The sequence below is a fragment of the Streptomyces sp. DSM 42067 genome (genome assembly GCF_055792885.1).
Map to the genome: position 1 here is coordinate 7132683 of NZ_CM147706.1, position 57671 is coordinate 7190353.

Genomic DNA, 57671 nt, shown 5'->3' on the forward strand with positions numbered 1-57671 from the left:
GATCCGGACGTCCCCCTCCGGAGCGGCCGAGGGCCGCAGATCGGACGGAGAGGTCTGCTCGAGGGACCACGTGGTCACAGTGATGCTCATGCGCGCCAGGGAACCATGTGGCCGCCCCTCGTTCCAAAGCGGACGCGGCAGCGTCGTGGAGCCCGGTTCACGGATGGAGGAAGTGTGGCGAAGAGCACACGGCGTCGACACATACGCGGCGACCAGCGGTGGTCCGCCGTGTCGGGACGCCCCGACATCCATTGGCCAAAGGTCGTGCACCGGGGCGGGGGCAAAACCGTGAGCGGGGGGAAGCTTGGGCGTAGGGTGGTCCGCCTCGGGGAGAGATGTACCGCCTGGGGTGGAGGGGGCAGGGCATGGCGGGCGAAGCCCGGATCCTCATGGTCGACGACCACGAGGGCAACCTCTTCGCGCTGGAGAGCGCCCTGACTCCGCTGGGCCTCCCGCTCGAGCGAGCCCTCGGCGGTGACGAGGCCCTCAAGATCATCCTGCGCGGCGGCATCGGGCTCGTCCTGCTGGACGTCGTGATGCCCGACGTCAGCGGCCTGGACGTCGTGCGCTACATGAGCCGCCTGGAGCAGACGCAGGGCATCCCCGTCATCCTCCTCACCGGTCTCGGCCAGGACTCCCAGATCTCGACGGCGGCACTGCAACTCGGCGTCGCCGACCTCGTCGTCAAGCCGGTCGACCCCTGGGCACTGCGTATGAAGGCCCGCTACCTGTATGCGGCACACCAGCGGATGAGGTCGCTGGAACAGGAACTGGTAACACTGCGCGGACGGAAGGGGACGGGGGCCGGGGGCGCGGCGGTGTCCGGCCCCCGCACCGGGACCGGCTCCGGGACCGGGACGGTGTCCGGCTCCCGGACAGGGTGCGGCACCGTGGCGGCGGCCGAGGCCGGAGCGCCGACGGCGAAGCCGAGGCCCGCGGCGGCGGTCCGCCCGGGCGGGGTCGGCTGAGGCATCGGGCGCGGGCATCGGCTGGTCATGCCGGCCGAAGGCGTCGAGCGGTGCCCGAAGGTACCCGCTCGGGCACGCGCCGCCTCTGAAGCCGCTTGCGCCCGCTGACGATGACGCCGGTGGCCCGACGTGGCATCGGCCAGGGCCGGGAGGGCGTCGATGGGCGGATCGGCCCAGGTGATCGGGGCGTCACGACTTGTGGGCGCCCGAGGTCAGCGTGTCGTCGCGCGGGTGCTGCGCACCGCAGGGGCCGTCGAGTGCGGCAGCAGGTGTGCCGGGTGGTCCGGTGTGATCACCTTGACGTCGACGTCCTCGCGGAAACGGTACGGGCGGTGGGCGAGCAGGGGCCCGAGATAGCGGCGGACCCGGGACAGCTCCGCGCGTACCGTCACCGTGCGCGCCGGATCGCCGAACATGTCCCCGGCGAGCGCGGACGCACTGCGTCCGGCCCGGTTCGTGGCCAGGAGGTAGAGCAGCTCGGCATGGCGCGGGCTCAGTGCGTGTGACCACGTGCCCGCGCCGCCCGTCACCGTCACCGACCAGCGGCGGGCGTTGCTCACATCCAGCACGATCCGGGTGGCGCTCTCCGCCTCCGGCTCCTCCGCAGCCCGTACGAGCCATCCGCCCGGCAGCGGCTCCACCGTGCAGGTGCCGAGCGACGGCAGCCACGTACGACCGGCGGAGAACGATCTGGGCAGTGCCAGCCGGCGCACGGGCGGCATCCCGGTCACCGCCGCCGTCCAGCCGTGCACGTCGACGGCGAGGGCGCGTCCGGTCATCCGGGCCAGCATCGGCGCGGCGACCGAACGCAGCCGGTCGAGCGACGACAGATGCAGATGGCGCAGCTCGGCCTCGGCGAGCCGGGTCACCGAGGTGACCAGCGCCAGCGTCGCCGGATGCATGGTGTCGAGCGGGCCGCTGATGTCGATGACCCCCAGCAGCCGGCCGTCCCGCGGGTCGGTGAGCGGCGCGCCGGTGCACGTCCACGAGTGGTGCGTACGGACGAAGTGCTCCGCCGAGAACACCTGCACGGGCCGGCGCGCGATGAGCGGCGTGCCGATCCCGTTCGTACCGACGACGTCCTCCGACCACTCCGCGCCGACCTCGAAACCGTGCCCGTCGGCCTTCCGCAGTACCGAGGCGCTGCCCTCCCGCCACAGGACGCGGCCCTCGCCGTCCGCCACGACCATGATGTGCTGCGCAGCGTCCGCGACCGAGACGAGCCCTTCCCGCAGGACCGGCAGGACCTGCGCGAGCGGTGAGGACCTCCGGCGGTGCTCGATCTCCTCCACGGAGAGCAGCCCCGTACGGAAGTCGTGGTCGGGGTCGACACCGCTGTGCAGCATGCGGTCCCACGACTCGCCGATCACGGGACGCGGGACCAACGGCGGCTGCTGCCCGGAGAGCGCGGCAGCGCGCACGCCCTTGAGCAGCCGCGTGGCCTGGGCCGCGTCCATGGCGGCGAGTCTGACCAGGTCGATCGTCGGAGTCGTCACCGGATCCTCCCCAAAACCGCCGACGCCCGGATACCGAGGGTTGTGCACCCGCTACACATCCTCCCCTCTCGGCGCCCTGAAAGGGCGTCAGCGGGCGGATACGTTGCAACCTTCTGCAACTCTGGCGAACGGCCGCCGGTTGCCCGAAGCTTGGGGTTGCTCCTGGGAAAGGAGCCACGGCTGCGGGGGTGGTGCGGTGTCGGCGCGGCACCACCCCCGTGACACCGTCACCTCGCGTGTGGCCCGACCCGCGACGGCGGCCCACCGGCCGCGCCCGAGCCCTCAGCCCACCGGCCGCGCCCTCTCCACCACCGAGCCCAGGTCCAGACTGTGCGGCAGCGTGCCGAAGGCCGTGCCCCAGTCGCCGCCCAGGCGTGAGGCGCAGAACGTGTCGGCGACCGCCGGTGGGGCGTACCGCACCAGCAGCGAGCCCTGCAGAACCAGCGCCATGCGCTCCACCAGCCGCCGGGCGCGGGCCTCGATGCCGTCCAGGTCGGCGAGTTCGGTCAGGAGGTCCTTGATGGCGGCGTCGAGGCGGTGGTCCGCGCCGCGGGCCTGGCCCACCTCCTGCAGGAAGGCGTTCAGCGCCTGCGGCTCGCGCTGCAACGCCCGCAGGACGTCAAGGGCCTGTACGTTCCCCGAGCCCTCCCAGATGGAGTTGAGCGGCGACTCGCGCAGCAGCCGGGGCATGCCCGACTCCTCCACGTAGCCGTTGCCGCCGAGGCACTCCAGGGCCTCGGCGGCGACCGGCGTGCAGCGCTTCGTCACCCAGTACTTGGCGGCCGGCACCGCGATTCGCAGGAACGCACGCTCCTGCTCACTCCCGTCGTCGTACGCTGCCGCAAGCCGCATCCCGAGCGTGGTCGCGGCCTCCGACTCCAGGGCCAGATCGGCCAGTACGTTGCGCATCAGCGGCTTGTCGATCAGCTTGCCGCCGAACGCCTCGCGGTAGGTGCAGTGGTGTACGGCCTGGGCGACGGCCTGGCGCATGATCGCGGCCGCGCCGAGTACGCAGTCGAGGCGGGTCGCCGCCACCATCTCGATGATGGTGCGCACCCCGCGCCCCTCGTCCCCGACCCGCTGCGCCCACGTCCCGTCGAACTCGACCTCGCTCGACGCGTTCGACCGGTTGCCGAGCTTGTCCTTGAGGCGCTGGATAGCGAACGGGTTGCGCGTCCCGTCCTCCAGGACGCGCGGTACGAGAAAGCACGTCAGGCCCTCGGGCGCCTGCGCCAGTACCAGAAAGCCGTCCGACATCGGAGCGGAGCAGAACCACTTGTGTCCGGTGAGTGTGTACTCGCCGTCCACCGCGAGCGGCCGCGCGGCAGTCGTGTTCGCCCGTACGTCGCTGCCGCCCTGCTTCTCCGTCATCCCCATGCCGAAGAGCACGCCGGCCTTTTCCGCGGCCGGCCGCAGCCCCTCGTCGTAGATGAGCGAGGTGAGCCGCGGCTCCCACTCGGCTGCCAGTTTCGGGTCCGTGCGCAGGGCGGGCACCGCCGCATGCGTCATCGACAGGGGGCAGCCGTGCCCCGCCTCGACCTGCGACCACACCACGAACCCGGCCGCCCGCCGCACATGCCCGCCGGGCCGCGTCCAGGCCGCCGTCAGACCCGCCGAGACGCCCTTGGCGAGCAGCCGGTGCCACGACGGATGGAACTCGACCTCGTCGATGCGGTTCCCGTACCGGTCGTGAGTGCGCAGCTTCGGCGGGTTCTCGTTGGCGAGGACGCCCCACTCCTGGGCCTGCGCGGAGCCCGCGGTCCGGCCGAGCCCCGACAGGTCCTCGTTTACCTCGTCGAGCAGCCCGGGATCGACATGTCGCTCGACCGCTTCTTCCAAGGCCCGGTCGGCCTCGAAAACGTCATAGCCCACCAGGGGCGGAGCCTGGTTGGTCACTGTGTGTGTGGTGGCTGCCATATCGATACGGTAAGGAGGTGCACCAGGCAAAAGAAACACCTGAACGGCCGTCCGGCCGTCTTCTCCGCGCCCGCGCTATGTACCGGAACATGTCCAAGCGCAGGACGGCCTGGCTGCTGATCAAGGACACCGTCGACTCGTGCATGGAGTACCGGGTCCTCGGTCTTGCGGCGGAAGCGGCGTTCTTCACGCTGCTGTCCGTACCGCCGCTGCTGCTGAGCATGATCGGACTGCTCGGCTACGTCGACGACTGGACGGGCGCCGACACCATCGCCAGCCTGCAGACCAATCTGCTGGAGGCGTCCCGTACCGTCCTGTCCGACCGGGGCGTCAACGAGATCGCCCGGCCCATCCTCGAGGACGTGATGCGCGGCGGCCGCCCGGACGTCATCTCGATCGGCTTCCTCTTCGCCCTGTGGTCGGGCTCGCGCGCGGTCAACGTCTTCATCGACACGATCACCGTGATGTACGGCCTCGACGGGGTGCGCGGCATCGTCAAGACGCGGCTGCTGGCGTTCCTGCTCTTCATAATCGCGCTGCTGATCGGCTCGGTTGCGCTGCCGCTGATGGTGGCCGGGCCCGACGCGGTGCTCGAGCTCTTGCCGGTGTCCACGTCGATCGTGCAGGTCCTGTACTGGCCGGTCGTGATCGTCCTGTCGATCGTCTTTCTGACGACGCTGTACCACGTGTCGGTGCCGGTGCGGTCGCCCTGGGTGGAGGACACCCCGGGAGCGCTGGTGGCGCTCGGGATGTGGGTGCTGGGCAGCTTCCTGCTGCGCATCTACCTGACGAACACGGTGGAGGGGCCGACCACCATCTACGCCTCGCTCGCCGCGCCCGTCGCCGTGCTGCTGTGGATCGGCGTCTCCGCGTTCGCGGTGCTGGTCGGGGCCGCGGTCAATGCCGCCATCGACCGGGTGTGGCCGTCGGTGGCGACGGCCACGGCACGTGCCGCCAACGAGCGGATGCGGGAGGCGCAGGCCGCCGAGTACGTGGCCCGCGCCCAGGCGCGGCACGCCCACGACGACGATCCGGACGACCCGGGCATGCCCTCCGAGTTCCCGGAGCGCTGGTCGAAGTTCCTGCCGCCGGACGATGTGACGTCGCGGCTGCGGGCCCATGCGAGGACGCACACGAAGCCACACGCGAAATCGCAAGCGAAGCCAGAAACACACGGGCAAGCCGAGGCGGAGGCGAACCGGCAGACGCAGCCGGAGGTGAACCGGCAGACGCAGCCGGGAGTGAACGGGCAGGCCCAGCCCCCGGCGACGAAGAACGGCGAGGCGCCGCCGTGGCGGGAGCTCGGAGGGCGCTGAGACCGCGGGGGTTCGGAGGGCGCTGAGGTGGTGAGATCTGCTCGACGCTGTCGGGGCGCCACCGGCCCGGCGCCCTCGGGACCGCCCGGCCTCGGCGCCCTGCGGGTCGCACCGCATGAGCGCCCTGCGGACCCCACGGTCTCAGCGCCCTCTCCGAGCTCCCGCCACGGCCTCGGCGCCCCCGTGGCTCCCTCGCACCCCCCGAACCCACAGCCCGAGCGCCCGCCAGTGCCGCTGCACGGACACGGGGGCGGGTGCGTCCACCTGTCGGCCCTGACAGGCTCGTCCTCAAGCCGCGGACGGGCTGAAATCAGCCCGTCCGGGGGCACCTCGCAGCGTTAGCCGGCGCAGCTTGAGGACGAGGCGTCGCGGAGGCCTGGGCCCGGGCACCCCCCGGCCCGGGCACCCCCGACCGGGCCCCACCCCCGTCACGCATCAAGCCGAACCCGCAGCGGCCTCCTCCGCCGAGATCCGCGGCCGATCGGCCGCCGCCTTCAGGCGTGCGGTCGTCGCCGGGTCGGACGGGCGGCGGGTGTGCCAGTCGGTGATCGCCTGATACGCGGCCGCGACCTCGAGGAGCCGGTCCTCCTCGTAGGGCCGGCCGCCCAGGATCGCGCCGACGGGCACGCCTTCGCCGTCGAAGCCGATCGGGAAGCCGATCTCGGGCAGGCCCAGGATGTCGAACGGGACGGGCCCCGTCTGCAGCAGTACGTCGCACCCGTCGTCACCGAAGATGCCGTCGAGGACCTCCCGCAGCAGATGGTTCTTGGCGCGCTGCGCCGTGATCCACTCGTCGCCGGAGAGCATCAGCCCTTGCAGCCAACTCAGCAGCGACACACCGAACTTGTTCGGGTCGGTGCGCAGCCAGTGGCGGAACGGCTCGGTCCGCTCGGCCAGCCGCGCGGCGTTGAACGTGCCGGTCAGCAGTGCCCAGTCGGCCGGATAGGCGACGTCCACAAGCGTCACGCCCGGGATCGCGTCCAGCGCGTCGAGGAACGCACCGCGCAGTTCCTTCCGCGCGCTCAGGAAGTCCGCCGGTACGCCGATCCGCGTGGCCCGGCGCATGCGTACCGCGCCACCCCGCGAGGTGACGGGGGTCGCGGCACGGACGAGGTCGGGCACGTCCGGCAGCCCGAGTGTGCGCGGGTCCGCCGCGTCAGGTCCGGCCATGACCTGAAGCATGATCGCGGCATCCATGGCGTCCCGGGCGAGCGGCCCCGCGTGGTCGCGCGTGAACGACAGCGGAATCACGCCGTGCAGCGAGACGCGCCCCATGGTGGGCTTCAGACCGGTCAGGTTCTGCTGGTTGGACGGCAGCACGATGGAGCCGCCGGTCTGGGTGCCGATGGACGACGACGCCAGACGCGCGGCCACGGCGCACGCGGGACCGGTAGACGAGCCGCCCGGGTCGACGGCCGGGTCGTCCGGAGTCCAGGCGTTGACGGTCGTGACCGTGCCGTTCGGCTTCGTGGCACGCGTGGTGGCGAGCGGTCCCATCTGGCCCTTGCCCAGCACGATCCCGCCCGCCCCCGTCAGCCGGGCCACGGCAGTGGCGTCCTCGTCCGGGACGAAGTCCTCGAAGACGTACGAGTTGCAGCGCGTCGGCACACCGGCCGTGAAGTAGTTGTCCTTGACGCACAGCGGAATGCCGCGCAGGACGCCTCTCGGCCCCTCGCCGCGGTCGGCCCTCCGCGCCGCCGCCAGCGCGGCATCCCCGGTCACCTCCGCGTACGCCTGGTACGTGGAGTCGTACCGCTCGATCCGCTCCAGATACGCCTGCACCAGATCGGTGGCCGTCAGCTTGCCGCGCCGCATGAGCACGACAGCCTCGGCGAGCGTCGCTTCGGACGGGTCGCTCAGGGCGGCCGGCCGGACGTCGACGGGGATGTCCCGGGGGTCGACGTCGGAGGCTCCTGATGCCGCTGCAGGGGACGAGGCGGCCTGCGCGGGGGTCGTCCCAAGAGCGACGGCGCCGCCCGCCACCGCGGCCGAAGACGCCAGGAACACCCGGCGGTTGAGAGCGCGACTCATCGCTCGCCCGCCTTCCCCGTCCAGGCCTCCGTGATGGACGGGTACAGCAGCGGCGGCGAGGCCTGCTGCGCGTACGCGGGGGTCTGCCCGGCCGGGGACCATCCGTTGATGGCCCCGGGCGTGGACGCGACGAACGAGCGCAGCGAGGCGAGCACTTGGTTCCGGGTCGGCACCCCGGTCTCCGGGTCGGGCTGCTCCGGAAGCAGCGACAGATCGAATCCGGCCAGCGCGAGCCTGGTCCGTATGTACGCGTCGAGCTGCTCCTGGGTGGGCGGTTGTACCTCGCTCAAGGCGGGCCTCCGTGGGTCGGCGTACGGGTGCGAATACGGACACATGTACGGGTGTGAGCGCGGACACGTGTACGGGACACCGGGACTCCATCACCGGCCCGTGAAGACCCCATTGAGCCCGTGCTTCACGGGAGTTACGGGGTCCGGGTGCATTCCGCAGAGTTCCCGCCGGGGGTCGTCTCCTTCCCGGCGGCGGCCCGTGGCCGGTGGCCGGCGGCGAGGAGTGACCGGCGCGACTGTCATGACCCGCCGAAAGCGGGGCAAGCCCTCCGTACGATGACGGTGTCCGCCGGGCGGTCAGGCCGGTGGGCGCGACGGTCACCGATCTCACCGGAACGAGGATCATGAGCAGCAGCACGCACTACGACGTCGTCGTCCTCGGCGCGGGCCCCGGCGGCTACACCGCCGCCGTCCGCAGTGCCCAGCTCGGACTGCGCACCGCGGTCGTGGAGGAGAAGTACTGGGGCGGGGTCTGCCTGAACGTGGGCTGCATCCCCTCCAAGGCCCTGTTGCGCAACGCCGAGTTGGCGCACATCTTCACCCGCGAGGCGAAGACCTTCGGTATCCGCGTGGACGGCCAGGTCAGCTTCGACTACGGGGAGGCGTTCCAGCGCAGCCGCACCGTGGCCGACGGCCGCGTCAAGGGCGTCCACTACCTGATGAAGAAGAACGGCATCACCGAGTACGACGGCCGCGGCACGTTCACCGACCCGGGTACCCTCCAGGTCGCCTTGTCGGCCGGCGGCACCGAGACGGTCACGTTCGACCACTGCATCATCGCGGCGGGCGCCGAGACGCGGCTGCTGCCCGGCACCTCACTGAGCGACCGCGTGGTGACGTACGAGGAGCAGATCCTCACCGACTCCCTCCCCGAGTCGATCATCATCGCGGGCGCGGGCGCGATCGGCGTCGAGTTCGCGTACGTCCTGCACAACTACGGGGTGCGCGTCACGATCGTCGAGTTCCTCGACCGCATGGTGCCGACGGAGGACGCCGACGTCTCCAAGGAGCTCGCCAAGCACTACCGCAAGCTCGGCATCGAGGTCCTCACGTCGACCCGTGTCGACGCCATCGACGACAGCGACCCGAACGCGAAGGTGAGGGTCACCGTCACCGGCAAGGACGGCGCGCAGAAGATCCTGGAGACCGACAAGGTCCTCCAGGCGATCGGCTTCGCGCCGCGTGTCAACGGCTATGGCCTGGAGAACGCGGGCGTACGGCTGACCGAGCGCGGGGCGATCGACGTCGACGGGCGCGGCCGCACCTCCGTCCCGCACATCTTCGCGATCGGCGACGTCACCGCGAAGCTGATGCTCGCGCACGCCGCCGAGGCCATGGCCGTCATCGCCGCCGAGACCATCGCGGACGCGGAGACGATGGAGGTCGACTTCACGATGATCCCGCGCGCCACGTACTGCCAGCCGCAGATCGCCAGCTTCGGCTGGACCGAGGCGCAGGCCCGCGAGCAGGGCTACGACGTGAAGGTCGCCAAGTTCCCGTTCACGGCCAACGGCAAGGCCCACGGCCTCGGCGACCCGGTCGGCTTCGTCAAGGTGATCAGCGACAACAAGTACGGCGAGCTGCTCGGCGCCCACCTCATCGGGCCCGAAGTCACCGAGCTGCTCCCCGAGCTGACGCTCGCCCAGCAGTGGGACCTGACCGTCCACGAGGTGGCCCGAAACGTGCACGCGCACCCGACGCTGGGCGAGGCGGTGAAGGAGGCGATCCACGGCCTCGCCGGTCACATGATCAACATGTGATGCCGCGAGTGGCGTCGGGATCCGGCGCCCGCCCCGCCCCGGTGCGGGTTCCCGCGGCAGCCCTCAGCTCGTGGGAATCCACACCCGCATCGCCCCCTCCGGGGCGGGAGGGGTGCCGGTCATGCGGCGCCGTCCTTGGCCGGTGTGGAGGGCACGCCGGCCCCCGACGGTCGTGCCTCCACCGCACGCAGATCGCGCACCGAGTCGCGGACCACCACATGGGTGCCCAGCAGCAGGTGTTCGTCCGGCCCGTCCGGATCGCGGCTGAGGGCCCTGCGTACGGCGAGGCGGCCCAGTTCCTCGTACGGGACGTGCACCGTGGTGAGGGCCGGGTGCAGATCGCGGGCGAAGGGGATGTCGTCGTATCCGGCCAGCGACACGTCGCCCGGCACGTCGAGGCCGGCCTCGTGCAGGGCGGTCAGCGCACCCGCGGCCACCATGTCGGTGGTGGCGAAGACGGCCGTGAACTCCAGCCCGTCCGCGAGGGCCCGGCGCATGCGGCGGTAGCCGGAGTCACGTGTGAAGTCGCCCGGCAGCCGGAGCGCCGGATCGGGGTCCAGGCCCAGCGTGCGGTGGGCCTCGGCATAGCCGCGGGCGCGGCCCTCCGCGGCGGAGTTTCCCGCCTTGCCCGCGAGCAGCAGGATGCGGCGGTGGCCTCGGGCGAGGAGGTGGGCGCACACGGCCTGGGCGCCGCCTTCGTTGTCGTACTCGATGACGGTGACCGGCGCCGCGTGCCCGAGCGGCGGGCGCCCGCACAGCACGAGCCGTGAGCCGACCGACCGCAGGGACTCGGCGATACGGGTCATGTCGTCCTGGTACTCGGGGGTGTCCGTCGCGCCGCCGACCAGGATCACCGCGGCGGCCCGCTGCGCCCGCATCATCTCGATGAACGCGAGCTGCTGTTCGGTGTCGCCTTCGGTGCTGCACACCAGGCAGAGGTGGCCGAGCCGGGTGGCCTCGCGCTCCACACCGTGTGCCATGTGCGCGAACGACGGGCCCGTGATGTCGTCCAGGACGAACGCCAGCGTCGGGGTGCCCGCCCCGGCGACGGCCTTGGCGCGTGCGTCGGCCACATAGTCGAGGTCCTGCACGGCCCGCATCACCCGGTTCCGGGTGGCCGTGCTCACCGGATAGTCGCCGCCGAGCACGCGGGACACCGTGGACGCCGACACCCCGGCCCGGGCCGCGACGTCCCGGATCGTGTGACGGCCCTCTGTCTGGGCGCTTCTCCTGGTCATGGCCCGGCTGACTCCCCTTTTCACCCCGCGAGAACCATGACGAGGCGGCGGCTCGGCAACCGGTTCCCGAAACGGAGGCTAGCAGCGCGGACGGCAGCGGACGAGAGGTGCGGAATCTCGAAAGTTTTCCGGCCGTGCCGAGGAGTGTTGTGCGGAACGGCCGATCTCCGGCATCTCGGCAACCACGTAGCAACCGGTTGTTACGGGGCAGTACGGGATGTGTAGGGTGCTCCGGGCCGGACGGCGCCGTGAGGGCGGCGAAGCCGCAGTTCGGGAGCTTGCGGGCGGTGGGCACCAGCCCGGCTACACCTGGGCGTCAGTCCGGCTACACCTCGGCGTCAGCCCGGCTACCCGGGGTGCGCCTCCGTTCGCCGCCCGCCGATCGCCTCGGCCAGGGCCGTGATCGCGTCGGGTCCCACCCGGCAGCAGCCCCCGATGAGCCGGGCGCCCGCCCGCTGCCAGCCCGTCAGCCGCTCGGTGGTGAACGTCGAGCGGCCGGTCCAGGCCCGGGCCTCGGCGTCCCAGGCCTCGCCGCTGTTGGGGTAGACGACGACCGGCTTCCCGGTGACCCGCGCGGCGGTCTCGACCGCGTGCTCCACATCGTCCGGGGCGCAGCAGTTCACGCCGACCGCGATGATCTCGTCCGCGTCGGCGGCGAGCGCGAACGCCTCGTCGAGCGGCTGACCGGCCCGCGTCCGGTCTCCGGCCACGCTGTACGAGAGCCACGCCGGTACGCCGAGGTTCCGCACCGCCCGCAGCAGCGCCCGCGCCTCGTCCGCGTCCGGGACGGTCTCCAGCGCCAGGACGTCGGGCCGGGCCGTGGCCAGCACCTCGAGCCGGGGCCGGTGGAACCGTTCCAGTTCGTCGACTGTCAGCCCGTACCGCCCCCGGTACTCCGAACCGTCCGCCAGCATCGCCCCGTACGGGCCGACGGACGCGGCCACCCACAGCTCCCGGTCGACCGGCTGCCGTCCGACGCCCCCGGCCTGCGCGCGCCGGGCGGCCTCGCGGCCCAGCTCGACGCTGAGCGCCAGCAGTTCGGCGGCCCGGTCCCGCGCGATGCCGCGCCGCGCGAACCCCTCGAACGTCGCCTGATAGCTGGAGGTGATCGCCACATCGGCGCCCGCCTCGAAGTAGCCGAGGTGCGCGGCGACGATCGCCTCGGGGTCCTCGGCGAGCAGCCGCGCCGACCACAGCTCGTCACTGAGGTCGTGGCCCGCGGACTCCAGCTGGTTGGACATGCCGCCGTCGAGCACGACGGTCCCGGCGGCGAGGGCTTCGGCGAGGGTGGTGTTGCCGGTCATGCGATTGACGGTAGTCGAGCCGGACCAGGAATCCACACCGCAGTGTGTCCAGTATGCGAACTGATCGACCACTATGTGGAATGCCGGGGATGCGCGATCATGATGGCAACAGACCGGTGGTCAGCAGGAGAGTTGAGACGAGGATGGGCGGCGCGACGCGTGCCATGGCACCGAAGCGCCGCCCACCCCTCACCTCGCCGCCGCGTGCCGCCCGCCGCCCCGCCTCTGCGCGCGCCTGCGCCTGAAAGCCGGGAACAGCAACCCGCCCAGCAGCAGGGGGATCAGCGTCAGCGGCCACCACGCGCGCGTGCTGTCGCCGTCGTCCTTCGCGGTCTGGGCCGCCAACGGCGCGTTGCCGGATCGCGCTGTGGCGGACGGCGTGGCGGAGGCGCGGGCCTTGGCCTTGGTGAGGACGACGTCGTTGCCGTCGCCGCCCCGGTAGCTGATGCGGTACTCGGTGCCCGCGACCTTCACCTTGGCGCCCTCCCGGAGACCCGCGAAGGCGCCGGTGGTCTTCGCCTTGCCGGTGTGGGAGAGCAGAGTGATCTTCTCGGCCGGCTTCTCGCCCGCGCCCTTCCCGGCCGTCACGTCGAGCTTCCCGGCGAGCTTGACCCGGCCGCCCACCTTGAGGGGCTTTCCGCCCGTACGTACGGCCAGCTCGCCGTCGGCGCCCTGCGCGTAATCGCCGGTGATCGTCAGCGCCCCTTCGACCCGGCCCTCATTGGTCACCGAGCCCGCCACGGTGCCCTTCCCGACGAGGGAGCGGCCGACCCGCAGCCCGCCCGCCGCAGCCTTCCGCACGTCCAGGCGCGCCCCCGAAGCCGTGAGCCGGATCGCCTTGCTGCGGGCCAGCGTGGTGTTCCCCGCGAGAGCGAGCGTGCCCTTGGTGACGGTCGTCGTGCCGGTGTACGTCACATCGCCGCTCAGCGTCGTCGTGGCGGCGCCGGACTGGCGGAAGGAACCACTGCCGCTGATCCGCGACAGCGATATCGCCGTGGAGGTGTTGCGGACGACGAGCGCCCCGTCATTCACGATCCGGCGGAGCTCCGTGCCGGTCATCAGCGAGCCGTCGCCGCCCTGCTTGCCCGAGCCGAGGCGCAGGACCGCCCGCTTCTCGATCGTCGTGGACCCGTCGTAGTACTGCTTGGCCGCGAAGGTGACGTCGTTGCCGGCGATCCCTTTGATGACGATGTCCCCGGCACCCGGCGCGGACAGCGTGTCGTGGAACCGGCCGCCGCCGATGGGGGCGCCGAGCGTCACGGGCCCGTTGTAGGCGAAGGTGAGCGTCGAGCGGGACCGGGCAGCCAGCAGGTTGATGTACACGGTCTCCGCGGTCCCCGGCATGAAGATCTTGTTCGTGGTGCCGTCGCCCCACTGCACGTTGGCGCCCTTGATGTTGGTGCCCCGTTTGTTGACGTTCTTCCGCGCGGGCGTCCAGTTCAGGGCCGGGTCGCTGAGCGAGGGATTGCTGTCGCCGCCCTGGTCCGACCAGCTGTACTGGCCGGTCAGGATGACCTTGCTGCCAGGCCGGGACTGGACGTTGATGTCGCTGCCGTACTCCCGCTGGTAGAAGTCCATCCCCATGGTGACGGTCTGGCCGAGCGGGGTGTCGACGGTCCAGGTGCCCTGGTTGAGGACCTTGCGGACGTTCGGGAGCGACGTCGCGAACTCGGGCCGTCCGGCGTTGACCTGCGTGCCGTTGTCGATCACCCCGGAGAAGGAGTGGGTGCCCGACAGGTCCCACGTGCCCCAGAGGAAGCGGGGCTGGGTGATCAGCCCGGAGCCGCTGATGGTGCCGAGGTTGTAGGCGCTCTTCAGGGAGAGCCGCAGGGTGCCGTCGACCCGGATGTTGTCCTGGTTGAGCCGGAACGCCGGGGTGTTGTACGGGAAGTGGCCGATCAGCCCGGTCGTTCCGCCGTTGCCGTACTGCAGGGTCGCGCCGCGCTCGACTGTGACCGCGGGCGGGTCCGGGTTGGTCGTGGTCACGTACGGGTGGTTGCCGCCCTGCGTGGTCACCTTCTGCCGCTGCCGGGACTTCGGCAGGGTGAAGTCGCTGTCCTTGGTGAGGACGAGCGTCCCGCTGCCGCGCACGGTGAGCGTGCCCTCGCCGCGGAACACCCCGTCGTACGTGGTCGTGCCGGCCGGCACGGTGACGACCGCGTCGCCGTCGAGCGTCACATCGCGGTCGGCGAGCACCGCAGCCGTCACGTCCTGTGCCCCCGCGGGCGCCGCCATCGCGTACGGTGCCGGGCCCACCACGTTCGTCGTCACGACGATCGCCGCCAGGGCCCCTACTGCTGCTGCTGCTGCCTTACGGGCATTGCTGTTCACACTCGGGAGACGGGGACCGCGCCGCACCGATAACAGAAATCTGCGCACGGAAATCTGCGTACGAAAATCTGGGGGACCGAGGTCGCTCCTGACCCGTTGACCTCCCTGTAACACACCCTTACCGTTTCGACGTTCGGAATGGCAGATTCGGTTCGAAATGCCGATCGCTCCGCATCAGATCCGATCCGTCCCCACCGGAAAGGTAGATGCCCCATGCGCCGCAGTGACGACGACCAGCCCGAAGTCCCCAGCCGCAGACTCGCGCTGAAGGGCGCAGCCCCTGGCCGCGGACGCCCCTGTCCACTGTGCGACTTCGCCCGCCACTCACTGAAGGAGAGCACCTGAGATGAGACGTGCGTATGCGATCCTCCTCGCCCTGTGCTGTGCCATCGCCGCCGCGTTAGCGACAGCGAGCCCGGCCTCGGCGGCACCGCAGACCATCAGCAACGGCACGCAGTTCACGGACACGTCCGGCGCCGCCGTCCACGCGCACGGCGGCGGTGTCATCAAGGTCGGCTCGTACTACTACTGGTTCGGCGAGCACCGCAACGCCGACAACACCTTCCGGTATGTGGACGCCTACCGCTCCACCGACCTGAAGAACTGGGAGTTCCGCAACCACGTCCTGACCCAGTCCACCGACCCGGAACTCGCCGTGGCCAACATCGAGCGGCCCAAGGTCATGTACAACGCGTCCACCGGCAAGTTCGTCATGTGGATGCACAAGGAGAACGGCTCCGACTACAGCGAGGCCCGCGCCGCCGTCGCCGTCTCCGACACCGTCGACGGCGACTACACCTGGCAGGGCAGCTTCCGCCCGCTCGGCCAGCACATGTCCCGTGACATCACGGTCTTCGTCGACACCGACGGCACCGGCTACATGATCTCCGCCGCCCGCGAGAACTACGACCTGCACATCTACCGGCTGACCGCCGACTACACCGGCATCGCCGCCCTGGTCGCCAACCCCTGGCCGGGCGGCCACCGCGAGGCCCCGGCCCTGTTCAAGCGGAACGGCGTCTACTTCATGCTGACGTCGGGCGCGACCGGCTGGAACCCCAACCAGCAGCAGTACGCCACCGCGACGAACCTCGCCGGGACGTGGTCCGCCATGGCGAATGTCGGCGACTCCACGGCGTACGGCTCGCAGACGACGTACGTGCTTCCTGTGCAGGGGAGTTCGGGCACCTCGTATCTCTACATGGGCGACCGCTGGGGCAACTCCTTCGGTGGGACGGTCAACGACTCCCGCTACGTCTGGCTGCCGCTGACCTTCCCGACCTCCACCTCGATGTCCATGTCCTGGTCTCCGGAGGTCACCGTCGACACGGCCGCCGGAACGGTCACCGGGACGAGCGCCACGTACAACACGCTGATCGCCCGTCACTCCTCCAAGTGCGCCGACGTGACCAGCCAGTCGCTGTGGCAGGGCGCCCAGATCAAGCAGTACGACTGCAACGGCGGCAACAACCAGAAGTACTGGTTCAAGTCCGTCGGCAGCGGCTACTACCAGCTGATGGTCCGGGGCAGCTCCCTGTGCGTGCAGGAGAACGCAAGCACGGTCACCCAGGAGAACTGCAACGCCTCCGCGACCAGCCAGCAGTGGTCGCTCACCACCACCGGCTCCTACGTCAACGTCAAGTCCCGCGCGACCGGCGAATGCCTGGACGTCAACGGCGCGTCCACCGCCAACTCCGCCGCGATCATCACGTACATCTGCAACGGAGGAACCAACCAGCAGTGGACGCGCGGAACATGAGACCTGCTAGGGCAGCAGGTCGATCGCGTCGATCGACGTGCCCGCGCTGAGATAGCCCGTCGACCCCGAGCCGCTCACCACGTTGATCTTCAGGGTGTTGTACTGGCTGGTGTCCGTGCTCCAGGCACTGGCCGGGATGCTGTAGGTGAACGTGTGGTTGTTGCCCCGGTACGAGCCGCAGGTCAGGGACCGCGTGCTCGGCTGGGTGGGCGGTGAGGGGATCGCCGACGTCCAGGCGTCGTTGACGACGACCTGCGGTCGGCCGTTCGAGAAGGCCGTCGTCACGCCGATGCGCAGGGTGTGCGCGGCGGCGGCCTGCGCCGCGGTCAGCTTGAAGTAGACGATGATCCCGCTGTTGACGTCCTTCCAGAGGTAGCAGGGGAAGGCCGACGTCTCGCTGCCGCTGCCGATCACCACGTTGCCGGTCCACGAGGCGCCCCGGGCGTCGGACGGATGCGCGTACGTCATCAGCTCCGCGTTCTTGAAGCCGCTCGGGGTGCCGTTCCAGTCGCCGATCCGCCAGATCGCGCTCGCGTTGCCCGGGTCGTTCGAGGACGGGATGGTGAGCGTGTTGAGGGTGGTCGTGGCGCCCGCGGTGACGGTCACCGAGGTGGTGTGGACGGCGAGTTCGCCCTTGTAGATGGTGAGGCTGTACGTGCCCGGCAGCACACCTCCGATGGAGAAGTAGCCGTCCGAGGCGCGGGCCGAGCCCCAGTACTGCGCCGCCGAGTTGGCCAGCCCCACCGTGTACGGGTACGACGTGTTCCGGCCCGCGATGCCGACGCCCGCGACCCTGCCCCGCCCGCTCGCCGGCACGTACCCGGAGATGCCGAGCGAGTCCGCCCACGGGGTGGTGAGGGAGCCCGGGAACAGCGACGAGGAGGGCGCGCCGCCGTCCGTGAAGGCGATGACGTACGGGCCCTGGAGGCCGAACCGCTGGTCCTCGGTCTGGCTCTGGGCGTAGTACAGGATCTCGTACAGGCCGCCGCCGTCCGCGCTCTGATGCCGCAGCAGGGAGCGGTAGAACGGACCGCCGGAGGCCTTCTCGTGGTTGCTGCGCACGATCCACAGGCCGACGCCGCCGGAGGACCAGCCGATGTAGTCGTAGTCCATCACCCGGCGCTTGGAGTAGTGCTTCGAGCGGGTCTGGCCGTCGGACTTCGCGAACACGTCCGAGGCCTCGACGGTGCTGTTCGTGTACGTGTAGGAGTCGGGCTCGTCGTTGAGGAACAGGCCCTTCTTGACGCGCAGGATGTAGCGGGTCGCCGACACCGACGAGTCGGCCTTGTTGGTCCACAGGTAGACGTTGTTCTCGCCGCTGCGGGCCGCGTAGTAGTGCTTGAGCGTGCCGTAGGCGACGGAGACGAGGATCGTCGAGCCGGACTGTTTGATGCTGACCGTGGAGCTGCCGAGGCCGGACTCGATGTGCGAGTTCATGCCGCCGTAGCCCTGGTACTCCGTGCCCTTGTAGACCAGCGATGTCAGGTCGCCGTTGCTCTTGCTGACCTTGAAGACGAGGTTGGCGCCGGTGTCGATCACGTAGTTCGAGCCGTCGTCGGACCAGCCGAAGGTCGCGGCGCTCGCCTGCTGCGCGAGGACGGTGCCACCTGCGACGGCGGCTCCGGCCGCCGCTCCGGCGCCGATGATGAACTTCCGGCGGCCGACGCGGCGATGGGACGGCGGTGTGGGGTGGCGGTCGGACGGCGGCGAGGGCTGCTGCTGCGACACGGTGGTGCTCCTTGGTGCTGGGGGTGGGGGGTTGGGCGTGACGATCTGTGGTTGCCGTCGGACGTGAAGAGGTTGCCGGGGCGCGAAAGGTTGCCTGTCGGATTTGGCCGCTTCACCCTCTAGAAAGCGCTTGCTTCCGCGGCGTATGGTCCCGGCGAACGATCTGTCATGCCCATTCCGCTGCCCGAGCCGCCCGAGGAGACAGCCATGCGCCGAGCCGGTACCGCACTGCTGGCCACCCTGACCGCCGCAACCGCGCTGGGAGCCGCGCCCATTGCCCATGCCGATGCGGATGTCGATGCCCAAGCCCACGCGCACGCGATCGCGCCCGACTGCACCGGCACCGCACCCGTCGTGTGCCACGCCGACGTCGCCCCCGGTACCTACACCGTGATCCTCACCCTCGGCGGCGACGAGGCGGGCAGCACCTCCGTCACCGCCGAGACACGCAGGACGCTGCTCGCCGAGACGGCGACGGCGGCGGGGGAGAAGGTCAGACGCACCTTCACCGTCGACGTCCGCACCCCCGAGGGCGAGCCCACAGGCCCGGCCGGCAGCCCCGGACTCGATCTGTACCTCGGTGGCGCGTCACCGAAGCTCGACTCGCTCAAGGTGGTCCCGGCCCCGGGGACCCCGAAGATCGTCCTGGTCGGCGACTCCACCGTCTGCGACCAGCCCGGCGACCCGTACTCGGGATGGGGCCAGCAGCTCCCGCAGTATCTGCGGCGCGGCATCGCGGTCGCCAACTACGCGGATTCCGGGGAGGGTTCACAGTCCGTACTGGACAATCCGGCGCTGTTCCCTGCCGCCCTGGAACGCGTACGCCATGACGACCTGGTGCTGATCCAGCTCGCGCACAACGACAAGCAGACGCCCCGGGACGTCTATCGCGCCAACCTCACCACCATGATCGAGTCGGTGCGCGAGCGTGGCGGCACGCCCGTGCTCGTCACGCCCATCGTGCGCCGCTGGTTCAACTCGGACGGCACCCTGAACAACGGCACCGCTCTGCTCGTCAACGGCCTCGGCGTCGACCTACCGGCTGAAATGCGGTCCCTGTCCGCCGAGTTGGACGTTCCGCTGATCGACCTCACAGCGCTCACCAAGCAGCGCGTCGAGGAACTGGGCCCCGAAGCGTCCAAGGCGCTGTACCTCTACAACGAGAAGCGCGACAACACCCACACATCGGTGCGCGGCGCCACCGAGTACGCGACGCTGGTGCTGGGCGAACTGCGCGCCCGGCACCTGGTCGACGACAGGGCTCTGGCCCCGGGCGCCATCGCGGAGTAGCCGCCCCCTGCCCCCTGAGCGGCGGGACGCGAACAGCCCTCAACCTGGACGGCACCTCAACTCCTCGTCAGCCCGTCCACGGTCAATTTCTCCTTGAAGAGATATTTCGCCATCCGACTAAAAATCACTATTTAGGGTCTTTCATCCTGCTCGGAGAGGGTTATTCTAGGAAGTGGCCTACGGGACGAGCGAGGGAGTTCGACCGTTGTAGCCGACTTTGGCGAGAAGCTTCGGTTTCCGCTGAGGCCGACGTCGACGGTCGGGCTGAGAGGCCTGAAGGTCGGAGGACCGAGAGGTCCAAAGACTGGAAGGCGACCCCCAGCCACCTGATCCGGGCAATACCGGCGAAGGGAGCCCGTCTCGTAGGTCATTTCCATGCCCCCGAGCGGCCTGAGCCCGGCGGGATCAGCGCATGCGCATGTGATCAGCCCATGCGCAATGTGATCAGCCCACGCGCAACGTGATCACGATGACCCCACGCGCAACGTGATCGCGATCAGCCCACGCGCAATGTGATCGCGATCAGCCCACGCACAGGACGAGCAGGCAGACGTGCACCGGTGAGGTCGCCGTCGCAGCGGGGTCCGTAGTGGGCGTGTCCTGAGTGGGGTCGGACGTCGCCTCCGCCGAAGGCGTGGTGGTCCGGGGTGCCGCGTCGCTCTGCTGGGAGGGCTCTTCGCCGGTCGTCGCCGGTGTCGTGCGCGGCTGCGGGCTTGTGGTGGGGGTGGGGCGGGCAGCGGTAGCGGCGGTGTTCCGCGGCCGACTCGTCGTCGGGGTGGCGGTCGGCTCCGGAGTGGCGGCCCTCGGCGGGGTGTCGGCCTTGTCCGGGTCGGCGTCGGCGCTGTGATCGCGGGCGTCAGGCTTGGCCTCCGACGGGCTTGCGTCCGCTTCGGTGGTGGCCCAGGGTGCCGGGTCCGGGGCCGATGCCGCCCGTGCAGGGCCGCCGGATGGTCCGTCCGGCAGTGCGGCGATCGTCAGCCCGCCGCCGACGAGCGCCACCGCCGACACGACAGCGGCACGGCGCCGCTTCTTCTTCCACAGCGCCAGTTGGCGCCGCCGGGCCGCACGGCCCGTACGGGCCTGCGCGCCGGAGCCGGCCGGGATGGCGTACTCGGAGCCGCTGCCCTGTGGGTCGTCTCCTGTGTCCTCCGCGCTCGCGTCCTCAGTCCCGTCGGTACGGAGGCTCTCCGCTTCGTTACGGAGGCCCTCCGTGCCGACGCGGAAGCTCTCCGTATCGGCGGAGAAGCGCTCCGTGCCGGCGCGGAAGGCTGTCCTCTCGGTACCGAAGGCCGCCGTCTCGGTGCCGAACGCGGCACCGGAATCGAAGATCGGCGCAATCGGCGCTGCGGCGCCGGGGCGGCGATGGCTCGGCGGGGCGATGTCCGGCGCGTATGCGCCGCACCCAGGACACACCAGTGCCCCGTTGAGGGTCCGACGGCATGAGTCGCAGTAGTCCATCGCGATCTTTCTGTGCTGTCTGCGCCACCAGGGGCGGCACCGGCGAGCTTTTCAGTTCGCACGCGGGATCGAACGCGCAGCAACGGTAACGTCACCTGCCGAAGGCTTTGCGAAGCCACTGTGGTGATTGTGCAAAGGCTGTGCGTCGGTCAGCCCTGCGGCGACTCGCCGGGGTGTGCGACGCGGCGCTCGATGTCGTATGCCGTCCCCTCGGATGTTGTTCACTCCGCGCCCTCCTGGTACGGGCCGTCAGTTCACGCCATGTCGGGACATTGGCGGGCCGCAGACCACCAGGAGGATGTGCGATGAGATCGTGGCGCCGTGCCGCTTCGGCAGCGATTGCCCTGAGTGCGTTGTCCCTTGCTCTTTCGGCCCAGCCTGCGTCCGCCGGCCCTGAGGAGCGGCCCTTCACCTTCGCGATGATCGGCGACATTCCGTACGGCGACGCCCAGGCCGCCGACTTCCCGAAGGTCGTGGCGCAGATCAACGCCGACCCTGATGTACAACTCGTGGGCCACCTCGGTGACATCAAGAGCGGCTCGACCGTCTGCAGCGACGAGTACTTCGGGTTCATCAGGTCGGAGTTCGACACGTTCGAGGATCCGCTGGTCTACACGCCCGGCGACAACGAGTGGACCGACTGCCACCGGCCCAGCGCGGGACCGTACAACCCGCTGGAGCGGTTGGACGCCATCCGGGAGGTGTTCTTCGCGCGGCCGGGCTGGACGCTCGGGCAGGACAGTGTCCGCGTGGCCTCGGGGGCCGACGCGGGCTACCCCGAGAACGTCTCGTACCGGCGAGCCGGTGTGGCGTTCGCAGCCGTGCACATCGTCGGCAGCAACAACGGCATGGCGCCGTGGACGGGCAACACGGCGGCGACGCCCGAGCAGGCCGCTGAGGTCAAGGGACGTACGGCCGCGGCCGTGCAGCTGATCCGCGACACCTTCGACCAGGCCCGCCGCCACCACAACAAGGCGGTCACCCTGCTCACTCAGGCCGACATGTTCGACCCGACCGTCACGGACCCCGCCTTCGCCAACTACGACGCGTTCCAGCCGATCGTCCGGACGATCGCCGAGGAGTCGGCCCGGTTCGACGGGCAGGTGTACCTGCTCAACGGCGACAGCCACGTCTACAACAGCGACAAGCCGCTGGACAGCGGCTCCAAGTGGCTCGCCTTCTACGGCGTCACGACCGCCGCCCCGAACCTCTCCCGCGTCACCGTGGACGGGTCGAACAACGGCACCAACTACCTGAAGGTCACCGTCGACCCGGGAAGCAAGCAGGTCCTGACCTGGACGCGGGTGCCCTTCACCTTCTGAGTCATCTTTCCGAACGTGCCGTCGCCGGCCCCTGTCCACTGTGACCAGGGGCCGGCGACGCGCTGTCATTCGGCCACCGGGGTCCCTGTGACCTTCAACTCGCGCAGCCGCCCGATGTTGTCGAACGACCCGAAGCCGACCCGGCCGGAGCCCAGCGTCGTGTCGACGGCGGTCATCAGAGGCCGGTTCGACCCGTCGACGTAGACCGCGATCTCACCGGTGCCGGGGCAGTGCACCACGCGCACGGTGTGCCAGGCCGTGTCCGTGATGGCCGGTGGCGCGCCGGTACGGCCGTTCCACTGGTCCTCGATCCGCTTCCGGTCGGCATCGTTCACCACGAAGATCCCGTTGTGCGGATAGATCGTGTTGTCCGTCGAGAGATGGGCGTAAGAGAACTTCGTGTCCGACTGATGGCCGAACACGATGATCACGTCCCGGTTGGTGACCTCGACCGGGGTGTCGAGGCGCACCTCGCCCTCGATCCTTACCGGCCCGAAGCGGGGACCGGCGGTCAGCACGGCGTACTCGAACGGCCGCCGGGGGCCGGGTCGTTGGGTTCCGGCCTCGGCGAGGATCACCTCACTGCCCGGGAAACGCCACTTGGCGGGCGTCACCGGGGCCCAGTTCTCCGCGCCCATGACGTCGGTGACCTTGGTGTCTCCGGTGTCGCAGGAGGCGAACGTCCGCGTTCCGGTGACCTTCCAGATCTTGCCGTTCGCCTTGGAGAGCAGATAGAGCTCGCCGTCGGCGTCGCGGCCGAATCGCAGGTCGACCCGGTCGTCACCGGCCAGGTCCTGCATCGTCACGCGCTTGCCGCTCTCGTCGTACACCATGAGCTCGTAGAGGGGCGCCAGGTCCCCGCTGCCGCGGCGCATCTGCGCGGACTCGGCGTAGAGCAGCCGGCCGTCGACGAGGTCGCCGAAGATGTACGCGCCCTGCAGCTCGGGCATCAACTGCCCGCGGTAGACGAAGCCACCCACGATGGCCCGTCCGACGTCGGATGTACAGTTCCAGCCGGCGGGCGGGTCGTGGTCGTAGGCGGCCACGGGGTACGTGTAGCCGTACCGTGCGTCGTCCTCAGGGAGCGGGAGAATACGCGCGCAGGGATCGGTGGCCGTCTTGTCGAAGACGAACGCCCCTTCGCGTTCGCTCCAGCCCAGGTTGTCGCCCGCACGCACCTCGTAGACCGACTCGATGGCGTGCTCGCCGATATGGCCGAGGTACATCCGGTGGCTGCCGGCCGGGTCCCAGCTGAAGCGGTGCGGGTCGCGCATGCCGTACGCGTAGATCTCGCCCAGCGCGCCCGGTGTGCCGGTGAACGGGTTGGCGGCCGGGATGCCGTACTTGCCGTTGGCGCTGTCGCTGCCGCGCGGGTCGATGCGCAGGATCTTGCCGTGGGGCAGGGCGAGGTTCTGCGGCTCGGTGTTCCTGACGCCCTGGCCGCCGTCGCCGACGGCGACGTACAGCAGGCCGTAGTCCTTGTCGTCGGGCTCGACGGTCGGGTTGAAGTCGATCTGCTGGATGCCGTGGATCTGCCCCGCGAACCCGAGGCGGAGGAGTTCGCGGCGGGTGCCGCTGAAGGTGTCGGCGGCGGGGTCGTCGGCGGTCCACTCGGTGATGACGCCGTGGAAGTTGGTGTTCGCCGCCTGCCGCATGTCGGGCTGGGCGGTGGTGGCGGTGGCGGCCTCGGTGTGGACGGTGTAGAAGCGGCCGTTCTTCTTGAAGTCGGGGTCGAAGGTGACGAAGCCGAAGCCCTGGCCGAGGCCGCGGCTGGCGAAGAAGGCGGGGGCGAAGGTGGCGCCGATGTCCAGATAGACGTGCGGCTTGCCGTCTTCGACGAGGTAGAGCTTGCCGTTGAGGTCGGGGACTGCCATGCGGCCGGATCCGTCGGGGAGTTCGCTCAGGTGGTTGATACGGGCGTGGCGGACCAGCCGTGCATCGGTGACCGGTCCGGGCGGCGGATCGGTCTTCGGGAAGGAGGCGAACTCCTCGACGGTCAGCCCGATGCCGGAGGCCGCGGGCCGCTCGGGTATGGGATCCGTGAGGGCCTCCGCAGCCCGCGCCGTGGAGGCGGGCAGGGCTACCAGGGCGGAGAGGACCAGGGCGAGTGCGAGGAGGGGGATCAGCAGGAGCTGTCTGTGTCGGCTCTCGGAGGGACTCGGTGTGGCGGAGGGTCTGGGCATGGTGTCACTCCTTCGTGGTCACCAGTCGGTACTGAGCCCGTATCAGGTCGCCGTCCACGGCGTGATCGAGGAACATCAGGTCGTCCATGCGGCAGTTGCAGGGGTTCTGCTCCCGGGTGTTCTGCGGGAAGCTGCCGCCGATCTTGATGCCCCGGGGGTCGGTGTCGGAGGTGCGGTGCGGCCCGGGACCCGCGAGGTCCCACGGATCGCCGGAGACCGCGTAGAAGCCGTCCAACGGCTCGCCGTTGCGGTACAGCGCCATGGCGCCGGTGTTGAAGTCGAAGGTCGCGGCGAGGAAGACCCACTCGTCGGGCGGCAGCAGGGTGCGCCAGTCCTCGGAGGCGGCGAAGGTCTGGGAGCTCGCGCCGTCGATGCGCCGGCCGAGTGCGACAAGCCGCAGCTCGCCGTTCACGTTGATGAGTTCGAGCAGGGCGCGGACCGCGTGTCCGTCGGAGTCGCCGGAGAGGACCCCGGCCAGGCCGATGGCGTTGAACAGGTCGCTCGGGTTCGCCGTATTGGTGTTGGGGCTGGGGTTCTGGCCGGTCATCTTGAACCACCCCATGACGGTGGTCCCCTTGACCGCGTTGAAGGCGTTCAGGGTGGACACGCCGGAAGGCCCGTACACGCCCGCCTTCCAGTCGTCGTTGCCCGCCGAGGCCGGATTCACCTGCTTGACCTGGAGGGATGTCCGGCTGCCTTGGTGTGCTCCGTCGGCCGTGCGCATCTGTGCGCCACCGTTGACGAGGTCGATGTCGGTGCCGGAGAAGCCCTGGTCCTGTTCCCGGGAGGGACTGTCGGCGACGGGATGTTCGAAGTCGTAGTGCGCGGCGAGGTGGGGTCTGAGTCCGGGGTGTACGGCGGGCGGTGGCCCGTCGTCGTCGCGGGCCCCGGCGGGTGCCGCCGCCAGAGCCGTGAAGGCTGTCAGGAGAGCGGCGAGCGCCGCTCCCGCGTACCGTCTGCGCTTGAACATGTCACTCGCTCCTTTGCGAGGCGTGTTGCGAGGCAGTGTTTACGAGGCAGTGTCAGCAGTGTCAGGTGATCGCCGTCATCGCCCGGGCGAGGCGGGAGGCTGCGCCGGTCGTCCCCCGAGATAGAGCTCGCCGAGCTGCGGGTCGGCAAGCAACTCGCGGGCGGGCCCGGTGATATGGACACGGCCGAGGTCCAGTACGCATCCGATGTCGGCGGTCTCCAGGGCGCGGCGGGCGTTCTGCTCGACGAGCAGCACCGCCGTGCCCGCCTCCCGCATCCGCACGATCTGTTCGAAGACGATGCTCGTCGCCTTCGGGTCGAGCCCCATGGACGGCTCGTCGAGCAGCACCACCCTGGGCCTGACCATCAGCGAGCGAGCGAACTCCACCTGCTTCTGCTGCCCACCGGAGAGCAGCCCGGCCAGACTCGTCCAGCGCTCGGCGACGAGGGGGAACAGGTCGCGTACGAACTCGACCCGCTCGGCGACGACCGCCTTGTCCTTGATCGTGTAGCCGCCGAGGAGCACGTTCTCGGCGACCGTCATCTCGCGGAAGACGCTGTGACCTTGGAGGACGTGGGCGACTCCGGCGGCGAGCAGTCGCTGAGGACCGCGGCCGGTGACGTCCTCGCCGTCGACCAGGACCCGGCCGGAGCGCGGCGCCAGCAGCCCGCTGGCCACCTTCAGCACGGTCGACTTGCCCGCGCCGTTCGGGCCGACCAGGCAGACGACGGCTCCGGCCGGCACTCGCACCGTCAGGCCGCGCAGCACCAGGGCCGCCCGCCCGTATCCGGCGCGGATGTCGTCGAGTTCGAGGAGGAAGTCGGAGGCGGAGGAGACAGGGTCGGAGACGGAGCCGGAATCCGGGGATACAGAACCGGAAACAGGAGAGACAGAGCCGGAAACAGGGGAGACAGAGTCAGACGCCAAGGTATGCCCCGAGGACTCGTTCGTCGGACTGGATCACCGAGGGCGCGCCTTCCGCGATCGGTCGGCCGCGGTCGAACACGACGACGTGGTCGCTGAGACTCATCACCATGTCCATGTTGTGTTCGACGATCAGGAACGTCCTGCCCTCGGCGTTGAGTTCGCGCACAAGATCGCAGATACGGTCGATCAGCGCGGGGTTCACCCCGCCCGCCGGTTCGTCCAGCAGGATCAGATCGGGGTCGCTCATCAGCACCCCGGCCAGTTCCAGGAGCTTCTGCTGCCCCCAGGAGAGGTTGCGGGCCTCCGCGTTCTCCAGGTGCTCGATGCCCATCCGGGTGAGCCAGCCCCGGGCTCGCTCCACCTCCTCGCGTTTACGGGCGCCCGCGAGCTGGGCGGCGAGGTTCCCGGGCCGGGCGCCGACGAGCAGGTTGTCCAGCACCGTCATCCGTGGGAAGACCCGGCACAGCTGGAAGGAGCGCCCGATCCCGGCCCGCGCGATCCGGTGCGGCGGCTTGCCGGTGATGTCCCGGCCGCGGTACGTCGCCCGGCCCGAGTCCGGGCGGATCATCCCGGTGACGCAGTTGAAGAAGGTGGTCTTGCCGGAGCCGTTCGGACCGATCAGGGCGTTGACCTTGCCGTGCTGAAAGGACACGGTGGCGGCGTCCAGTGCGGTGACTCCGCCGAAGGCCTTGGTGAGCCCGACGGTCGCCAGCCCTTGCTCGCCTGCTTCCGCGCTCACTGCCTCACCTCTCTCTTCCCGTTCGGCTGACCGTCCGTCCGGCCCTCCGATGGGGAGTCCGGGGCATCCGCCTCGCGTTCCGCCCGCAGTTCGGCGGCGGTGACCTCACGGATCGACGTCTCGCCGGTCCGGAACATGCGCGCGACGAGACCGGTGACGGCCGGGATGACGCCGTCCGGCATGAACATCACGACGACGGCAAGGAGGAGTCCGGCGAAGACCAGGTGCAGCGGGGTGTCCCCGTACTCGACCTTGGAGTACTCGAGGCCGTACCCGACGATCACGGCCCCGAGCAGCGGCCCGTAGAGATGCCGTACGCCGCCGAGGAGCGCCATCAGCACCATGTACGCGCCGCTCAGGATCGAGAACTGGAAGACCGGGTCGAGGTCGCCGAACCACAGCCCGTAGAGCCCTCCGGCCAGCGCGGTGAAGGTCGCGGACACCACGAAGACGACGAGCTTGTACGTGTACGTGGGGGTGCCCAGCGACTGGGCCTTGTCCTCGTCCTCGCGGATCGCCTTCAGCCCCATGCCGAACCGGGACCGGTCGATGATCCACCAGGCGAGCAGCGCCACCGCGAGCAGCGCCGCGAACAGGAAGTAGAACACCTCGTGGTGCTCGGCGCGCAGCATGCCGGGGAACGGCCGCGGCACCACCAGGCCGCGGGAGCCGCCGGTGAACGACGCCCAGCTCTGGAAGACCAGCAGCAGGATCAGCACCAGGGCGATCGAGACGATGACGAAGGACGCGCCGCGCACCCGCAGGGCGGCATAGCCGACGGGTACGGCGAGCACGGCCACCAGGGCCGCGGCGGTGAACAGCGCCGCGAACGAGGGCAGTTCGGCCTTGGTGACCAGCAGTCCCGTCCCGTAGGCGCCGAGTCCGGCGAAGGCACCGTGGCCCAGGGAGATGTAGCCCGTGAAGCCGCCGACGAAGTTCCAGGAGGTCGAGAGCACCGCGTAGTTGAGGATGGCGATGCCCACGGTCAGTTCGTACGGGCTCGGCACGAAGGACGGGAAGGACAGCGTGACCGCGATCCCGGCGAGCAGCGCTCCCAGCCGCAGGAACCTTCCGCTGCGGCGCAGGGCTTCAGAACCTCTGGGCAAGACGACCCCCGAAGAATCCCTGCGGCCGCACGGCCAACGTGGCGAAGAGCGCGACGTAGAACACCGTCTGCGCCCACGTCGTGCTCAGCTCCAGCTGGAGCAGGCTCTGCGTCATGCCGAGAGCCATGGCCGCGATGGCCGCTCCCGGCACGCTGCCGAGGCCGCCGACGACGATGATCGCCATCAGCGGGCCGATCCAGTGCCAGTGCAGCGACGGATAGATCGTGGTGTCCAGCGCGAGCGCCGTGCCGCCGACGGCAGCGGTGGCGAGACCGAGTCCGAATCCGTATCCGGCGATCCGGTCGGTGTCGATGCCGAGCAGCTGAGCGGCCTCGCGATGCTGGATCGTGGCCCGCAGCGCCTGCCCGAACCTGCTGCGCTTCATCAGCAGATACAGCCCGAGCAGCGCTGCCGCCGCCATCCCGAACGCGATCAACTTGACCACCGCGATGCGGGCGCCGAAGAACTCCAGGCTGGCGGAGGAGTAGCCGAGCCGGATGCGGCGCTGGGTGCCGGAGAAGGCGTAACCGAGGAGCCCTTCGATGACGAGGGCGACGGAGAAGGTCAGCAGCACCGACATCATGGTCAGCGTCGCCGGGCGCAGCCGCGTGAGGAGCAGCCGCTGCATGGCCACACCGACCGCGAAGAACAGCGGCACGGTGACGAGGAGGGTGAGCAGCGGGTCGACGCCGAGCTCCCGGTGGGCGTACCAGGCGAGATACGCGGCGAGGATCAGAAACGCGGAGTGGGCGATCATCACGACGCGCATGACGCCGAAGTACAGCGTCAGGCCGGCCGCCAGGAGGGCGTAGAGCCCTCCCAGCAGCACACCCAGGACGATGCTCTGGAAGACGAGACTCGCGGAGGGCACGCGGGCATCACCACTTCGGCTTGGGGTAGACCAGATCGGCTTCCTTCTGTGCCTCCGGGAGCACGATCTGGATCTCGCCGTCGACCCACTGCTGGATCATGTGCGCGCTCTGCGGGCGGCCCTTGTCGTCCCACTTCAGGGGACCGACGACGGTCTCCACCTCGTTGCCGCGCAGCCAGTCGATGAGCTTCTCCTGGCATTCCGGGTCCTGCGAGGCGCACTTGGCGGCCTCGACGGCCGCGGCGACGACCTGGCCCGTGGTGTAGGCGTTGGCCTCGTCCTCCTCCGGGGCCTTGCCGAACTGCTCGGTGTACTTCTCGACGAACTCCTTGTTGCTCGGGTAGTCCGCGTGCTGCGTGTATCCGGTGGGCGCGAGGATGCCCTCGGTCTTGTTGCCGATGGCCTTGGCGAACTCCGGTTCCGTGGGGGCGGTGGAGAAGGCGGCCATCTTCGGCTGGTAGTTCAGCTGCTGGAGGGCGACGATCAGGTTCACGCCGTCCTGGTACTGGGAGCCGCCCACCACCATGTCGGCCTTCGAAGCGGCGATCTTCGCGGCGATGCTGCTGAAGTCGGTGGTGTTCGGTGGGTAGACCTCGTTGGCGACGGTCTTGATGCCGCCCTTCTCCAGCTTGTCCTTGAGTCCGTACGCCGTTCCCTGGGCGAAGGGGTCGTCCATCGCGGCGTACGCCACGGACGTAGGACGCTCGTCCTCGGGCAGCGCCAGGATGTGGTCGGCGAGATGGTTGTAGTGGTCGTTCGCGACGGCCGGTGCCGCGTAGAAGAGGTTCTTGAACCCCTGGGTGAAGACTTCCGGCGCCGCGCCCGCGGGCTCGACGAAGAGCATGCCGTACTCCTCCGCCACGCGGGCCGAGGGCACCACGAGCCGGGTCGAGAACGGGCCGAAGACCAGGTCGACCTGGTCCTTGCCGATCAGCTGCTCGTAGTCGGACACCACGCGGTCGGCGTTCGACTGGTCGTCGAGGATCTTCAACTCGACCTTGCGGCCGAGCAGTCCGCCCTTGTCGTTGACGATCTTGGCCCATGCCTTGTAGCCGCGTTCCACACCCTTCCCGGGCTCCGAGAAGTCCCCGGTCAGCGGCAACGAGACACCGATGACGATGGGATCGTCGGGCGATTCTTCCGAGCCGCCGCCCGAGCCGCAGCCGGCGGCGACCAGCGCGGCGGCGGACACGGTGGCGGCGATCCGGGCAGTTCTGGCAGTTCTTGCCGTTCTGGCAGTTCTCCTTGGCTGGTGCTTGGTTGTGCTCATCGCTGGACTCCCCTTGTCCGCAGGCACTGTCCGCACGAAAGCGCTTTCGCGAGCGCTTGCGTACCATGTAATCCGCGTCACATGGTCTGGACAACCGTCGTGCAAGGACCAGTTTCCGAAGCCCTGTTCAGAGGCGGTGACGAAATATGCCAAGGCCCCGTTCGCGGTTACGGCTCGCCGATGTGGCCGAGCGCGCCGGCGTATCACTGACCACGGCCTCCCGGGCCCTCGCGGGACGGGACGGCGTGCGCGAGGAGGTGGCCGAGCGGGTCCGCCGCATCTCGCAGGAACTCGGCTATGTGGCCAATCCGCATGCCCGCACCCTGGCCGGCGGAACGGCATCGACCGTCGGCCTGATCGTCCATCAGATCGACGACCCGTACTTCTCGGAGATCGCGGGCGGGGTCATCCAAGTGGCGGGCGAACAGAACCTGATCGTCCAGATCTGCCACTCCGGCCGCGATCCGCAGAACGAGCTGCGCCAGGTCCGCCATCTGATCGCCCAGCGCGTGGGCGTCGTCATCATCGCGGGCTCCGGATACGTCGATCCCCGCATGGAGGCCGAGTCCAAGGCCGAACTGTCGGCCTTCCAGAACTCGGGCGGACGGCTCACCGTGATCGGCCGTCACTTCCTCGGCGCCGACGCCGTGCGCCCCGACAACAAGGCGGGCGCCGAGACCGTCACCGGTCATCTGCTGTCGCTGGGGCACCGACGGATCGCCGTGGCCGCGGGCGACGCCCGCCTGTCCACCGTCGCCGACCGGCTCGCCGGGGTGGCGGCCGCGCTGGAACGGGCCGGGCTGTCGGCGGCCGGTCTGCCCGTCGTACACACCGACTTCACCCGCGGCGGCGGCCGGGACGCCGCCGAGCGGATCCTGCGCGACCACCCCGGCACCACCGCGATCGTCGCCCTCAACGACGCCATGGCCATCGGCGTCCTCTCCGCCCTCCGCGAGCACGGCGTGCCCGTCCCCCACCGGATGTCGGTCGCCGGATTCAACGACATCTCGATCGCGGCGGACCTCGCCCCCGGCCTCACCACTGTGCGGCTGCCACTCGCCGAGATGGGCCGCCAGGCCCTCTGCCTGGCGCTGATGCCGCGCGCGTCCCGGCCCCGCCGGAAGTCGACGGGGCATGCGCTGGTGGTACGGGACTCCACCGGGCCTGCGCCGTCAGTGTGAGTGATCAGCCCGGCGACACGCTTCGCAGTGCTGCCGGCACATGATCCGCCGTGATCCGACGCGGCACCGCCAGGGCGAGCGGCTTTCCCCATGTGGGCCCGCTCGTCGGTATCGCGTGACCTCGCCAACCTCCCGTGTGCGGCAAATCGGAAACATGCCCATTACGGAGAAGGGACTTCTCGGCAACACCCCGTTCCTACTGTCCTCCGCACGCGCCGGGCTCACTGGCGCCGGGGAAGGAACCTGTGCCATGACCAGCGAAGACAGACACAACAGAGCGAACCGCGCCGGCGCGGAGGGGATGCCGGCGCTGCGCGCCCGCTCTTCGATCGATCGCAGGCGGTTCCTGGTCCGCGGCCTCCAGGCCGGCGGACTCGCCGTGTTCGGCGGCCCGCTGCTCGCGGCCTGCGGGTCCGATTCCGGCTCCACAGCGTCCTCGGGGTCGTCGGCCTCGGGGTCGAAGGGCTTCGGAGAGCTGACGTTGCGCTTGTCCTGGATCAAGAACGTGGAGTTCGCGGGGAGTTACATCGCGGACAGCAAGGGCTACTACACGGACGAGGGCTTCTCCAAGGCCACGCTCATCGGCGGCGGCCCCTCGGCCACCCCGATGGAGACCGACGTCGTCACCAAGAAGGCGCTCGTCGGGATCAGCGCACCCGACATCACCGGTGCCGCCATCGTCAAGGGCGCACCGCTCAAGATCATCGGTGCCCAGTACCAGAAGAACCCCTTCTGCATCATGTCGATGGCGAAGGACCCGATCACCAAGCCGGAGGACATGTACGGCAAGAAGATCGGCGTCCAGGCCAGCAACGAGTCGGTCTGGGCGGCGTTCGTGAAGGCCGCCAAGCTCGACGCGTCGAAGATCACCAAGGTGCCGGTGCAGTTCGACCCGCTGCCGCTCACCCAGGGCACGGTCGACGGCTGGTTCTCCTTCGTCACCAACGAGCCCAACGCCCTGCGCCTGAAGGGGTTCGACGTCGAGACGTTCCTGCTCGCCGATGTCGGCTACCCGCTGGTCTCCGAGGCGTACATCGTGCGGCAGGACACCATCGACAAGCAGCGCGATCTGCTCAAGGCCTTCCTGCGCGCGGAGATCCGCGGCTGGAAGGACAGCATCGCCGACCCGGCGCTCGGCGCGAAGCTCGCCGCCGAGACGTACGGCAAGGGGCTCGGCCTCACGACCGAGGAGCAGACCCTCGAGTCGAAGGACCAGAACAAGCTGATCCTCACCGCGGACACCAAGAAGAACGGCCTCTTCACGGTCACGCAGGAGCTGCTCGAGGAGAACATCCAGACGCTGAAGTACGGCGGTGTCGACATCACCGCGGAGAAGCTGTTCGACCTCTCGCTCCTCGAAGAGGTCTACAAGGAGGACCCGAGCCTCATCTGACGCACGGCGCCCTCGTCCGATACCCAGTCGTCGGCGTCTTCCGACCGCGGCGACCGCCGCCCAGACACACAGAGGTCCACAACTGATGAGCACCGCAGCCAAGGACGCGTCCGGCATGCCCGACACGCCTGACCTGGGGGACGCCGCCTCGGGGGAAGCCGCTCCGACAGAGGACGGTGCGACAGGGGCCGCTCCGGTGGAGACCGGCACCGGCACCGGGCTGTCCCTGCGCGGGCTGAGCAAGGAGTTCCGCCTCGGCAGGCGCCGGGTGAGAGCCCTCGACGCCGTCGACCTCGACACCCGCGAAGGGCAGTTCCTCGCGCTGCTCGGGCCGTCCGGCTGCGGCAAGTCGACCGTCCTGCGCATCCTCGCCGGTCTCGACACGCCGACATCAGGCACGGCGCTCGTACACGGCGAGGATCCGGAGTCCGCCCGGCGGCGGCACCACCTCGGCATCGCCTTCCAGGACAGCGCGCTGCTGCCCTGGCGCTCGGTCACCTCCAACATCCGGCTGCCGCTGGAGATCAGCGGCATGTCGGCCGACCGCTCGGTGGTCTCCGACCTCATCAAACTGGTCGGACTCGAAGGCTTCGAGAAGGCCCGCCCGGCCCAGCTCTCGGGCGGTATGCGGCAGCGCGTCGCCATCGCTCGCTCGCTCGTCGTCGACCCGAAAGTACTCCTGCTCGACGAGCCGTTCGGCGCCCTCGACGACATGACCCGGCAGCGGCTCAACCTGGAACTGCAGCGCATCTGGCAGGCGCGTGCGGTGACGACGCTGCTGGTCACGCACTCCATCAACGAGGCGGTGCTGCTGAGCGACACCGTCGCCGTCATGTCGCCGAGGCCCGGCCGGATCGTGGAGACCGTATCCATCGACCTGCCGCGGCCGCGTACGCCGGAGATGATGCGCTCGCCGGAGTTCCACGCCTACGCCGACCAGCTCTCCGAGCTGCTGTTCGGCCGGCTCGAGACGTCCGGAACGGCGGCACTGTGAGCGCGCAGACACCCGCGTACCCGGCCGCCGGGCTACGCCGGATACTGCGACCGCCGTCCGCATGGGCCGGGGGCGCGGCAGGCATCGTCGTCCTGCTCGCGGCCTGGTCCCTGCTGGCCACGACCGTGCTCGGCACCGGTGACGGCGTCCCGACGCCCTGGGCGGTGGTGAGCAAGATCTTCGAGGACGGCTGGACGTTCTACGGCCCCCACATCGGCCAGACCGCCGACGAGGCCGTACGCGGCTACCTCCTCGGCAACGGCCTGGCACTGGCCTGTGCGGTCCTGGTGCTGCTCGTGCCCCAACTGGAACGGCTGATCGTCCAGCTCGCCGTCGCCTCGTACTGCCTGCCCATCGTGGCCGTCGGGCCGATCCTGTCGCTCGTCCTCGACGGGGACAAGCCGATGGCGGCGATGGCCGGCCTCTCGGTCTTCTTCACCACGCTCGTCGGCGCCCTGCTGGGGCTGCGCTCGGCCGACCGGGCCTCGCTCGACCTGGTGCGCGCCTACGGCGGCGGACGGTGGCAGCAGATGCGCCGCGTACGCCTCGTCGCCGCGCTGCCCAGCACACTCGCCGCACTCAAGATCGCCGCACCCGCCGCCCTGCTCGGCGCCATCATCGGGGAGTACCTCGGCCGGGTGGACAACGGCCTGGGCATCGCCATGACGATCAGTCAGCAGCAGCTCGACGTGACCCGCACCTGGGGCATCGCCCTGGTGTCGGGCGCGGTGGCAGGCGTGGGTTACGGCGCGGTCGGGCTCGTCGCCCGGTTCGCCGTGCCGTGGTCGCGCAGTACGACGGTGGAGGGCGGGGGCGTATGAGCACGACCGCATGGGGGACCACGACAGACCCTGCCGGACCGCCGCCCGCCGGGGGGACGAGCGCGGCACCGGACCGGGGGGACACGGTGCGACACCGCGCCGCCGGGGCAGCCCGCCTGCTGCGCCCGCTCACCAACCTGGTCACCACTCTGGCCGCCGTCATAGCGCTGTGGATCGTCTTCCTGCAGGTCTACGAACTCGACCCGCTGGTGGCCAAGTCACCCGCCGACGTGTGGCGTTACCTCTTCGAAGGCGCGCAGGCCGCCGAGCACCGCTCGATCGTGGCGTCCGGCCTCGGCCGCACGCTGCTCGACGCCGGCCTCGGCTTCGCAGCGGGCCTCGCGGCTGCCGTGGCCGTGGCCCTCGTCTTCGTACTCTCCCGGAGCGTCGAACAGGCACTCCTGCCCATCGCGGTCGTCGTGCGATCCGTGCCGCTGGTCGCCATGACCCCGCTGATCACGCTGATCTTCGGACGTGACCTGCTGGGTACGACCGTCATCAGCGGACTCGTCGTGTTCTTCCCCGCGCTGGTCACCATGACCTTCGGCCTCAGATCCGCGTCCCGTCAGGCCGCCGACCTGTGCCGCGCGTACGGCGGCGGCGACTGGACGGTGGCCCGCAAGGTGATGCTGCCCAGCGCGGTACCGGCGTTCTTCGCCAGCGCCCGGGTCGGCGTACCGGGGGCACTTATCGGTGCGATGCTCGCCGAGTGGCTCTCCACAGGCAAGGGCCTCGGCTACGCCATGCTGCAGGACTCCTCGACCTTCGACTACGACCACCTGTGGGCGTCGGTGGCGGTGCTCACCGCGGTGTCGGCGCTGGCCTACAACGCCATCGCGGCCGTGGAGACCCTGGCCCTGGCCCGCTTCGCCCCCGACACCCGCCCGGGCGGCTGAGGACGGACACGGCGGGGACGGAGGGCACCACGGGACGGCGACAGGGGCGGTCGACCTTCGGCTCGGCCCGGCACGCCGCAACGGCTGCACGCTGATCGCCGACCCGGGCGGACGCCACGTCGACGGCATGGCCCGCGACCTCGCCACCGCCGGGATCCGCGCGCTCCTCGGGCGCAGCAGCATGGACGACGGCGAGGGCGCCCGCCCGCCGACGGTGCTGCAATACTCGCGGCATGGCCGAGACGCCTGACGACGTCGTCCCGTTGAGGGGAGGCCGTATCACCCGAGGCGTTGTCCGTATCGGTGACACGGTCCGAAGGCCGTCGTCCGCGTCCTCGCCGCTTGTCGCTGAGCTGCTCGGACTGCTGGAGAGCCGAGGGTTCGCAGGGGCACCGCGCTTTCTCGGTCGGGACGAGACAGGGCGGGATAAGTACAGCTATGTGCCGGGCTGGGTTCCGGAAAGACTCCGGCCGTGGACCGACGCCCAGGTCGCTGCGGCAGGTGCGCTGGCGCGTGCCATGCACGAGGCCACTCGGGGCAGCGGTCTTGCCGGTCGGCACCAGGTCGTATGCCACCACGACCTGGGTCCCAACAACGCCGTCTTTCAGGACGGGGTACCGGTCGCCTTCATCGATTTCGACATGGCCGCGCCAGGCAGCCCGCTGGAGGATGTGGGGTATATGGCCTGGCTGTGGTGCGTGTCCTCGAAGGCGGACGCGCCTCCGGTGGACGTTCAGGCCACCCAGGTTCGTGTGCTGGCCGACGCCTATGGTCTGGCCGGCCCCGAGCGAGACGTAGTGGTCGACGCGATGCTGGAACGCCAGGCCCGCAACGTCCGTTTCTGGGCCGAGGTGCAGGCCGGTGCCGGGTCCGTCGAGACCACTCGCGAGCAGATCGTCGCTCGCATCGGTTGGACCCGGCGCGAGCATGGGCACAACCCACGCCAGACAGCACGTCTGACATGGGATCACTAAGCTGATCAGAGACGCTGATCGCCTGCTGCTCCAGGTCCGCCCACTGGCGAAACCAAGACGCCAGCCCCTGCTTCCGAGTCAGATGCTTCGCCGCCTTCCGGAGCACGCCCAGGCCGTCGAGTGCCTGCTCCGCCCGCTCGACGAACTCCTTGGAAGGAAGCCGTCTGCCCTGCTCGACGGAGGCGACGAAGTGGGGTGAGTACCCCATGTCCCCGGCCAGTGCCTCCTGGGTGATGCGCGCGTTCTCGCGGAAACCCTGGAGGACGGCGCCGAAGGTCTTGAGACTGTCCGACGGTTCAGGTTCGCTGGTGCCGCAGTGGTCGCTGTTGCTGTCGGCCATGTCCGGGTCCGCCCGAGTGCAATGGTGTCCGCCCCGCAAAGCACCCATCGTTACAGTGAGTTACCCGTACCGTCCGCCCCTCGTACCCGTACGCTGACTCAGCGTACGGCTTGAGCGCCTGGTGAACGGGGGTGCCGACGCTGACCGTTGAGCCATGTCGTCCCAGACGAAACCGCAAAGACCGGTTACCGTACGTGTGTTCAGCCAACAACTCAGCTCCACGCCCCGCGGCGCCCGCCTCGCCCGCCGTCTGGTCGCCGAGCGGCTCGACGCGTGGGGCTGGCCGTACGCGTCGGAGCTGAACGAAGCCGTCACGCTGATCACGGCCGAACTCGCCGCGAACGCGGTCCGGCACGGGCGTCTGCCGGGCCAGGACTTCCGTATCCGGCTGACGGCGACGGAAGGGACCGTACGGATCGAGGTCGAGGACGCGAAAGGGAGCGGCTGCCTGCGATGTTCCCTGTGGGCGGCGATGCCGAGGGCGGCCGGGGCTGGTGCTCGTCGACTCGCTGGCGGACCGGTGGGGAGTGGACCCGCGTACAGACGGCGTGGGCAAGACCGTCTGGGCGGAGGTCCGGGATCACGAGCCGGTCGGGAACCGGGCTGACAGGGCGGGCAGCAGCCGCAGGTGACCGCCCTGGCCCGGCGCCCGCGCCAGCGTGCCGGCCAGGTACGATCGCGGGGTGAACACCTACTGGCACGTCGTTCTGCCGCCTCTCTGCGCCTGACCGGGCGCAGACACTGACGGTTTGATCCGTGGCCCCGGCCGCTCCGCAGGGCGGTCAGGGGGTTATGTCGTGCGCCCGTTTCGGATCGAGTCCCAGACGCATTCGACGACGGAAGATCACGACTGTGCCGAACCGCACTTCCCCCCTGGCTCCCGCGCGCCCGGCCGCCGCCGGCCCGCGCCCTCCTCGCACCGGTTTCCTCAGCGGTCCCGCGCCTATCCTCACCTCGGCTGTGCTGTGGGGTACGACCGGGACTGCCAGTTCCCTGGCCCCAGCCGGTGCACCGGCGGCGGCCATCGGCTGCGCCGGTCTCACCCTCGGCGGCATCCTGCTGTTCCTCACCTCCCGCGGCGCCCGCTCGTTGCCCGCCGCCTGCACGCGCCCCGAGCGGTGGCTGCTCGTCCTGGGTGCGTTGGCGGTGGCCGGGTATCCGGTCACCTTCTATCCGGCGGTGGCTCGGACCGGCGTGGCTGTGGCCACCGTGATCGCGTTGGGCAGCGCGCCGGTCTTCGCCGGACTGCTGTCCTGGATCACCGGACAGGCCCGGCCGACCGCACGCTGGACCGGCGCCACCGCGGCCGCCGTGCTGGGCTGCACCCTTCTGGTGCTGGGCCCCGGGCTCACCGGACATGCCACGCCGATGGACCTGACGGGCGTCTTGCTTGCCGCATGCGCCGGACTGTCGTACGCCGCCTACTCGCTGATCGGCGGCAGGCTCATCACGAGCGAACACCCTTCCGATGCGGTGATGGGCATGCTGTTCGGCGCAGCCGGGCTGCTCGTCCTGCCGCTCGTGCTGTTCGTCAACATTCACTGGCTCGCCACCACCCGCGGTGCGGCGGTGGCTGTGTACCTCGCCCTGTTCACCGTCTACCTGGCCTACCGGCTCTTCGGGCACGGACTGCGCCGCACCCCCGCGTCGGTGGCCACGTCGCTGACCCTGGCTGAGCCCGCCGTTGCGGCGATCCTGGGTGTCACCGTCCTCGACGAACGCCTCCCGGCCGCCTCCTGGTGCGGGCTGGCTGTGCTCGGTCTGGGCCTGGTCCTCCTTACCGTCCCTGTCGGCATCGGCAGCCGGGGCCGGTAGCGTCCCAGGAACCCAAGGCCGAATACAGCGCTGAGTCACAGCAGGTGAGCCCCGGCGGGTTGCGCCGGGGCTCACCCGGGCTGGTGCGTCAGCGGTTCATCAGTACGAACACGCCCCACCCGAGGTATTCGCGCTGGTACCTGGCGTGCTGGACAGGTGACGTGGCGAGTTCCGCGCGCATCTCGTCGGCCAGCTCGTCGTCGGGGTTGGCGTCGAGCCAGCGGCGGATGTTGAGCCACTGCGCCGCGACGTACCGGTCCCAGCTGTCCTGGTCGGCCAGGACCATTTCGACGACGTCGCAGCCCAAGTCGCGGAAATGCTCAAGCAGTTCCGGCAGCGGGAAAAGCTCCTCCTTGCGAGACATATGGCAGGCCTCGACGGTGGCCTGGTCCAGGGGCTCGCGGCGCCAGTACGGTTCGCCGATCAGCATCATGCCGCCGGGGGCGAGGCTGCGCCGAAGGAGTTCGACCGTGCCCGGCACGCCGCCACCGATCCAGGTGGCGCCCACGCATGCAGCGATGCCGACCGGATCGTCGGCGACATGGCCCGACGCGTCGCCGTGCACGAAGCCGACCCGGTCGGCCACGCCCAGCTCGACGGCCCGCGCGCGGGCGGCGCCGAGGAAGACGGTGCTGATGTCGACGCCGGTGCCGGTCACGCCGTGGTCGCGTGCCCAGGTGCACAGCAACTCGCCCTTGCCGCAGGCGAGATCGAGCACGCGCGTGCCCGGCGACGGGCTGATGGCCTGCCCCAGGATGGCCAGCTTCTCGCTGGTGAACGGGTTGCAGAGGCGATGACTGCTCTCGCGGATGGTGATGCTACGTGGCAGATCCACTTCTGGGAGTCCTTTGGTTCGAAGAGGTCAGAACGGCTGGGGAAAGCGGCCGGTGGAAGTTGGCCGCGATTGCCTGGACCGTCATGAAATGCACCTCTTCGGACGCGCGAACAGCAGGGACCGGCCGACGGTACGGCCCCTGGGATCGTCATGTCCATCTGATTTCGCGTCCTGCGGGAAGGCGCCTTATCACCACCGTCCGGCGTCCTGGCTGCGCCGGTACGCCGCCCACCGACACCACACCGCCGCGCGAACGGCCAAAGCAACAGCCTCAGGAGGTGCGCGGAGCGAGGCTCGTCGTCGTGAAGGACGTCTTGTCCCTGGACGTCGTGCTGTCGGTGATCCACCAGTGGGTGGGGTCCTCGCCGTACAGGCCGAACAGGGTGCCGGGCGCCCAGTTGAGGATCAACTCGTCCTTGCCGTCACGGTCGAAGTCGGCGGCACCCGCGGGCCGGGCGTGCCGCCATTTCGCGGGCCCCTTCTGCACTTCGCGCAGGACAGAGGTGCGCTTGTCGCCGTCGATGAGCGTGGCACCCTCGTACGTGGCGACGAGGATGCCGTCGCGGCCGTCGCCGTCCGGGTCGGCGGCCACGAAACCGCCGGGCCCGTAGTCGGTGCCCGCACCCTCGGGCACCTCGGGCAGCCGGTACGTGACCGGTGCACCGCCACTGCCCGGGTACACGGCGAGCGATCCGTCGACTTCGGGCGCCTCCGTCTGGTAGCCGGGCTCGTTATTGCGGCCGCCATCGTCCCCGACGGCCACATCGCGCAGCCCGTCGCCGTCGAAGTCGCCGAACGCGTGGGCGTTGCCGAGGCGTAGCTGTCTGCCGTTCGCGGACAGGCCGGTGCCGCGGCGGGCCGGGTAGAGGATGCTGCCGGACTGCTCACCGTCGTCCTGTTCGTGGAGCAGCAGGGAGGTGGCGCGCGGCTCGCCGGACGGGTCGATGGCGTCCACGACGAGTTGGCCACCCGACAACGGCAGGCTGGTATCGGTGCGCGTCGGCACGCCGGACCGCGTGAACGGGCCGTACAGCACCACCAGGGACGACCCGTTCTTCGCGAGGCCCGCGAGGTCGTGGTGCCCGTCACCGTCGAAGTCGCCGCGCACCACGGTCTGAAGGCCGAGCTTCGATGCGCTCTGCGGCAGCCGCACCGGCGTCGCCCCGGCCCCTGCCGCGGGCCCGTCCGGTCCGCCCCAGGTCACGTACGTGACGGAGCGTGCGGCGACGATCCGCCGGTCCTCGACGCGCTCGCCCATGACGGTCGTGACGAAGTCCGGGAAGCCGTCACCGTCCAGATCGGCGACCGTGTCCGGGGCGAGAGGGCTGCTCGCGGCCACGTCCACCGGCTGATCCGGCAGGCCCAGGTCGCGGCGGTCGTAGACCGTGCGGGTCGAGGAGTCGAGCCCCTTCGCCGAGCCGTAGAGCACAACGATCCGTTCGCCGCCGGGGACGGGCAGCATGAGGTCGCGGTACCCGTCGCCGTTGATGTCGTCGGGGTCCTTCGACCCCTTCCCCGGGGCCGGCGCCCGGCTCTCGACCGGCGTGGTGGGTACCCCGACAGCAGGAGACGGCTCGTGGCCCGTTCCGCCACCGCCGCATCCGGTGAGCGGTGCGAGCACAACGCAGGCAGCGCAGACAGCGAAGGCCGACAGGGCGGTACGAGACTTCATGCGCCTCACCCTCACATCCCGCGCCGTGCCGACTCCAGTGGGATGGGACGACTGTTGCCCAGTTGCGATCAGAGGAACGCGGCGCGCCCGACCGGCCGAGACAGTCCGAACCGCCGCACTCGTTCGCCGGCATGTCGAAGACCATCAGCTTCACGAACAGCAGGCCGTACATCACCGACCAGCACAAGAGCGCGCCCGCGAGGGGGACGGCGACGAGCGCGGTGACCGTGACCAGCAGCGCAGGGTGGTGACCGTCGCCGTCCCTCCGCTTCCGCGGCACCTCGTCAGCCGGTTCGTCTCCCGGTTCGTCTGCCCGCCATGGCTTCAGACCCATGATCCCCCCAGGAACGCTCGGAGCCGCGGGGGAATTATGCGTTGTGAGGGAGCGACCGCGAACGGCCGGCTCCGGCCCGGTCCCGACGGTGCTGCTCACGAGGTTACGAGGCGGATGGAGTGGCTGAGTGGGAGGATGACGGAGGGGGATTGTTCCCGGCCAGTAGGTGACGGGAGGATCAGAGATGGAGATCAAGCCGCAGGCGGCCGTCCTCCCCAAGGACACAGACCAGCTTGAGCAGGGGAAATACGGGCCCGTTTTTCCGAAGACACCAGCGTGTTATGGGTTCACCATCATTGCGAAGGTCAAGCCGGGCCGGGCCGAGGCAGTACGTGAGTACGGCTACACCCTGGCCAAGGCGCTGGAGCAGGATCCGTATCTTCTGGCGCCGCTCAAGCTGCACTATCTGCGCTGGGTGCTCTTCGACGACGACGCTCGTTTCATGTATCAGGGGATCTTCGACACCGATTTCGACAAGTACACCGAGGATGCCATCGCTCTTTTCAGCAAGGCGGGGGTGAGTACGGTTTTCGAGAATCTCGAAGGGTTCCCCGAGGACTGGCGGACCAACCCCGAGGCGTTCGTCAGGTTCGTACGGGAACATCACTGTCCGAGCTTTATCGAGTACGGAGAGTATCCGTTCGTCGCGGCCGATGAGATCAAGAAGGCTCTGCGGATCAAGAGCTCACTGTCGGAGATGCTCGATCAAATGCAGTGAATGCGGAGTGCGGGACGCTTGTCCCGCTGTGGATCGGAGCTGAGATGAGCGACGTCCAGACCGCACGCACCTACAACCAGAACCATGTCGCGCGTGAGTACACCCCAGGCCGGCGCCGGGTGAGCATCTACGTCTCCTGGAGCTATCCGGCGGAGGCGGGGAGGAACCCGGCCGAGCTGGACAACCGGTTCTCCACCATGACCGAGGTCCGTCGGGCGACCTGGCCCGCCTACGAGGACCCGAAGTGGTCCGACCCGTTGCGGTTCCAGCAGGGCATCGCCGGCTCACTGGAGTTGTTCTTCTGGGCCTGGGTGCCGTTCCAGCAGTACGTCGAGGAGATCACCGGACACCCTGTCCCCGTATACCAGCGCATCGACCAGGCCGGTTTCCCGACCCCGCTCGACGAGCGGGTACTGGCGGACACCGACACCTTGTTCGTGTTCGGGCTCGATCACATGGTCACAGGACAAGAGGCCGCGCCGGAGGAGGTCGAGGCACTACGGGCTTTCCTCGGCCGGGAGGACGCCCGTCTGGTCCTGGGGCCGCACCACGACGTGGGGGCATCGGACGATCTGATGGTGCGGGATATGGAGTACCGCCATCACGGCGACCCTTTGGTTCCGCGCCAGCAGCGTTTCGCCACCCATGTCCGGGGCTTGATGCACAGCCTCGGGGTGCCCGTCGAGAACCGCTACGGGCTGCGTCCCGCCGTGCAAGGGCCGAATCAGATCGCACCGTTCTCCGCGGTCAGGGATGAGGATACGAAAGGGTGGCTCGACGGGGTGACGAACTTCAACTTCCATCAGCATCTTCCGCATTACGCCGTGACGAGCGACGAGCCCGATGCCATTCATGTGCTGGCCCGGCAGCCGATCGACACCTCCAGGCCGCATCCTTTCACCGAGGCCGGCAACACCGAGTTCAACATGTTCCTGTGGATGCCCCCGAGCGGTGAGCGGGCCGGCGATGTGCTGCTGGCGGACTCCACGATTTTCAGTTCGCTGTTCGGCGGCGACGAGAGCCTGCGGAATTTCTGGCGGAACCTCGTCACGAAGTAGTGCCGCAAGGAGGCGAGACCGTGAGCGTGCACACGCCGGGCGCACTGGAGCTCGACGACATTCAACGCGGCGTTCTCAGCCCTCGCCCGACCCCCTACGCGGCGACCTACCTGGTGTTCCGTGTCGACGACCGGGCGCAGGGACGGGAGCTGATGCGGCGCGCGAGCGCGGTGGTGACGTCCGCGGCCGACTCGGTCAGTCCCCTGGGCGAGACGTGGGTGAGTGTCGCGGTCACCTATCACGGACTGGACGCCCTGGGTGTGCCGCGCGCATCGCTGGACACGTTCGCCTGGGAGTTCCGGCAGGGGATGGCCGCCCGGGCCAAGGCGCTGGGCGATGTGGGGGAGAGCGCCCCCGAGCACTGGGAAGCGCCCCTGGGCACGCCGGACGTCCATGTCGTGTTCGCGGCGGTCGCGCCTGACGCCACACGGTTGGAGGCGGCCCTCGACCGGGCCCGCCCCGCCTACGACCAGCTCCCCGGAGTGACAGCGATCTGGCGGCAGGACTGCCACGCGCTGCCCACCGAGACCGAGCATTTCGGCTACCGCGACGGCGTCAGCCATCCGGCCGTCGAGGGCAGCGGCATCGCCGGGTCGAACCAGCTGGAAGTGCCGTTGAAAGCCGGCGAGTTCGTACTCGGCTACCGGGACGAGATCGGCGGCAGCCAGACCCCGCAGCCGGAGGTGCTGGGACGCAACGGCAGCTACGCGGTCTTCCGCAAACTCCACCAGCGGGTCGCCGCGTTCCGGCGCTACCTGCGGGACAACGCCACCTGCCCCGAGGACGAGGAACTGCTGGCAGCCAAGATCATGGGACGCTGGCGCAGCGGTGCACCGCTGGCGCTCAGCCCGCAGCACGACGACCCAGCTCTGGGCACCGACCCGCACCGCCGCAACACCTTCCTGTACAGGCAGGACGATCCGGCGGGATTCACCACGCCCAGCGGCTGCCACATCCGGCGGGCCAATCCCCGCGACGCGTCCGTGGCGGGCGAAGTACGGCTGCACCGCATGATCAGACGCGGCGCCGTCTACGGTCCGCCGCTACCCGAAGGGATCCTGGAGGACGACGGGGCCGACCGCGGCCTGATGTTCGCGTTCATCGGAGCCCATCTCGGGAGGCAGTTCGAATTCGTCCAGTCCGAGTGGATGAACGACAGCGTCTTCTTCGGCGGGGGCAGCGCCAGAGACCCCGTCGCCGGAGCCCACGACGGCGTCGCCGGCTTCACCATTCCCCGGCGGCCGCTGCGACGACGCCTGTCCCCACTGCCGCGGTTCGTCGTCACCCGCGGCGGCGAGTACTGCTTCCTGCCGGGCCTGAGCGCCTTGCGCTGGCTCGGGGATCTCCAGGACTGACAGTGCGGTCACGCGCGCGTGGCACCGCCCTGAGGCGCTGCGCCGCCCGAGGGGAAATGCCTCATGGGCGCTCGCCGCGGCCCTGCTCAGCGGCCTGGCAGCCGCCCTCCCGACCGCCACGGCGCTCAGCAGCCGGCGAAGCGGCCCCCCGGAAGCCGGTGAGACGCACTTACCACCCTGAAGTGTCACCGGGCGGGCGCCCCCTGGTCACACGCGGACCAACTGGTCCGTGAACGCGTTGCCGAACACCCCGTGAGGGTCGAGGCGGTCCAGGATGCCGATCGCCTGCGACCACTGTCCATGGGCGTAGGAGCCCGGCACCACGGTTTCGATGACCTCCTTGTCGGCCCAGGCCGCCGTGTCGGTGTAGCCCCAGCCCTTGGACCACTCGACCCGGGTGAGGGCGTAGCCGCCGTCGAACGTGTCCAACAGGAACCGTTCCATGTCCCGGTAGAACTCGTGGGCGTCGGGTGTGGTCGGCTGGGTCAGCACGTCGACCCACACCGCGCAGTCGAACTCCGGGTGGTCGGGGGACGGCCGTACGACGGAGAGCAGCGGCGGGCGGGCGCCCCGGGCGGCGGACTCCTCGGGCCGGTCGAGGCCGCCCACGCGGATCTCGACCTGTCCGTTGACCGGGAACCTTCCCTCGGCGGCCCACTCCTTGAGCTGTTCGCTGTAGTAACCGGCGAACTCCGAGACGACGCGCTGCACGTCGGCGCGCCGGGTCAGGATGGCGTAGCCGTTGGCGGTCTCGCGGAGCGTGGTGGGGCGCAGATAGAACAGCAGGTCGGGTGAGGCGCCCCACAGGTCCTTGGCGGCGGTGGTGGTCAGACCGGTCGCAGCCACCCCGTACTGCGCGGCGCCGAACTCGGGTGCGAGGTACCAGGCGCCCTCCGCCAGCATGCGCCCGGCCAGGCGGGCCGCGGGCGTCGGCAGCGAGTCGCTGAACGGGTAGTTGTACGGGTGGTGCACCTCCCTCGCGGAGGCCGGGCGCTCGGGGCTGAGGCTCCACTCCTTCAGCCACGGCTTGTCGGTGTAGGCGAACCAGATCGCCTCGACGCGCCCCGAACGGTCCATGAAGTCGGCGAACGTGTTCCCCCGAGAGGCCAGTTCGCTGCCCGGAGCGGCGAACAGTTCGTCAGCGGTGAGATCGATCCGGCTCCGGCAGCGCAGCGGGACCTCCTCGCCGGCCTGGAGCACGGCCTCCACGAGGAGTCCGCGGCCGATGTGGGTGGCCAGCGCCTCGCACTCCTCGTCGGCGCCCCGGTGGAAGGTTCGCACCACGTACTCGGACCGGGCGGCGTCCCAGACCACGGCGGTGACAGAGAGAACGAGGTTGCTGAGCGTGCCGTAGGTGTGACCGGGACGCGCGTCCTCGCCGACGGCGGGCACGCTGGTGCCGTGGGCGTCGATGGCCAGTGTGCCGCCGAGCGTGAGCTCGCCGGGCGCCGGGGTGTTGGTGACGCCAAGCCCCTGGTCGGCGAGGAACGCCATCAGCGTTTCGAGGGTCACCCCGGTCTGCGCTCGGACCGCGCCGGGAGCGCCGGCGGGCGGGGTGGTGAGTTCCCTGTGGGTCAGGTGCTCGGTGGTGTCCATGAGCAGGACGCGCCCGTCGGACTCGGCGGATCCGGTGATGGTGAGCGGGGACCAGCCGTGTGCCTTGCCGCGTGCGCGCAGCCGCCAGCCGTTGGCGTGCGCCCAGTTGGCGAGGTCGGCGATGTCCTGGCCGGTCCGTGGGGCGCAGGCCCATAACCCGTCGTGGGTTATCTCTCCGGCCCAGTTGATGTAGCGGGTGCGGTACGCCGACAGTCCGGCGGGCAGTTCGGGAGGGGTTGCCGAGGCGGTCGCCGGTGCTGCCAACGCCGTATGAGCTCCTACGGACGCGGCTCCCACAGGGATGCCGAGGGCTCCGCCGGCGACGGTCGCCGCTCGTAACACCCGTCGCCTGGAGGGGCGGCCGGGACAAGAAGAGGACTTGAGTGGATCAGTCATGCGGTCGAACGTACGTCGCTGTTTGCCTGATCGATCCATCGATCGACGTATGGGTGTGAAATGTCCGCCGGATCTCCCCATCGGGTTCAAGAGCGTGCTCGATCGGTTCCAGGTGCTTCACGACCCCAGATGCCGAGCCGTGACCGAGCGGGGTCGCGCAGGACAAGGAATTGGCCGAAAAATATGCGTTGCCAGGGCTTGTTAGGTGGAATACGTTGAGCCCGTGACTGCCGGGTCGGCCATGGGCCACGAACGAGTAGGGCACCCGGCCTCGACGTGAGCGCGAGGCGGGCCAGAAGCCCGCCTGCCCCTTTTCCGCGTCGCTGACCAGCGGATTTCGGGTGCCCGTGAATGCCTCCCGTGAGGCTCACACGGCAATAGCGAGCATTTCGCGTTCGCCCCGGACCGCTTCTTCCCACACCCCTATCCCGCCTTCGCGATCGTTCCGTACGGCGGTGATTTCGCCCTGCCCGTGAACTGGGCAGCCCGACCCGAAACAGAGAAGAAAGCAGAGAATGCCAAACGATTTCAACCAGCAGATCATCGAGGAGTTCCGCGCCAACGAAGGGCGCGTCGGTGGGTACTTCGAGGGGGCCCGGCTGCTCCTCCTGACCACCACCGGAGCGCGGTCCGGCGCCCGGCACACGACCCCCCTCGGCTACCTTCCCGACGGCGGCGAGCGGGTCCTGGTCATCGCCTCTGCCGCCGGGGCGCCGAAGCACCCGGACTGGTTCCACAACATCGTGGCGAATCCGCGCGTCACCGTCGAGGACGGCGTCTTCACGTACGAGGCAGATGCCGTCGTCCTGGAGGGCGCCGAACGCGACCGGGTCTTCGCCCGTGCGGTCGAGGCGGAACCCGGGTGGGCCGACTACCAGGCGAAGACCACCCGCGTCATCCCCGTCGTGGCGCTGCAGGCGGTCCCCGGCCCACCGAACCCGAACGCGTCCTCGGTGGGCGCGGCCCTCAAGCTGATCCATGACGCGTTCCGGCGCGAACTCGCCCTGATCAGAAAGGAGATCACCGAGTCCGGTCCCGGAGGACTGGGCGCCCAGCTCCGGGTGAACTGCCTGACGCTCTGCCAGGGGCTGCACATCCACCACACCGGCGAGGACACCGCGATGTTCCCGTTCCTCGCCGAGCGCCATCCCGAGCTCGCCCCGACGATGGACCGGCTGCACGCGGAACACCAGAAGGTCGCGGCGCTCCTCGCCGACCTGCGGCAGGTCGTCTCCACCGAGGGCGCGGACCCTCAGCTGGTGATCCGCGAGGTGGAGCGGCTCACCGACGAACTCGAGGCCCATCTCACGTACGAGGAGGAGCAACTGATCCCCGTCCTGGACGCCCCGGCGGGCTGACCGCCCACGCCGTTCTCAGGCGCGCCGGTGAGAAGAGGCGGGAACCGGAGCGCGCCTTCGTCACAGGTGGCGGAGGAGCGTGTGCAGAGCCGGGTTGTCGTTGTTCCTGCGCCACACCAGGTCGAGTTCCACAGGCTCGGGTATGGGCAGTTCAACCGGCTTGAAGACGATATCGGCATACCGCAGCTGCGCGGCGGCCTCGGGGACCAGAGCCACCCCGAGGCCCCAGTTGACGAGGGCCAGGATGCTGTGGACCTGGCTCAGATACTGGGAGTAGACGGGCGTGACGTGGGCGGTCCGGAAGATGCTGATGAGCAGTTCGTGGAAGTAGCGGGCTTCCGTGGGTGAGTACATCAGCAGCTCCTGACCGTGGAAGTCCGCGATCTGGAGCGCTCCCTCGCGCGCCGTCAGTGCGTGCCCCGCCGGCAGGGCGGCGAGCAGCTGTTCCCGTACGGCGGGTCTGGTCCGCAGATCCGGGCCGGTGACCGAGGGCCGGATCAGCCCCAGGTCCAGGCTGTTGTCCGCGAGCGCCGCCAGCTGGTCGCGGGTGACCATCTCGCGCAGGACGATCTCCGCTCCGGGCATGGCCTCGCGGGCCGTGCGCAGAAGCGTGCCGAGCATGGAGTGGGCGCTTGCGGCGGTGAATCCGATGGTGATGCTGCCCGCTTCTCCCGTCGAGACCTGCCGGACGGCGAGGGCGGCGTTCTCGGACTGGCGCAGGATGCCCCGGGCCTCGATCAGGAAGGCGCGCCCCGCGGGCGTCAGCCGCACCGACTTGTTCGTACGGTTGAGGAGCTGGACACCGAGGTCGTTCTCCAGCTGCCGGATCTGCCGGCTCAGTGGGGGCTGCGTCATCCGGAGCCGCTCGGCCGCACGTGTGAAGTGCAGCTCTTCTGCAACGGCCACGAAACTCGTCAGTTGCGCGAGTGTGAACAACGATGCTCTCCCGGTATCAGTGCATGCAAAATTTGAGTTAGACGTGAATCTTCCGGCGCCTTAGCTTCAAGGGCAACGGCTGAGCGGGATGCTCCGGCCGGCACCGCGAGGGGCCTTCTGGACAGGCCCGTCGCTATCCACCCATCCCAGGCACCGGAGCTCTCCAGTGGTGAGTACAACGAACATGACGCCGCACGTCGCGCACCAGGGCGAGGCGACCCTGGACAGGATCTCCTGGCTCAAGCTCTCCTCGGTCACCCTTCCGCTGGCCACTCCCGTCAGCGACGCCAAGGTCCTCACGGGACGCCAGGCGCCGATGACCGAGGTAACCTTCCTCTTCGTCGAGGTCGGTACCGAGCAGGGGCACGAGGGCATCGGCTTCAGTTACTCGAAGCGCGCGGGCGGCCCTGGCCAGTTCGCGCACGCGAAGGAGATCGCCCCCGCTCTGATCGGCGAGGACCCCAGCGATATCGCCAGAATCTGGACGAAGCTGGTGTGGGCGGGCGCATCGGTCGGACGCAGCGGCCTTTCCACGCAGGCCATCGCGGCCTTCGACATCGCCCTGTGGGACCTCAAGGCCAAGCGGGCCGGTCTGCCCCTCGCCAAGCTGCTGGGCGCGCACCGCGACTCCGTCCGCTGCTACAACACCTCCGGCGGCTTCCTGCACACCCCGACCGAGCAGGTCCTGGAGAACGCCACCGCATCCCTCGCCGGCGGCATCGGCGGCATCAAGATCAAGGTGGGCCAGCCCGACGGAAAGGCGGACCTGCGCCGTCTGACCGCCGTACGCGAGCACCTCGGCGACGACGTGCCCCTCATGGTCGACGCCAACCAGCAGTGGGACCGGCCCACCGCGCAGCGCATGGGGCGCGCCCTCGAGGAGTTCGGCCTGACCTGGATCGAGGAACCCCTCGACGCATACGACGCGCAGGGCCACGCCGCCCTCGCCGCCTCGCTGGACACGCCCGTGGCGACGGGCGAGATGCTCGCCAGCGTGGCCGAGCACTACGAGCTGCTGCGCCACAACGCGGCTGACATCATCCAGCCGGACGCGCCCCGCATCGGCGGCATCACCCAGTTCCTCAAGCTCGCCGCCCTCGCCGAGCACCAGCACGTGCAGCTCGCGCCCCACTTCGCCATGGAGATCCACCTCCACCTCGCCGCCGCCTACCCGTACGAGCCGTGGGTGGAGCACTTCGACTGGCTGGAGCCCCTGTTCAACGAGCGCCTCCACATCAGGGACGGACGCATGCACGTGTCATCGCGGCCCGGCCTCGGCATCACCCTCAGCGAGCAGGCCCGTGCCTGGACCCAGGCGGTGCACGAGGTGGGCGCGCGGCCCTGACGCACCCTGGAGTGCCCGTGGCTCACATTCACCAGCCGGGTGCCTCACCTCGACTTCCCTCTTCGTACGTACGACTGCGTACGTACAACGAGTCCCTCTACATGGAGACAAGTACATGTCACTGAACACGGCGGCCCAGGATGTCGCGCGACGCCTGCGTGACGGCATGGCGCGCGGCGTGCTGTCCTTCCCGCTCACCAGCTTCACGGACGACGGCAGCCTCGACCTGGACGCCTACCGCGCCTACCTGGCCGATCAGCTGGCCACCGCTCCGGGCGCGGTCTTCCCCGCGTGCGGCACGGGCGAGTTCACCGCGCTCGACGAGGACGAGTACCGCCAGGTCGTCACCGCGGCGGTAGAGGTGGCCGACGGACGTATGCCGGTCGTCGCAGGCATCGGCTACGGCTGGGCGCAGGCCCTGCGCTTCGCGCGGATCGCGGAGGAGGCGGGTGCGGACGCCGCGCTGGTGCTTCCCCACTACCTCCTCAAGGCCCCGCAGGACGGCCTGGTCGAGCAGGTGCGCCGCATCGCCGGCGGTACCGAGCTGCCGCTCATCGCCTACCAGCGCGACCAGGTGGCCTTCACCGTCGAGAGCCTGCGCCGCATCGCGGAGATCCCCACGGTCATCGGTCTCAAGGACGGACACAGCGACCTGGACCGTCTGCAGCGCCTCACCCTCGCCGCGCCCGACCACCTGCTCTTCTTCAACGGGGCCGCCACCGCCGAAGTACAGGCCCGCGCGTACGCCGCCATCGGCGTGCCCGCCTACTCGTCGGCGGTCCACGCCTTCGCACCCGAGATCGCGAACGCGTTCTTCACCGCCTTCCAGAACGGCGACCAGGCCACCACCGACGAACTGCTCCGCGGTTTCTACGTCCCGCTCGTCGAGCTGCGCGACCGGGTACCCGGCTACGCGGTCTCCCTGGTCAAGGCCGCCGCACGGCTGCGCGGCAAGCCGGTCGGCCCGGTACGCGCCCCGCTCACCGACCCCGGTCCGGAGGACCTGGCCGACCTGGAGAAGCTGCTCGAGGCGGGTCTGGGGCTGGTGGGCGCCCGGGCGTGAGCCGCGCCCGAGCCGTGGCCGACATCTCCGCGTGACGGCCACGCACCAGCAACGCCGTACCACCACGGAGACCGGTTCGCGGCACCCGGCACCGGACTTCGCCTTGTCGTGCGCCCGGACACCCGGCCCGTATGAGCCACACCCACCGGCACCGGCCCACCCGGGCGCCACGCCCACCGGCACCGGCCCACCCGGGCGCCACGCCCGGCCGCCACGCCACCCCCGGTACTTCACCGCCCTGGTCCGTACGACGCATGACGGACGCCCGACGGACCAGGGCCATCAACTGAGCACAGTTCAAAGGGGAACTGCACCATGCCTCTTGTCGTCGTCGGAATCAGCGTACTGATCCTGCTGTTCCTCATGACCAGGCTGAAACTCAACGGCTTCATCTCCCTCCTCCTGGTGGCCGTCGGGGTCGCGCTGGTCCAGGGCATTCCGGCCGCGGAGATCGCGGACGTCCTCGGGGAGGGCGTCGGCGGCCAGATCGGCGACACCATGCTCGTCGTCGGACTCGGCGCCATGCTGGGCCGCGTCATGGGAGACTCGGGCGCCGCCCAGCGAATAGCGAACAAACTCATCGACGCCTTCGGTGAGCGCTATGTGCAGGTCGCCATGGTCGTGACGGCCATGCTCATCGGCGTGACGATGTTCTACGAGGTCGCCTTCGTCATCATCGTGCCGGTCGCGTTCACCATCGTCCGGGTCACCCGCAAGAACCTGCTGTGGGTGGGCCTTCCGATGTCGATCGCCCTGTCCACGATGCACAGCTTCCTGCCGCCCCACCCCGGCCCCACCGCGGTCGCCGCCACCTTCAACGCCTCGGTCGGCCACACGCTGTTCTACGGGCTCTTCTTCGCCGTGCCGTTCGGTGCGCTCATCGCCCTCGTGTGGCCGCGGCTTCCGTTCGTCCGGAAGATGAACCCGTCCATCCCGACCGGCCTGGTCACGGAGCGCGAGTTCGAAGACGACGAGATGCCGAGCATGGCCTGGTCCCTGTTCGTGGCCCTCGTCCCCGTCGTACTGATCGCGGGCGCTGCTGTGACCGACATGGCGGTGTCCGACAAGGACAACCCGGTCCTGCACGCCGTCAACTTCATCGGCTCGGCGCCCGTCGCCCTCCTGCTGACGCTGTGCCTGGCCATCTGGGCGTTCGGCCCGCGCATCGGCCGCGGACTGGACGAAGTGAGCTCGTCGTGCGTCTCGGCGGCCAAGTCCATGGCCCTGATCCTCATGGTCATCGGTGCCGGTGGCGCGTACAAGGGTGTCCTCGTCGAGGGCGGCATCGCCGACTACATCAAGGACTTCACCGACGGCTGGAACATCTCGCCGATCATCCTCGCGTGGCTCATCGCGGCCATCCTCCGCATCGCCCTCGGATCCGCGACGGTCGCCGTCGTCACGGCCGCCGGTATCGTGGCGCCGCTCGTCGCCGGCAGCGGCGTCCACCCCGAACTCATGGTGCTCGCCGTCTCCTGCGGGTCGATCGCCTTCAGCCATGTCAACGACCCCGGCTTCTGGATGTTCAAGGAGTACTTCAACCTGTCGGTCCTCGACGCGATCAAGGCGCGGACCACGTACACGACCGTGCTCGCGATCCTCGGTCTGGGCGGTGTTCTCGCCGTCGAGTGGGCCCTGGACACTCTCAGCGTCTGAGCACTACCGGACTCCTGAGCATCGACCACTCCCGACGCACATCCGACGCACATCCGAGGTAAGGAACCCCTGATGACAAGCGGAAGCCAGCCGACCGTCACCGAATTCTCCGTCTACCCCGTCGCGGGCCGGGACTCGATGGAGCTCAACCTCTCCGGTGCGCACGGTCCCTACTTCACCCGCAACGTGGTCGTCCTGAAGGACTCGGAGGGCCGTACGGGCCTCGGTGAGGTGCCGGGCGGCGAGAAGATCACGCAGACGCTGCGCGACGCCGAAGCCCTCGTCGTCGGCGCGAAGGTGGGCGACTACAAGCGCGTCCTGCGCGAGATCGGCGAGAGGTTCGGCGACCGCGACTCCGGCGGCCGCGGTCTGCAGACCTTCGACCTGCGCACCACCGTCCACGCCGTCACCGCTGTCGAGTCGGCCCTGCTCGACCTCCTGGGACAGCACCTCGACGTCCCCGTGGCGGCCCTGCTCGGCGACGGACAGCAGCGCGACTCCGTACGTGTCCTCGGCTACCTCTTCTACGTGGGCGACCCCGACCGCACCGACCTCGAGTACGTACGCGAAGGCGACTCGGACGTGGAGTGGTACCGGATCCGCCACGAGGAGGCGCTGACCCCCGAGGCGATCGTCCGCCAGGCCGAGGCCACGTACGACCTCTACGGCTTCCGCGACTTCAAGCTGAAGGGCGGCGTGCTGGAAGGCGCCGAGGAGGTCAAGGCGATACGGCAGCTGAAGGAACGCTTCCCCGAGGCGCGGATCACCCTCGACCCCAACGGCGCGTGGTCGCTGCGCGAGGCGATCGAGCTGTGCGCGCCGCTGGTGGGCACCCTCGCGTACGCCGAGGACCCGTGCGGGGCCGAGGACGGCTACTCGGGCCGCGAGATCCTGGCCGAGTTCCGGCGCGCCACCGGGCTTCCCACGGCGACCAACATGATCGCCACCGACTGGCGGCAGATGACCCACGCCCTGGCGCTGCAGTCCGTGTCCATCCCGCTGGCCGACCCGCACTTCTGGACCATGCAGGGCTCCGTGCGCGTCGCGCAGCTCTGCAACGCGATGGGCCTGACCTGGGGATGCCACTCGAACAACCACTTCGACATCTCCCTGGCCATGGTGGCGCACTGCGGGGCCGCGGCTCCAGGCGAGTACAACGCGCTGGACACGCACTGGATCTGGCAGGAGGGCCTGGAGCGGCTCACCGTCGAACCGCCGCGCATCGTCGACGGTGAGATCGCCATCCCCAGCGCCCCCGGCCTGGGCGTCCAGCTCGACATGGACCGTCTCCTCGCCGCCCACGAGCTCTACCAGCAGAAGGCGCTGGGGGCGCGCGACGACGCGGCCGGGATGCGGTACCTCATCCCCGGCTGGACGTTCGACAACAAGCGGCCCTGCCTCGTGCGCTAGGCCCTGTGTCGGCACCGGTACGGCTCGGCTGTACGCGCCGCGGGGCGCGTACAGCACCGTCGGCCGGCCGACGTCGGCCGCCGGTTCGGCGCCGGTCTGGGTTAGGTCGCATGGCGGCCACGTCGGCCCCCGCCGCACGAACCGCTGGATGGCTCGTGCAGAGTGGGGGCGCACCAGTCACAACGCCCTTCTCGGCGTGGGCGGTCGCTGCGGTCGGGGCCGGTGGTCGGCGGTCGCCGGCGGGTGGCCATCGGTCGCAGATCACCGACCGGTCGACGTGAACGAGGTCATCCGTTCACCCCCGTGTAGTGCCGCAGGCTCCACTTCCACAGCAGCCGCGATGCCAGGTACGCGGCCAGCCCGAGCAGCGGGGACGCCGCCGCCAGCCAGTACGGCACGCCGGTGCTCGACCCGTGGCCGGTGAGCACGGCGGCCGGGAAGTACGCGACGAACGCGAGCGGCAGACCGAACGTGAGGAAGCCGCCCACCGCCTTCGGCAGCACGTTCAGCGGATAGCTGCCGAAGGTGCCGAGCAGCTCCTCCAGCCAGCGGCCCCAGTAGTCGGCGGCCGGGAAGCGCAGCGACGCGCAGGCCACGACCGTGAACAGGGCCGCCTCCAGGAGCATCCCGCCGAGGACGCAGACGACGAGATACGTGATCCGGCCCGCCGTCCAGTCCAGGTTGCTGCGGGACAGCGCCCCCACCATCAGGCCCGCCGCCACCGTCAGGTCGCCGATCGCGTTGGTCGGGAAGTACGACAGCTGGAGCTGGCGGTACACCGGCATCGGGCGGACCAGATAGGTGTCGATCACCCCTTCCTGGATGTGGCGGCCCAGGCCGTGCACCCGCCCCAGGAACAGCACGAACAGGCCGTGCGCCAGCATCCGTGTCGCCGGGATCAGCAGGACGTCCGAGCTGTCCCAGCCGCCCATCCCGGTGAACCGCGTGAGCAGCACCGTCGCGAACACGATCACCGAAACCTGCCAGACCGCGCCGATCGCGACCATCATCAGGAACTCGGAGCGGTACTCCAGTTGCGCGCGGAAGTTGAGGCGTGTGATGCGCCACATGATCCGAACGGCCTTCAAAGGCCCGCCCGGCCTGCTCTTCAACGTCCCCGCCTCCGACGACACATCAGCCTCCCTGCGAGATCACGCGCCGAGCGGCCCGCCGCCACAGCAGCCGGGTGAACAGGGCAAGCGCCACCACCCAGGCTGCCTGTACGGCGAGTTGGGCGCCCGCGTCCGACAGCGGGATACGCCCCACGTACAGCGACAGGGGCACGCTCAGCGTCGCCTGGAAGGGGAGGAAGCCGCTCATCGTGATGAACCAGTCCGGGAAGAACCACAGCGGCGCGTACACCCCGGACAGCAGGTTCTGCGCGAAGATCAGGATCAGCATCGCGGCGCCGTTGCGGAGCGTCCAGAAGCACAGCTGGTCGATCACCAGCATCACGTAGTACATGACCCACTGGCCGAGCAGCGCGCTGACCACGAACACCCCTGCCACGGCGGCCGACTTCGGCGGCTGGACGACTCCGGCGGCCAGACAGACCGCGTATCCGGCGAGCGCCCAGACGAGCCCGTAAAGCTGTTCGCCGAGCGCGCGGAGCGCGTAGTAGCGCTGGGGCGCCAGCGGGCGCAGGTACCAGTAGACGATCGTCCCGAAGTGCATGTGCTGGATGACGGTGTCCCGGCCCGCGAACTGGTCCAGGTTCCGTACGCGCAGGGCCAGTGTGGCCAGCACGGCGTATGTGACCGCCTGGTCGCGGTCCAGTCCGGCCGTGGTGCCGCTCGCCGCGTACAGGCCGCGCCACAGGGACGCCACGAGCACCACCTGCACGGTCATCCGCAGCAGTTCGGCGGTCATGCGGGGCGGGGAGTGCAGCTCGCCGAGCGGGGTGACGCGGGCGGCCCGCCAGGCGTGGACGGCGGCCATCGTCAGTTCCCTCCCGCCGGGGCTCCCGACGGGACTTCCGCCTGGGCGCTCGAGGCGGCTTCCGCCTGGACGTACGCCGTTCGCATCACGTCCTCCAGGTCGGCCTCGTCGATCGCGATGTCCGTCACCTCGTACCGCTCGATGACCTGCTTCAGCGCCTGATGGACCGTCGGAGCCGTCGGCCCGTCCGGTCCGAAGACCGCCTGCGGGCCTTCGCGCCGCAGCAGCGAGATGCCCTCCAGCGGCTCCACGCGCGCGTGCGGGTCGGCGAGCGTGGCCCGCACCTGCCACGTCGAGCCGAACTTCCGGCGGATCTCGTCCAGGGTGCCGTCCAGGACGAGACGCCCGTGGTTGATCAGTACGACGCGCTCGGCGAGCCGCTCGACCTCCGTCATGTCGTGCGTGGTGAGCAGCACCGTCCGGCCGCGCTCCTCCACCTGGTGCCTGAGGAACTCGCGGACCTGCTCCTTCACCACCACGTCCATCCCGATGGTGGGCTCGTCGAGGAACACCACCTGCGGGTCGTGCAGCAGCGCGGCGGCCAGGTCGCAGCGCACGCGCTGGCCGAGGGACAGGTGCCGTACGCGCGTGTCCCAGAAGGAGGAGAGCTCGAGCAGGTCGTCGAACTCGCCGAGGCGCGCGCGGTGTTCGGCGTTCGGCACTTCGTAGATGTCGCGGAGGATCGCGAAGGACTCGCGGACCGGCAGGTCCCACCACAGCTGGGTGCGCTGCCCGAACACCGCCCCGATGTTGCGGGCGTTGCGTTCGCGTTCCTCGTACGGCACCACGCCGGCGACGCGTGCCTCGCCCGCCGTGGGCGTGAGAATGCCGGTGAGCATCTTGATGGTGGTCGACTTGCCCGCGCCGTTCGGTCCGAGCAGGGCCAGCAGTTCGCCGGGCGCCACGTCGAAGGAGACGTCCACGACGGCTTCCTTCGCGACCCGATCGGGCTTGATCAGGGACTTCAGCGCGCCCGCCAAGCCGGGGCGGCGCACGGTGGTGTGGAAGGTCCGGGACAGGCCTCGGACCTGGATACTGCCGCTCATGCGGCGGACCTCCTCGTGAGCCTGATCAGCCACACCGTCGCAAGCAGCGAGGCGCCTGACAGGACCGTCAGCAGCCATGGGACAGCTCGGATACCGGACGCCTCGATGCCGACACCCAGCAGCGGCGGGGCCGCAACGCCGCCGATCATAGACGCGGCTATCACCCAGGCGCCTGCCCTTTTTGCCTCAGGAAGCGCCCGGTTGAGCCAGGGCAGACCGGTCGGGAACACAGGTGCGATGAACAGCCCCACACCCGCGTAGGCCCAC

General features: G+C 69.8%; 47 protein-coding genes and 1 pseudogene (2 of these 48 cut by a window edge). 22 read left to right on the top strand and 26 right to left on the bottom strand.

Translation table 11 applies throughout. The annotated features are described in order from the left end of the window. Positions 1 to 90, bottom strand: partial view of a GNAT family N-acetyltransferase gene (locus ACSMXV_RS32195; protein ID WP_473174649.1) — the 5' end (the start) only. The gene continues 480 nt to the left of window position 1, outside the view; the window shows 90 of its 570 coding nt (coding positions 1–90); its start codon is at positions 88 to 90; its stop codon lies beyond the left edge, outside the window. 275 nt (positions 91 to 365) lie between these two features. Here ACSMXV_RS32195 and ACSMXV_RS32200 point away from each other — a divergent pair, with 275 nt between their 5' ends. Continuing rightward, on the top strand, positions 366 to 968 hold the full coding sequence (locus ACSMXV_RS32200) for a response regulator (RefSeq protein ID WP_473174650.1): 603 nt from the start codon (positions 366 to 368) through the stop codon (positions 966 to 968). Between the two features lie 212 nt (positions 969 to 1180). Here ACSMXV_RS32200 and ACSMXV_RS32205 read toward each other — a convergent pair whose 3' ends face one another. Then, entirely contained in the window at positions 1181 to 2425 is a 1245-nt protein-coding gene (locus tag ACSMXV_RS32205; RefSeq protein ID WP_473179124.1) for a GAF domain-containing protein, read from the bottom strand. Positions 2426 to 2746: 321 nt separating this feature from the next. After that, complete coding sequence (locus ACSMXV_RS32210) at positions 2747 to 4381, bottom strand: acyl-CoA dehydrogenase family protein (protein WP_473174651.1); 1635 nt, start codon at positions 4379 to 4381, stop codon at positions 2747 to 2749. A 77-nt stretch (positions 4382 to 4458) separates the two neighbouring features. Here ACSMXV_RS32210 and ACSMXV_RS32215 point away from each other — a divergent pair, with 77 nt between their 5' ends. Beyond that, positions 4459 to 5697: a YihY/virulence factor BrkB family protein gene (locus ACSMXV_RS32215; protein WP_473174652.1), complete on the top strand. Its 1239-nt coding sequence runs from the start codon at positions 4459 to 4461 to the stop codon at positions 5695 to 5697. Positions 5698 to 6132: 435 nt separating this feature from the next. Here ACSMXV_RS32215 and ACSMXV_RS32220 read toward each other — a convergent pair whose 3' ends face one another. Together ACSMXV_RS32220 and ACSMXV_RS32225 are read right to left on the bottom strand one after the other, a co-directional pair. Next, positions 6133 to 7728 carry an amidase gene (locus tag ACSMXV_RS32220; RefSeq protein ID WP_473174653.1) on the bottom strand — a complete coding sequence of 532 codons (1596 nt, stop codon included), beginning with the start codon at positions 7726 to 7728 and terminating at the stop codon, positions 6133 to 6135. Then, complete coding sequence (locus ACSMXV_RS32225) at positions 7725 to 8018, bottom strand: hypothetical protein (protein ID WP_473174654.1); 294 nt, start codon at positions 8016 to 8018, stop codon at positions 7725 to 7727. The genes ACSMXV_RS32220 and ACSMXV_RS32225 overlap by 4 nt, the downstream gene beginning before the upstream one ends. Before the next feature lie 344 nt (positions 8019 to 8362). Between ACSMXV_RS32225 and lpdA the strand changes: the two genes are divergently transcribed. Continuing rightward, entirely contained in the window at positions 8363 to 9778 is a 1416-nt protein-coding gene (gene lpdA, locus ACSMXV_RS32230; RefSeq protein ID WP_473174655.1) for a dihydrolipoyl dehydrogenase, read from the top strand. Between the two features lie 119 nt (positions 9779 to 9897). On the opposite strand, the gene ACSMXV_RS32235 is transcribed toward lpdA, so the two are convergent. From ACSMXV_RS32235 to ACSMXV_RS32245, 3 genes are all read right to left on the bottom strand, one after another. Continuing rightward, complete coding sequence (locus ACSMXV_RS32235; RefSeq protein ID WP_473174656.1) at positions 9898 to 11016, bottom strand: LacI family DNA-binding transcriptional regulator; 1119 nt, start codon at positions 11014 to 11016, stop codon at positions 9898 to 9900. 347 nt (positions 11017 to 11363) lie between these two features. Continuing rightward, entirely contained in the window at positions 11364 to 12320 is a 957-nt protein-coding gene (gene mmuM, locus ACSMXV_RS32240) for a homocysteine S-methyltransferase (RefSeq protein WP_473174657.1), read from the bottom strand. A 189-nt stretch (positions 12321 to 12509) separates the two neighbouring features. Further along, the gene (locus ACSMXV_RS32245) at positions 12510 to 14651 is read right to left on the bottom strand and encodes an autotransporter-associated beta strand repeat-containing protein (RefSeq protein WP_473174658.1); all 2142 of its coding nucleotides are present in this window, start codon (positions 14649 to 14651) and stop codon (positions 12510 to 12512) included. Between the two features lie 346 nt (positions 14652 to 14997). On the opposite strand from ACSMXV_RS32245, the gene ACSMXV_RS32250 reads away from it, so the two are divergent. After that, the gene (locus ACSMXV_RS32250) at positions 14998 to 16410 is read left to right on the top strand and encodes an RICIN domain-containing protein (protein WP_473174659.1); all 1413 of its coding nucleotides are present in this window, start codon (positions 14998 to 15000) and stop codon (positions 16408 to 16410) included. A gap of 6 nt (positions 16411 to 16416) precedes the next feature. Here ACSMXV_RS32250 and ACSMXV_RS32255 read toward each other — a convergent pair whose 3' ends face one another. After that, complete coding sequence (locus tag ACSMXV_RS32255; RefSeq protein ID WP_473174660.1) at positions 16417 to 18138, bottom strand: rhamnogalacturonan lyase B N-terminal domain-containing protein; 1722 nt, start codon at positions 18136 to 18138, stop codon at positions 16417 to 16419. Between the two features lie 207 nt (positions 18139 to 18345). Between ACSMXV_RS32255 and ACSMXV_RS32260 the strand changes: the two genes are divergently transcribed. Then, positions 18346 to 19428 carry a rhamnogalacturonan acetylesterase gene (locus tag ACSMXV_RS32260; protein WP_473174661.1) on the top strand — a complete coding sequence of 361 codons (1083 nt, stop codon included), beginning with the start codon at positions 18346 to 18348 and terminating at the stop codon, positions 19426 to 19428. 522 nt (positions 19429 to 19950) lie between these two features. Here the strand turns inward: ACSMXV_RS32260 and ACSMXV_RS32265 are convergent. Then, a complete protein-coding gene (locus tag ACSMXV_RS32265; protein ID WP_473174662.1) occupies positions 19951 to 20886 on the bottom strand; it encodes an SCO2400 family protein in 936 nt (311 codons plus the stop codon). A 353-nt stretch (positions 20887 to 21239) separates the two neighbouring features. On the opposite strand from ACSMXV_RS32265, the gene ACSMXV_RS32270 reads away from it, so the two are divergent. Further along, positions 21240 to 22208 carry a metallophosphoesterase gene (locus ACSMXV_RS32270; RefSeq protein ID WP_473174663.1) on the top strand — a complete coding sequence of 323 codons (969 nt, stop codon included), beginning with the start codon at positions 21240 to 21242 and terminating at the stop codon, positions 22206 to 22208. 65 nt (positions 22209 to 22273) lie between these two features. Here ACSMXV_RS32270 and ACSMXV_RS32275 read toward each other — a convergent pair whose 3' ends face one another. From ACSMXV_RS32275 to ACSMXV_RS32305, 7 genes are all read right to left on the bottom strand, one after another. Continuing rightward, complete coding sequence (locus tag ACSMXV_RS32275; RefSeq protein WP_473174664.1) at positions 22274 to 24391, bottom strand: PQQ-dependent sugar dehydrogenase; 2118 nt, start codon at positions 24389 to 24391, stop codon at positions 22274 to 22276. Between the two features lie 4 nt (positions 24392 to 24395). Beyond that, on the bottom strand, positions 24396 to 25361 hold the full coding sequence (locus tag ACSMXV_RS32280; protein WP_473174665.1) for a LamG-like jellyroll fold domain-containing protein: 966 nt from the start codon (positions 25359 to 25361) through the stop codon (positions 24396 to 24398). A 75-nt stretch (positions 25362 to 25436) separates the two neighbouring features. Beyond that, entirely contained in the window at positions 25437 to 26288 is an 852-nt protein-coding gene (locus ACSMXV_RS32285) for an ABC transporter ATP-binding protein (RefSeq protein ID WP_473174666.1), read from the bottom strand. After that, positions 26278 to 27027 carry an ABC transporter ATP-binding protein gene (locus ACSMXV_RS32290; protein WP_473174667.1) on the bottom strand — a complete coding sequence of 250 codons (750 nt, stop codon included), beginning with the start codon at positions 27025 to 27027 and terminating at the stop codon, positions 26278 to 26280. Before ACSMXV_RS32290 ends, ACSMXV_RS32285 begins: the two co-directional genes overlap by 11 nt. Next, positions 27024 to 28133 (bottom strand): branched-chain amino acid ABC transporter permease, encoded by a 1110-nt coding sequence (locus ACSMXV_RS32295; RefSeq protein WP_473174668.1) that lies wholly within the window; start codon positions 28131 to 28133, stop codon positions 27024 to 27026. Before ACSMXV_RS32295 ends, ACSMXV_RS32290 begins: the two co-directional genes overlap by 4 nt. Then, positions 28117 to 29004 carry a branched-chain amino acid ABC transporter permease gene (locus ACSMXV_RS32300; RefSeq protein ID WP_473174669.1) on the bottom strand — a complete coding sequence of 296 codons (888 nt, stop codon included), beginning with the start codon at positions 29002 to 29004 and terminating at the stop codon, positions 28117 to 28119. Before ACSMXV_RS32300 ends, ACSMXV_RS32295 begins: the two co-directional genes overlap by 17 nt. 7 nt (positions 29005 to 29011) lie before the next feature. Beyond that, positions 29012 to 30274: an amino acid ABC transporter substrate-binding protein gene (locus ACSMXV_RS32305; protein WP_473174670.1), complete on the bottom strand. Its 1263-nt coding sequence runs from the start codon at positions 30272 to 30274 to the stop codon at positions 29012 to 29014. 146 nt (positions 30275 to 30420) lie between these two features. Between ACSMXV_RS32305 and ACSMXV_RS32310 the strand changes: the two genes are divergently transcribed. From ACSMXV_RS32310 to ACSMXV_RS32335, 6 genes are all read left to right on the top strand, one after another. Further along, positions 30421 to 31455: a LacI family DNA-binding transcriptional regulator gene (locus ACSMXV_RS32310; protein ID WP_473174671.1), complete on the top strand. Its 1035-nt coding sequence runs from the start codon at positions 30421 to 30423 to the stop codon at positions 31453 to 31455. 250 nt (positions 31456 to 31705) lie between these two features. Continuing rightward, the gene (locus ACSMXV_RS32315) at positions 31706 to 32848 is read left to right on the top strand and encodes an ABC transporter substrate-binding protein (RefSeq protein ID WP_473174672.1); all 1143 of its coding nucleotides are present in this window, start codon (positions 31706 to 31708) and stop codon (positions 32846 to 32848) included. A gap of 85 nt (positions 32849 to 32933) precedes the next feature. Beyond that, a complete protein-coding gene (locus ACSMXV_RS32320) occupies positions 32934 to 33842 on the top strand; it encodes an ABC transporter ATP-binding protein (RefSeq protein WP_473174673.1) in 909 nt (302 codons plus the stop codon). Beyond that, positions 33839 to 34663 (top strand): ABC transporter permease, encoded by an 825-nt coding sequence (locus tag ACSMXV_RS32325; protein WP_473174674.1) that lies wholly within the window; start codon positions 33839 to 33841, stop codon positions 34661 to 34663. Before ACSMXV_RS32320 ends, ACSMXV_RS32325 begins: the two co-directional genes overlap by 4 nt. Continuing rightward, positions 34660 to 35559, top strand: coding sequence for an ABC transporter permease (locus ACSMXV_RS32330; protein WP_473174675.1), 900 nt, complete (start codon positions 34660 to 34662; stop codon positions 35557 to 35559). The genes ACSMXV_RS32325 and ACSMXV_RS32330 overlap by 4 nt, the downstream gene beginning before the upstream one ends. A 233-nt stretch (positions 35560 to 35792) precedes the next feature. Further along, a complete protein-coding gene (locus ACSMXV_RS32335) occupies positions 35793 to 36533 on the top strand; it encodes an aminoglycoside phosphotransferase family protein (RefSeq protein WP_473174676.1) in 741 nt (246 codons plus the stop codon). A 109-nt stretch (positions 36534 to 36642) separates the two neighbouring features. Here ACSMXV_RS32335 and ACSMXV_RS32340 read toward each other — a convergent pair. After that, positions 36643 to 36921, bottom strand: a pseudogene (locus ACSMXV_RS32340) (helix-turn-helix domain-containing protein); the annotation flags it as partial. Between the two features lie 148 nt (positions 36922 to 37069). On the opposite strand from ACSMXV_RS32340, the gene ACSMXV_RS32345 reads away from it, so the two are divergent. Together ACSMXV_RS32345 and ACSMXV_RS32350 are read left to right on the top strand one after the other, a co-directional pair. Continuing rightward, complete coding sequence (locus ACSMXV_RS32345) at positions 37070 to 37480, top strand: ATP-binding protein (RefSeq protein WP_473174677.1); 411 nt, start codon at positions 37070 to 37072, stop codon at positions 37478 to 37480. A gap of 185 nt (positions 37481 to 37665) precedes the next feature. Next, positions 37666 to 38688: a DMT family transporter gene (locus ACSMXV_RS32350; RefSeq protein ID WP_473174678.1), complete on the top strand. Its 1023-nt coding sequence runs from the start codon at positions 37666 to 37668 to the stop codon at positions 38686 to 38688. Positions 38689 to 38776: 88 nt separating this feature from the next. Here the strand turns inward: ACSMXV_RS32350 and ACSMXV_RS32355 are convergent, their stop codons facing one another. Together ACSMXV_RS32355 and ACSMXV_RS32360 are read right to left on the bottom strand one after the other, a co-directional pair. Further along, positions 38777 to 39523 (bottom strand): SAM-dependent methyltransferase, encoded by a 747-nt coding sequence (locus tag ACSMXV_RS32355; protein WP_473174679.1) that lies wholly within the window; start codon positions 39521 to 39523, stop codon positions 38777 to 38779. A 271-nt stretch (positions 39524 to 39794) separates the two neighbouring features. Next, positions 39795 to 41195 (bottom strand): FG-GAP repeat domain-containing protein, encoded by a 1401-nt coding sequence (locus tag ACSMXV_RS32360; protein WP_473174680.1) that lies wholly within the window; start codon positions 41193 to 41195, stop codon positions 39795 to 39797. A gap of 518 nt (positions 41196 to 41713) precedes the next feature. On the opposite strand from ACSMXV_RS32360, the gene ACSMXV_RS32365 reads away from it, so the two are divergent. The 3 genes from ACSMXV_RS32365 to ACSMXV_RS32375 are packed head-to-tail and all read left to right on the top strand — an operon-like array spanning position 41714 to position 44660. Beyond that, positions 41714 to 42247, top strand: a complete 534-nt coding sequence (locus ACSMXV_RS32365; RefSeq protein WP_473174681.1) for a hypothetical protein — start codon at positions 41714 to 41716, stop codon at positions 42245 to 42247. Positions 42248 to 42291: 44 nt separating this feature from the next. Further along, complete coding sequence (locus ACSMXV_RS32370; RefSeq protein WP_473174682.1) at positions 42292 to 43305, top strand: hypothetical protein; 1014 nt, start codon at positions 42292 to 42294, stop codon at positions 43303 to 43305. A 20-nt stretch (positions 43306 to 43325) separates the two neighbouring features. Then, complete coding sequence (locus ACSMXV_RS32375) at positions 43326 to 44660, top strand: Dyp-type peroxidase (protein ID WP_473174683.1); 1335 nt, start codon at positions 43326 to 43328, stop codon at positions 44658 to 44660. A 207-nt stretch (positions 44661 to 44867) separates the two neighbouring features. Here ACSMXV_RS32375 and ACSMXV_RS32380 read toward each other — a convergent pair whose 3' ends face one another. Continuing rightward, positions 44868 to 46652: a cholesterol oxidase substrate-binding domain-containing protein gene (locus ACSMXV_RS32380; protein WP_473174684.1), complete on the bottom strand. Its 1785-nt coding sequence runs from the start codon at positions 46650 to 46652 to the stop codon at positions 44868 to 44870. Between the two features lie 515 nt (positions 46653 to 47167). Here ACSMXV_RS32380 and ACSMXV_RS32385 point away from each other — a divergent pair. Continuing rightward, positions 47168 to 48010, top strand: coding sequence for a nitroreductase/quinone reductase family protein (locus ACSMXV_RS32385; protein ID WP_473174685.1), 843 nt, complete (start codon positions 47168 to 47170; stop codon positions 48008 to 48010). Positions 48011 to 48070: 60 nt separating this feature from the next. Here ACSMXV_RS32385 and ACSMXV_RS32390 read toward each other — a convergent pair whose 3' ends face one another. Beyond that, a complete protein-coding gene (locus tag ACSMXV_RS32390; protein WP_473174686.1) occupies positions 48071 to 48946 on the bottom strand; it encodes a LysR family transcriptional regulator in 876 nt (291 codons plus the stop codon). A gap of 166 nt (positions 48947 to 49112) precedes the next feature. Between ACSMXV_RS32390 and ACSMXV_RS32395 the strand changes: the two genes are divergently transcribed. From ACSMXV_RS32395 to ACSMXV_RS32410, 4 genes are all read left to right on the top strand, one after another. Then, positions 49113 to 50291 (top strand): L-talarate/galactarate dehydratase, encoded by a 1179-nt coding sequence (locus ACSMXV_RS32395; protein ID WP_473174687.1) that lies wholly within the window; start codon positions 49113 to 49115, stop codon positions 50289 to 50291. 115 nt (positions 50292 to 50406) lie between these two features. Next, entirely contained in the window at positions 50407 to 51354 is a 948-nt protein-coding gene (locus ACSMXV_RS32400) for a 5-dehydro-4-deoxyglucarate dehydratase (RefSeq protein WP_473174688.1), read from the top strand. Positions 51355 to 51669: 315 nt separating this feature from the next. After that, positions 51670 to 53010, top strand: a complete 1341-nt coding sequence (locus tag ACSMXV_RS32405; protein ID WP_473174689.1) for a gluconate:H+ symporter — start codon at positions 51670 to 51672, stop codon at positions 53008 to 53010. A gap of 72 nt (positions 53011 to 53082) precedes the next feature. Then, complete coding sequence (locus ACSMXV_RS32410) at positions 53083 to 54420, top strand: enolase C-terminal domain-like protein (RefSeq protein WP_473174690.1); 1338 nt, start codon at positions 53083 to 53085, stop codon at positions 54418 to 54420. Positions 54421 to 54707: 287 nt separating this feature from the next. Here ACSMXV_RS32410 and ACSMXV_RS32415 read toward each other — a convergent pair whose 3' ends face one another. From ACSMXV_RS32415 to ACSMXV_RS32430, 4 genes are all read right to left on the bottom strand, one after another. Then, entirely contained in the window at positions 54708 to 55490 is a 783-nt protein-coding gene (locus ACSMXV_RS32415) for an ABC transporter permease (protein WP_473174691.1), read from the bottom strand. 64 nt (positions 55491 to 55554) lie between these two features. Further along, positions 55555 to 56358 (bottom strand): ABC-2 family transporter protein, encoded by an 804-nt coding sequence (locus ACSMXV_RS32420; RefSeq protein ID WP_473174692.1) that lies wholly within the window; start codon positions 56356 to 56358, stop codon positions 55555 to 55557. A gap of 2 nt (positions 56359 to 56360) precedes the next feature. Further along, complete coding sequence (locus ACSMXV_RS32425) at positions 56361 to 57404, bottom strand: ABC transporter ATP-binding protein (RefSeq protein ID WP_473174693.1); 1044 nt, start codon at positions 57402 to 57404, stop codon at positions 56361 to 56363. Continuing rightward, positions 57401 to 57671, bottom strand: the end of a protein-coding gene (locus ACSMXV_RS32430) for an MFS transporter (RefSeq protein ID WP_473174694.1). The gene runs 899 nt beyond the window's last position; the window shows 271 of its 1170 coding nt (coding positions 900–1170); its start codon lies off the right edge, out of view — the gene reads right to left on this strand; its stop codon occupies positions 57401 to 57403. Before ACSMXV_RS32430 ends, ACSMXV_RS32425 begins: the two co-directional genes overlap by 4 nt.

Excerpts from the sequence above, each read along its gene's own strand:
- ACSMXV_RS32200 (WP_473174650.1), top strand. The coding sequence starts at position 366 with ATGGCGGGCGAAGCCCGGATCCTCATGGTCGACGACCACGAGGGCAAC.
- ACSMXV_RS32205 (WP_473179124.1), bottom strand. The coding sequence starts at position 2,425 with ATGGACGCGGCCCAGGCCACGCGGCTGCTCAAGGGCGTGCGCGCTGCC.
- ACSMXV_RS32210 (WP_473174651.1), bottom strand. The coding sequence starts at position 4,381 with ATGGCAGCCACCACACACACAGTGACCAACCAGGCTCCGCCCCTGGTG.
- ACSMXV_RS32215 (WP_473174652.1), top strand. The coding sequence starts at position 4,459 with ATGTACCGGAACATGTCCAAGCGCAGGACGGCCTGGCTGCTGATCAAG.
- ACSMXV_RS32220 (WP_473174653.1), bottom strand. The coding sequence starts at position 7,728 with ATGAGTCGCGCTCTCAACCGCCGGGTGTTCCTGGCGTCTTCGGCCGCG.
- lpdA (WP_473174655.1), top strand. The coding sequence starts at position 8,363 with ATGAGCAGCAGCACGCACTACGACGTCGTCGTCCTCGGCGCGGGCCCC.
- ACSMXV_RS32235 (WP_473174656.1), bottom strand. The coding sequence starts at position 11,016 with ATGACCAGGAGAAGCGCCCAGACAGAGGGCCGTCACACGATCCGGGAC.
- mmuM (WP_473174657.1), bottom strand. The coding sequence starts at position 12,320 with ATGACCGGCAACACCACCCTCGCCGAAGCCCTCGCCGCCGGGACCGTC.
- ACSMXV_RS32250 (WP_473174659.1), top strand. The coding sequence starts at position 14,998 with ATGAGACGTGCGTATGCGATCCTCCTCGCCCTGTGCTGTGCCATCGCC.
- ACSMXV_RS32260 (WP_473174661.1), top strand. The coding sequence starts at position 18,346 with ATGCGCCGAGCCGGTACCGCACTGCTGGCCACCCTGACCGCCGCAACC.
- ACSMXV_RS32265 (WP_473174662.1), bottom strand. The coding sequence starts at position 20,886 with ATGGACTACTGCGACTCATGCCGTCGGACCCTCAACGGGGCACTGGTG.
- ACSMXV_RS32275 (WP_473174664.1), bottom strand. The coding sequence starts at position 24,391 with ATGCCCAGACCCTCCGCCACACCGAGTCCCTCCGAGAGCCGACACAGA.
- ACSMXV_RS32280 (WP_473174665.1), bottom strand. The coding sequence starts at position 25,361 with ATGTTCAAGCGCAGACGGTACGCGGGAGCGGCGCTCGCCGCTCTCCTG.
- ACSMXV_RS32305 (WP_473174670.1), bottom strand. The coding sequence starts at position 30,274 with ATGAGCACAACCAAGCACCAGCCAAGGAGAACTGCCAGAACGGCAAGA.
- ACSMXV_RS32310 (WP_473174671.1), top strand. The coding sequence starts at position 30,421 with ATGCCAAGGCCCCGTTCGCGGTTACGGCTCGCCGATGTGGCCGAGCGC.
- ACSMXV_RS32315 (WP_473174672.1), top strand. The coding sequence starts at position 31,706 with ATGACCAGCGAAGACAGACACAACAGAGCGAACCGCGCCGGCGCGGAG.
- ACSMXV_RS32320 (WP_473174673.1), top strand. The coding sequence starts at position 32,934 with ATGAGCACCGCAGCCAAGGACGCGTCCGGCATGCCCGACACGCCTGAC.
- ACSMXV_RS32330 (WP_473174675.1), top strand. The coding sequence starts at position 34,660 with ATGAGCACGACCGCATGGGGGACCACGACAGACCCTGCCGGACCGCCG.
- ACSMXV_RS32335 (WP_473174676.1), top strand. The coding sequence starts at position 35,793 with ATGGCCGAGACGCCTGACGACGTCGTCCCGTTGAGGGGAGGCCGTATC.
- ACSMXV_RS32350 (WP_473174678.1), top strand. The coding sequence starts at position 37,666 with ATGTCGTGCGCCCGTTTCGGATCGAGTCCCAGACGCATTCGACGACGG.
- ACSMXV_RS32360 (WP_473174680.1), bottom strand. The coding sequence starts at position 41,195 with ATGAAGTCTCGTACCGCCCTGTCGGCCTTCGCTGTCTGCGCTGCCTGC.
- ACSMXV_RS32365 (WP_473174681.1), top strand. The coding sequence starts at position 41,714 with ATGGAGATCAAGCCGCAGGCGGCCGTCCTCCCCAAGGACACAGACCAG.
- ACSMXV_RS32370 (WP_473174682.1), top strand. The coding sequence starts at position 42,292 with ATGAGCGACGTCCAGACCGCACGCACCTACAACCAGAACCATGTCGCG.
- ACSMXV_RS32380 (WP_473174684.1), bottom strand. The coding sequence starts at position 46,652 with ATGACTGATCCACTCAAGTCCTCTTCTTGTCCCGGCCGCCCCTCCAGG.
- ACSMXV_RS32385 (WP_473174685.1), top strand. The coding sequence starts at position 47,168 with ATGCCAAACGATTTCAACCAGCAGATCATCGAGGAGTTCCGCGCCAAC.
- ACSMXV_RS32400 (WP_473174688.1), top strand. The coding sequence starts at position 50,407 with ATGTCACTGAACACGGCGGCCCAGGATGTCGCGCGACGCCTGCGTGAC.
- ACSMXV_RS32405 (WP_473174689.1), top strand. The coding sequence starts at position 51,670 with ATGCCTCTTGTCGTCGTCGGAATCAGCGTACTGATCCTGCTGTTCCTC.
- ACSMXV_RS32410 (WP_473174690.1), top strand. The coding sequence starts at position 53,083 with ATGACAAGCGGAAGCCAGCCGACCGTCACCGAATTCTCCGTCTACCCC.
- ACSMXV_RS32415 (WP_473174691.1), bottom strand. The coding sequence starts at position 55,490 with ATGTGGCGCATCACACGCCTCAACTTCCGCGCGCAACTGGAGTACCGC.
- ACSMXV_RS32420 (WP_473174692.1), bottom strand. The coding sequence starts at position 56,358 with ATGGCCGCCGTCCACGCCTGGCGGGCCGCCCGCGTCACCCCGCTCGGC.
- ACSMXV_RS32425 (WP_473174693.1), bottom strand. The coding sequence starts at position 57,404 with ATGAGCGGCAGTATCCAGGTCCGAGGCCTGTCCCGGACCTTCCACACC.